Source organism: Photorhabdus akhurstii, from assembly GCF_018448925.1.
Classification (GTDB): domain Bacteria; phylum Pseudomonadota; class Gammaproteobacteria; order Enterobacterales; family Enterobacteriaceae; genus Photorhabdus; species Photorhabdus akhurstii.
On sequence record NZ_RCWE01000003.1, the window covers coordinates 288,356 to 346,026 of the forward strand.

Annotated in this window: 53 protein-coding genes and 1 pseudogene (2 of these 54 running past the window's edge); 25 read left to right on the top strand and 29 right to left on the bottom strand. The window is 42.0% G+C overall.

Annotated elements, in window-relative coordinates; all coding sequences use genetic code 11:
- A protein-coding gene (locus EAE93_RS06000) for an MFS transporter (RefSeq protein WP_044467031.1) crosses the window boundary here: on the top strand, positions 1-176 show its 3' portion. It extends 1,039 nt beyond the left edge of the window; only the last 176 of its 1,215 coding nucleotides appear in the window; its start codon lies beyond the left edge, outside the window; its stop codon occupies positions 174-176.
- A gap of 12 nt (positions 177-188) precedes the next feature.
- Positions 189-707, top strand: a complete 519-nt coding sequence (locus EAE93_RS06005; RefSeq protein WP_036810485.1) for a DUF6622 family protein — start codon at positions 189-191, stop codon at positions 705-707.
- Positions 708-1,160: 453 nt separating this feature from the next.
- On the opposite strand, the gene srmB is transcribed toward EAE93_RS06005, so the two are convergent.
- Positions 1,161-2,498, bottom strand: a complete 1,338-nt coding sequence (srmB, locus tag EAE93_RS06010) for an ATP-dependent RNA helicase SrmB (RefSeq protein ID WP_110086324.1) — start codon at positions 2,496-2,498, stop codon at positions 1,161-1,163.
- Positions 2,499-2,652: 154 nt separating this feature from the next.
- Here srmB and trmN point away from each other — a divergent pair, with 154 nt between their 5' ends.
- The gene (gene trmN, locus EAE93_RS06015) at positions 2,653-3,387 is read left to right on the top strand and encodes a tRNA(1)(Val) (adenine(37)-N(6))-methyltransferase TrmN (RefSeq protein ID WP_214039291.1); all 735 of its coding nucleotides are present in this window, start codon (positions 2,653-2,655) and stop codon (positions 3,385-3,387) included.
- A gap of 67 nt (positions 3,388-3,454) precedes the next feature.
- On the opposite strand, the gene nadB is transcribed toward trmN, so the two are convergent.
- A complete protein-coding gene (gene nadB, locus EAE93_RS06020) occupies positions 3,455-5,095 on the bottom strand; it encodes an L-aspartate oxidase (RefSeq protein WP_036810479.1) in 1,641 nt (546 codons plus the stop codon).
- 166 nt (positions 5,096-5,261) lie between these two features.
- Here nadB and rpoE point away from each other — a divergent pair, with 166 nt between their 5' ends.
- The 11 genes from rpoE to acpS all read left to right on the top strand — a co-directional run bounded on the left by rpoE (position 5,262) and on the right by acpS (position 14,615).
- Complete coding sequence (rpoE, locus tag EAE93_RS06025) at positions 5,262-5,831, top strand: RNA polymerase sigma factor RpoE (protein WP_036777809.1); 570 nt, start codon at positions 5,262-5,264, stop codon at positions 5,829-5,831.
- A gap of 39 nt (positions 5,832-5,870) precedes the next feature.
- Positions 5,871-6,521: an anti-sigma-E factor RseA gene (gene rseA / locus EAE93_RS06030; RefSeq protein ID WP_036777808.1), complete on the top strand. Its 651-nt coding sequence runs from the start codon at positions 5,871-5,873 to the stop codon at positions 6,519-6,521.
- 5 nt (positions 6,522-6,526) lie between these two features.
- Positions 6,527-7,483 carry a sigma-E factor regulatory protein RseB gene (rseB, locus tag EAE93_RS06035; protein ID WP_036777806.1) on the top strand — a complete coding sequence of 319 codons (957 nt, stop codon included), beginning with the start codon at positions 6,527-6,529 and terminating at the stop codon, positions 7,481-7,483.
- Positions 7,483-7,935, top strand: coding sequence for a SoxR-reducing system protein RseC (gene rseC, locus EAE93_RS06040; RefSeq protein WP_214039292.1), 453 nt, complete (start codon positions 7,483-7,485; stop codon positions 7,933-7,935). Before rseB ends, rseC begins: the two co-directional genes overlap by 1 nt.
- Positions 7,936-8,139: 204 nt before the next feature.
- On the top strand, positions 8,140-9,936 hold the full coding sequence (gene lepA / locus EAE93_RS06045) for a translation elongation factor 4 (RefSeq protein ID WP_036777862.1): 1,797 nt from the start codon (positions 8,140-8,142) through the stop codon (positions 9,934-9,936).
- Between the two features lie 20 nt (positions 9,937-9,956).
- Entirely contained in the window at positions 9,957-10,937 is a 981-nt protein-coding gene (gene lepB / locus EAE93_RS06050) for a signal peptidase I (RefSeq protein ID WP_036777802.1), read from the top strand.
- 176 nt (positions 10,938-11,113) lie between these two features.
- Positions 11,114-11,794 (top strand): ribonuclease III, encoded by a 681-nt coding sequence (rnc, locus tag EAE93_RS06055; RefSeq protein ID WP_036777800.1) that lies wholly within the window; start codon positions 11,114-11,116, stop codon positions 11,792-11,794.
- Positions 11,791-12,699: a GTPase Era gene (gene era, locus EAE93_RS06060; protein WP_036777798.1), complete on the top strand. Its 909-nt coding sequence runs from the start codon at positions 11,791-11,793 to the stop codon at positions 12,697-12,699. The genes rnc and era overlap by 4 nt, the downstream gene beginning before the upstream one ends.
- 9 nt (positions 12,700-12,708) lie before the next feature.
- Positions 12,709-13,434 carry a DNA repair protein RecO gene (gene recO / locus EAE93_RS06065; RefSeq protein ID WP_214039293.1) on the top strand — a complete coding sequence of 242 codons (726 nt, stop codon included), beginning with the start codon at positions 12,709-12,711 and terminating at the stop codon, positions 13,432-13,434.
- Positions 13,435-13,503: 69 nt separating this feature from the next.
- Positions 13,504-14,235: a pyridoxine 5'-phosphate synthase gene (gene pdxJ / locus EAE93_RS06070; protein ID WP_040149407.1), complete on the top strand. Its 732-nt coding sequence runs from the start codon at positions 13,504-13,506 to the stop codon at positions 14,233-14,235.
- Positions 14,235-14,615 carry a holo-ACP synthase gene (gene acpS, locus EAE93_RS06075; protein ID WP_214039294.1) on the top strand — a complete coding sequence of 127 codons (381 nt, stop codon included), beginning with the start codon at positions 14,235-14,237 and terminating at the stop codon, positions 14,613-14,615. The genes pdxJ and acpS overlap by 1 nt, the downstream gene beginning before the upstream one ends.
- 2 nt (positions 14,616-14,617) lie before the next feature.
- Here acpS and EAE93_RS06080 read toward each other — a convergent pair whose 3' ends face one another.
- The 10 genes from EAE93_RS06080 to EAE93_RS06130 form a co-directional block, all read right to left on the bottom strand.
- Positions 14,618-14,878 (bottom strand): YfhL family 4Fe-4S dicluster ferredoxin, encoded by a 261-nt coding sequence (locus tag EAE93_RS06080; protein WP_036777793.1) that lies wholly within the window; start codon positions 14,876-14,878, stop codon positions 14,618-14,620.
- Between the two features lie 311 nt (positions 14,879-15,189).
- Positions 15,190-15,912: a gp53-like domain-containing protein gene (locus tag EAE93_RS06085; RefSeq protein WP_036810469.1), complete on the bottom strand. Its 723-nt coding sequence runs from the start codon at positions 15,910-15,912 to the stop codon at positions 15,190-15,192.
- Positions 15,913-16,421: 509 nt separating this feature from the next.
- Positions 16,422-17,147 (bottom strand): hypothetical protein, encoded by a 726-nt coding sequence (locus tag EAE93_RS24410; RefSeq protein ID WP_250150899.1) that lies wholly within the window; start codon positions 17,145-17,147, stop codon positions 16,422-16,424.
- 417 nt (positions 17,148-17,564) lie between these two features.
- The gene (locus EAE93_RS06095; protein ID WP_214039295.1) at positions 17,565-17,999 is read right to left on the bottom strand and encodes a tail fiber assembly protein; all 435 of its coding nucleotides are present in this window, start codon (positions 17,997-17,999) and stop codon (positions 17,565-17,567) included.
- 53 nt (positions 18,000-18,052) lie between these two features.
- Complete coding sequence (locus EAE93_RS06100; RefSeq protein ID WP_065389020.1) at positions 18,053-18,880, bottom strand: phage tail protein; 828 nt, start codon at positions 18,878-18,880, stop codon at positions 18,053-18,055.
- A gap of 447 nt (positions 18,881-19,327) precedes the next feature.
- Positions 19,328-20,599, bottom strand: a complete 1,272-nt coding sequence (locus EAE93_RS24415) for a phage tail protein (protein ID WP_235319422.1) — start codon at positions 20,597-20,599, stop codon at positions 19,328-19,330.
- A gap of 155 nt (positions 20,600-20,754) precedes the next feature.
- Positions 20,755-21,474: a gp53-like domain-containing protein gene (locus EAE93_RS06115; protein WP_110086333.1), complete on the bottom strand. Its 720-nt coding sequence runs from the start codon at positions 21,472-21,474 to the stop codon at positions 20,755-20,757.
- Between the two features lie 560 nt (positions 21,475-22,034).
- Positions 22,035-22,634 (bottom strand): tail fiber assembly protein, encoded by a 600-nt coding sequence (locus tag EAE93_RS06120; protein ID WP_214039296.1) that lies wholly within the window; start codon positions 22,632-22,634, stop codon positions 22,035-22,037.
- On the bottom strand, positions 22,631-23,131 hold the full coding sequence (locus tag EAE93_RS06125) for a phage tail protein (RefSeq protein ID WP_110086335.1): 501 nt from the start codon (positions 23,129-23,131) through the stop codon (positions 22,631-22,633). Before EAE93_RS06125 ends, EAE93_RS06120 begins: the two co-directional genes overlap by 4 nt.
- Before the next feature lie 162 nt (positions 23,132-23,293).
- Entirely contained in the window at positions 23,294-23,695 is a 402-nt protein-coding gene (locus tag EAE93_RS06130; RefSeq protein WP_214039297.1) for a hypothetical protein, read from the bottom strand.
- 338 nt (positions 23,696-24,033) lie between these two features.
- Here EAE93_RS06130 and EAE93_RS06135 point away from each other — a divergent pair, with 338 nt between their 5' ends.
- Entirely contained in the window at positions 24,034-24,201 is a 168-nt protein-coding gene (locus tag EAE93_RS06135) for a hypothetical protein (protein ID WP_214039298.1), read from the top strand.
- A 251-nt stretch (positions 24,202-24,452) separates the two neighbouring features.
- Positions 24,453-24,962: a tRNA adenosine(34) deaminase TadA gene (gene tadA / locus EAE93_RS06140; protein WP_214039299.1), complete on the top strand. Its 510-nt coding sequence runs from the start codon at positions 24,453-24,455 to the stop codon at positions 24,960-24,962.
- An 11-nt stretch (positions 24,963-24,973) separates the two neighbouring features.
- Here tadA and EAE93_RS06145 read toward each other — a convergent pair whose 3' ends face one another.
- The gene (locus EAE93_RS06145; protein ID WP_214039300.1) at positions 24,974-27,280 is read right to left on the bottom strand and encodes an Orn/Lys/Arg family decarboxylase; all 2,307 of its coding nucleotides are present in this window, start codon (positions 27,278-27,280) and stop codon (positions 24,974-24,976) included.
- Positions 27,281-27,411: 131 nt separating this feature from the next.
- Positions 27,412-28,827 carry a membrane-bound lytic murein transglycosylase MltF gene (mltF, locus tag EAE93_RS06150; RefSeq protein WP_044467032.1) on the bottom strand — a complete coding sequence of 472 codons (1,416 nt, stop codon included), beginning with the start codon at positions 28,825-28,827 and terminating at the stop codon, positions 27,412-27,414.
- A gap of 266 nt (positions 28,828-29,093) precedes the next feature.
- Between mltF and purL the strand changes: the two genes are divergently transcribed.
- Positions 29,094-32,981, top strand: a complete 3,888-nt coding sequence (gene purL, locus EAE93_RS06155; RefSeq protein WP_214039301.1) for a phosphoribosylformylglycinamidine synthase — start codon at positions 29,094-29,096, stop codon at positions 32,979-32,981.
- Between the two features lie 370 nt (positions 32,982-33,351).
- Here purL and EAE93_RS06160 read toward each other — a convergent pair whose 3' ends face one another.
- The 6 genes from EAE93_RS06160 to EAE93_RS06185 form a co-directional block, all read right to left on the bottom strand.
- Complete coding sequence (locus EAE93_RS06160) at positions 33,352-33,702, bottom strand: hypothetical protein (RefSeq protein ID WP_214039302.1); 351 nt, start codon at positions 33,700-33,702, stop codon at positions 33,352-33,354.
- Positions 33,703-33,766: 64 nt separating this feature from the next.
- The gene (locus EAE93_RS06165; RefSeq protein WP_110086336.1) at positions 33,767-34,933 is read right to left on the bottom strand and encodes an FAD-dependent oxidoreductase; all 1,167 of its coding nucleotides are present in this window, start codon (positions 34,931-34,933) and stop codon (positions 33,767-33,769) included.
- 177 nt (positions 34,934-35,110) lie between these two features.
- A complete protein-coding gene (locus EAE93_RS06170; protein ID WP_046397896.1) occupies positions 35,111-35,710 on the bottom strand; it encodes a short chain dehydrogenase in 600 nt (199 codons plus the stop codon).
- 733 nt (positions 35,711-36,443) lie between these two features.
- A complete protein-coding gene (locus EAE93_RS06175; RefSeq protein ID WP_046397899.1) occupies positions 36,444-36,845 on the bottom strand; it encodes a type II toxin-antitoxin system MqsA family antitoxin in 402 nt (133 codons plus the stop codon).
- Positions 36,846-36,860: 15 nt separating this feature from the next.
- Entirely contained in the window at positions 36,861-37,157 is a 297-nt protein-coding gene (locus EAE93_RS06180; protein ID WP_110086337.1) for a type II toxin-antitoxin system MqsR family toxin, read from the bottom strand.
- A 484-nt stretch (positions 37,158-37,641) separates the two neighbouring features.
- Entirely contained in the window at positions 37,642-37,875 is a 234-nt protein-coding gene (locus EAE93_RS06185) for a hypothetical protein (protein ID WP_036810443.1), read from the bottom strand.
- A 185-nt stretch (positions 37,876-38,060) separates the two neighbouring features.
- On the opposite strand from EAE93_RS06185, the gene EAE93_RS06190 reads away from it, so the two are divergent.
- The 5 genes from EAE93_RS06190 (at position 38,061) to glnB (ending at position 43,723) form a co-directional block, all read left to right on the top strand.
- Positions 38,061-39,500 (top strand): sensor histidine kinase, encoded by a 1,440-nt coding sequence (locus EAE93_RS06190; protein ID WP_214039342.1) that lies wholly within the window; start codon positions 38,061-38,063, stop codon positions 39,498-39,500.
- 3 nt (positions 39,501-39,503) lie between these two features.
- Positions 39,504-40,346 carry a two-component system QseEF-associated lipoprotein QseG gene (qseG, locus tag EAE93_RS06195; RefSeq protein WP_040149415.1) on the top strand — a complete coding sequence of 281 codons (843 nt, stop codon included), beginning with the start codon at positions 39,504-39,506 and terminating at the stop codon, positions 40,344-40,346.
- The gene (gene glrR / locus EAE93_RS06200; RefSeq protein WP_036810434.1) at positions 40,343-41,680 is read left to right on the top strand and encodes a two-component system response regulator GlrR; all 1,338 of its coding nucleotides are present in this window, start codon (positions 40,343-40,345) and stop codon (positions 41,678-41,680) included. The genes qseG and glrR overlap by 4 nt, the downstream gene beginning before the upstream one ends.
- Positions 41,681-41,746: 66 nt before the next feature.
- Positions 41,747-43,369 carry an NAD+ synthase gene (locus tag EAE93_RS06205; protein ID WP_040149499.1) on the top strand — a complete coding sequence of 541 codons (1,623 nt, stop codon included), beginning with the start codon at positions 41,747-41,749 and terminating at the stop codon, positions 43,367-43,369.
- Positions 43,370-43,384: 15 nt separating this feature from the next.
- On the top strand, positions 43,385-43,723 hold the full coding sequence (glnB, locus tag EAE93_RS06210) for a nitrogen regulatory protein P-II (protein ID WP_011147501.1): 339 nt from the start codon (positions 43,385-43,387) through the stop codon (positions 43,721-43,723).
- 532 nt (positions 43,724-44,255) lie between these two features.
- Here glnB and EAE93_RS06215 read toward each other — a convergent pair.
- On the bottom strand, positions 44,256-44,546 hold the full coding sequence (locus tag EAE93_RS06215; RefSeq protein WP_036777751.1) for a hypothetical protein: 291 nt from the start codon (positions 44,544-44,546) through the stop codon (positions 44,256-44,258).
- A gap of 613 nt (positions 44,547-45,159) precedes the next feature.
- Between EAE93_RS06215 and EAE93_RS06220 the strand changes: the two genes are divergently transcribed.
- The 3 genes from EAE93_RS06220 to EAE93_RS06230 all read left to right on the top strand — a co-directional run bounded on the left by EAE93_RS06220 (position 45,160) and on the right by EAE93_RS06230 (position 46,286).
- Positions 45,160-45,477, top strand: a complete 318-nt coding sequence (locus EAE93_RS06220; protein WP_415186279.1) for a bacteriophage T4 gp5 trimerisation domain-containing protein — start codon at positions 45,160-45,162, stop codon at positions 45,475-45,477.
- Between the two features lie 8 nt (positions 45,478-45,485).
- Entirely contained in the window at positions 45,486-45,998 is a 513-nt protein-coding gene (locus EAE93_RS24420; protein ID WP_332008406.1) for a hypothetical protein, read from the top strand.
- A gap of 81 nt (positions 45,999-46,079) precedes the next feature.
- Positions 46,080-46,286 carry a PAAR domain-containing protein gene (locus EAE93_RS06230; RefSeq protein WP_214039303.1) on the top strand — a complete coding sequence of 69 codons (207 nt, stop codon included), beginning with the start codon at positions 46,080-46,082 and terminating at the stop codon, positions 46,284-46,286.
- 140 nt (positions 46,287-46,426) lie between these two features.
- Here the strand turns inward: EAE93_RS06230 and EAE93_RS06235 are convergent.
- The 8 genes and pseudogenes from EAE93_RS06235 to EAE93_RS06270 form a co-directional block, all read right to left on the bottom strand.
- A pseudogene (locus EAE93_RS06235) lies at positions 46,427-47,467 on the bottom strand (IS630 family transposase).
- Between the two features lie 144 nt (positions 47,468-47,611).
- Positions 47,612-49,138: a M28 family metallopeptidase gene (locus tag EAE93_RS06240; protein WP_110086964.1), complete on the bottom strand. Its 1,527-nt coding sequence runs from the start codon at positions 49,136-49,138 to the stop codon at positions 47,612-47,614.
- Between the two features lie 62 nt (positions 49,139-49,200).
- Positions 49,201-49,740: a dihydrofolate reductase family protein gene (locus tag EAE93_RS06245; RefSeq protein ID WP_058589100.1), complete on the bottom strand. Its 540-nt coding sequence runs from the start codon at positions 49,738-49,740 to the stop codon at positions 49,201-49,203.
- Between the two features lie 178 nt (positions 49,741-49,918).
- The gene (locus tag EAE93_RS06250) at positions 49,919-50,956 is read right to left on the bottom strand and encodes a methyltransferase (protein WP_181148457.1); all 1,038 of its coding nucleotides are present in this window, start codon (positions 50,954-50,956) and stop codon (positions 49,919-49,921) included.
- 70 nt (positions 50,957-51,026) lie between these two features.
- Complete coding sequence (locus tag EAE93_RS06255; RefSeq protein WP_110086966.1) at positions 51,027-52,094, bottom strand: methyltransferase; 1,068 nt, start codon at positions 52,092-52,094, stop codon at positions 51,027-51,029.
- A 68-nt stretch (positions 52,095-52,162) separates the two neighbouring features.
- Positions 52,163-52,390 (bottom strand): MbtH family NRPS accessory protein, encoded by a 228-nt coding sequence (locus tag EAE93_RS25515; protein ID WP_415186280.1) that lies wholly within the window; start codon positions 52,388-52,390, stop codon positions 52,163-52,165.
- Between the two features lie 31 nt (positions 52,391-52,421).
- A complete protein-coding gene (locus EAE93_RS06265; RefSeq protein ID WP_214039346.1) occupies positions 52,422-53,537 on the bottom strand; it encodes a hypothetical protein in 1,116 nt (371 codons plus the stop codon).
- Positions 53,476-57,671 carry the 3' portion of an amino acid adenylation domain-containing protein gene (locus EAE93_RS06270; RefSeq protein ID WP_110086969.1) on the bottom strand. It continues 169 nt past the right edge of the window, so 4,196 of the gene's 4,365 nt are visible here — the last part of the coding sequence; its start codon lies off the right edge, out of view — the gene reads right to left on this strand; the stop codon is at positions 53,476-53,478. Before EAE93_RS06270 ends, EAE93_RS06265 begins: the two co-directional genes overlap by 62 nt.

Consider the following 57,671-nt stretch of genomic DNA (forward strand, 5'->3'; position numbering starts at 1 on the left):
GAAAAGTTGTAGCGGTAGATACTTTTGTTACCAGTGGTGCGCACCCATTCATTTATCTTGGAGCAGGAATCATCGGTGCAATGGTGGGATATTCTGAAACGCTAACATTGACTGCGATCGTTAGTGCTATTGGAATCACTGCCATCGCATTTGCTGCGATCACTCGCAAAATATGAAAGGAGAATAACATGTCACTGACCACCATTATTAAAGATACCCCAATATGGGTCTGGATTCTTTTTGCTTTTCTCATCAGGCGCGGGATTAGTGCCTTGTACGATCGTGAAATGCGAATTGATCGCCTTTTCTTACTACCAATAGTATTCCTGGTCTGGGGAGTATATAGCGTCATTTATGAAACCATATTCTCAGATTTAGCCTTGATAACGATGATAGCAGGCTTACTCGTCGGGATTATAGTGGGATGGGGTTTGTGGCGTTCTCAACCAAGATTACGTGAAAAAGCAGGCAGTGATTTAATCATCCGTCCTGGCACTTCGTTAACGCTGATGCTGATTGTTATCACATTTATCGTTAAGTTTATTATTACGGCTATGTTAAGTATTCACCCTGCGTTGTTGCATTCGTTACATTTCAATCTGTTTTTTGGCTTTAGCAATGGTGTGCTTGACGGTATTTTCTGGGGCGGAACGCTAAATCTTTTTATTCCTTGGTACAGAAATAGGACCAAGAATGTCTACAAATAGTGTTTATGAAACTCTAATACTTTCTGTTCTCCCCAGCCATGCTGTATCTGTGATGAGGGGAGACCATTTGGATCGCCAGTCAGTGTAGTGTGAGTTACAGGTGTAAAGAGCATTCGCCCTACAAAATTATTAGCAAAAAATTAAATACAGATATTCATTTAGCTAATCCTTATTCCTTTGGGAAAAAAGGGTGAATGAGGATATAAATGGGCTAATTCGGCAATACTTTCCAAAAGGGGCAGATTTTAATAAAGTTTCTAATTGGGACGGGAGATAAATCCTGTCATAAACCGATTAAATAATCGATTGCAAAAACTCGGGATGGCAAAATACCTGATGAATTATTTATAGAAATAAAGAAGCGTTTGCTGAGGACCCTATTTACTCACAGAATAATCTTGCTACGCGAAACTGCATATTATAATTAACGGGCCAATTGGCCCGTTTAAAGATTTACGCATTGCTATTGGTTGGCGCTTCCGGTTTTGGATTACCGGAAGGTTTACGGCGTTTACCGATATTTTTGCTATCTCGATGACGTATTTTAGCTTTTTTCTTCGATTCTTCCGCTTTCTTTTTCTCTTTGCGTTTAGCCAATACTTTTTTCGATGGCTTATTGTGGGCTTTGTCACTTGGTGCTTTGGTTGTTGGGCGAAGTTCATCAACCATCCGCGACTTTAGTGGTTCATTCAGATAACGACTGATTTTGCCTAATAAAGAATGATCATGCGCTTCCACTAAGGTAATTGCAGTGCCTTTGCGACCTGCGCGAGCTGTCCGGCCAATACGGTGTAGATAAACATCAGCGGTACGCGGTAAATCGAAATTGAAAACATGGCTGATATCATCAATATCCAATCCACGGGCAGCAACGTCTGTTGCAACCAGAACAGTGACGCTGCCATCATTCAGGAGCTTAACCGCTTCCGTCCTTTTAGCCTGTACCATTTCCCCTTCAAGGAACCGGGCTTTAATGCCGGCTTGATGCAATTCACCCACAAGTTCGTGTACACGTTCACGTTTGCGAACAAAGATAATGGATTTAGTGACATCGGGTTGTTTCAGTAAATGGCAAAGCAGGGCTGTTTTGTGTGCCAAATTGTCTGCACGGTAGTAAAATTGCTGGATTTTTTTGCGTTCACGGCGTGATGGTTCAGCATCAATCTCAACTGGATCTTCCAGTAAGCGCTCAGCAAAATCACGAATGGCTTCCCCTTCCAGAGTGGCAGAGAACAGCATGGTCTGTTTACGCCAACGAGTTTCACCCGCGATGGTTTCAATATCGTTGGCAAAACCCATATCCAGCATACGATCGGCTTCATCAAGGATCAGTGTTTCAACTGCCCGGCAATCAAAGTTTTCTTCCTTGATATATTGCAGCAGACGGCCTGTAGTGGCGACGACAATATCTTGATTTTCGCTGAAAATTTCTGCGTGATTCATATAGGCTACGCCACCGGTAATGGTAGCGATATCCAAATTGGTATGCGCAGCGAATTCTTTTGCTTGATCTGCCACTTGCATGGCTAGCTCTCGGGTGGGCGTCAGGATCAGAATACGTGGTGGTCCAGATTTTTTACGTGGAAAATCCAATAAATGTTGCATAGCTGGCAGCAGGTAAGCTGCGGTTTTACCAGTACCGGTAGGCGCCGATCCTAGTACATCACGCCCGTCCATTGCGGCTGGAATAGCCGCAGCCTGAATTGCTGTCGGGCGGGAGTAACCTTTATCATTCAGGGCGTCAAGCAGGCGTTCATCAAGCTCAAGTTCAGAAAAGTTTGTTGCAGTCATTATATACCTCTGTTTAGGCCGCCGATTATAAACAGGTTGGACGTATTGTTCATCTATTAAAGCGGTCAGTTAAGAGTAGATAGCTTTTATCGAAACATAATAACCCTTATCCTATAGCGAAATTTATTGTGCTAAATAGATATAGGTTATTAATTTGAAACAGAAACGACCTTTACGCCGGGATGGATTTACTTTCAAGCAGTTTTTTGTTGGTCATGATCGGTGTGCGATGAAAGTCGGGACTGATGGCGTTTTATTGGGAGCATGGGCTCCGGTGAGTGACAAAAAAGCGATTTTAGATATCGGCTGTGGCAGTGGGCTGATTGCGTTGATGTTAGCACAGCGTACGAATGAGAATACCAAAATTGACGCAGTGGAGCTGGATACAGCGGCTGCATTGCAGGCGCAAGATAATGCGGAACAATCTCCCTGGCAGAGAAAAATAGATGTTTATCAGCAGGATATTGGTGATTTCGCTGAACAGTATTCGCAATGTTATGACTTAATTGTCAGCAATCCTCCCTATTTTGAGCCGGCTGTTGCTTGTCGAAATGAGGCGAGGGAACAGGCTCGTTATACGGGGTCGCTGACTCACCGGCGATTATTGCAATATGCAGAGAAGTTGATTACAGCGGATGGTCTGTTTTGTGTGGTATTGCCATATGCCATTGGTGAGGAATTTGAAACAATGGCATGTCGTCTGGGCTGGTTTTCTCATCATCGGGTCAATATCCGCGACAGGCAAAGCAAGCCATTGCATCGGATGCTATTGGCATTTTCCCGTAAGGAAAAAACCGGTTTGATCAGTGAATTGACTATTCGTCAGCCAGATGGTGCATATACGCAAGAATTTCAGCAGTTGGTGACGGATTTCTATCTCTATTATTGAATTATTTATTGAGTTATTGAAAGAACCACGCCGGAGCGTGGTCATGCAGAGATTTTGCCAGCAAAGATCAGGGTGTCAAAATCGTTGGTTTTGACTCTGGCAGTAAATCGGGATAATCCAGTGTGAAATGCAGACCTCGGCTCTCTTTCCTTTCTAACGCACAACGCACGATTAATTCGGCGACTTGCACCAGATTTCGTAATTCCAGCAGATTGTTAGAAATCCTGAAATTGGAATAATAATCGTGAATTTCCTGTTGCAGCATATTAATACGGCGCAGTGCTCGTTCCAGGCGTTTGGTTGTACGTACAATACCGACGTAATCCCACATAAATAGACGTAATTCGTGCCAGTTGTGCTGAATGACGACTTGTTCATCTGAATTGTCAACACGGCTCTCATCCCAGAAGGGGAGTTGCGGTATTTCTTCTATTTTTTCAATCTGTTGTTGGATATCCTCCGCAGCAGACCAACCATACACCAGACACTCCAGCAGAGAATTAGACGCCATACGGTTCGCACCGTGTAGGCCCGTATAGCTGACTTCACCGATAGCATATAAGTTGTTGAGGTCAGAGCGTCCCTGGTGATCGACAACAATACCGCCGCAGGTGTAATGCGCAGCAGGAACGATTGGGATCGGTTCTTTTGTTAGATCAAAGCCCAGTGTCAGCAATTTTTCATAAATCATTGGAAAATGCTGGGTAATGAAATCCGCTGGTTTGTGGCTGATATCCAGAAACATACAGTCAGCACCAAGGCGTTTCATTTCATGGTCAATTGCTCGCGCTACGATGTCGCGAGGGGCTAGTTCAGCGCGTTCATCAAAATCAGGCATAAAACGACTACCATCCGGTCGTTTCAGATATGCGCCTTCACCTCGCAGAGCTTCTGTCAACAAGAAATTGCGTGCCTGAGGATGGAATAGGCAGGTCGGGTGAAACTGGTTAAATTCCAGATTGGCGATACGGCAGCCCGCACGCCATGCCATTGCAATGCCATCACCGGATGAGATATCGGGATTTGTCGTATATTGATAGACCTTAGCCGCACCGCCTGTTGCCAGTACCACGACCTTAGCGCGATAAGTTTCCACCTGTTCTTGCTGACGGTTCCAGATATAAGCGCCGACGACTCGGTTCTCACCATCTAACCGGGCTTTATTTGAAGTAATTAAATCAACCGCATTGCAGCGCTCTCTCACCGTGATATTCGGATGAGAAATCGCTTTATCAACCAGTGTCGTTTCTACCTCTTTGCCCGTTGTATCAGCATGATGCAGAATACGCCGATGGCTGTGACCACCTTCACGGGTCAGATGATATTGTTTTTCTCCCTCTTTGCTGGTTTCTGTATCAAACATAACACCTTGATCAACCAACCATTGCACGCAAGGACGGGCATTGCTGGTGATAAACTCAACAGCGCTTTTATCGCAAAGCCCAGCTCCGGCGATAAGGGTATCTTCAACATGAGATTCGATACTGTCTGTTTTATCAAATACAGCGGCGATACCGCCCTGTGCATAATAGGATGCCCCTTCGCTGAGAATACTCTTACTTAATACAGTGACTTTATATTGTGAGGCCAGCCGTAAAGCCAGAGATAGGCCGGCGACACCGCTGCCGATAATAAGTACATCGCTGTAATGTTGTGAGAATAATGATTGCATAATTGATGATGTATGAAGAAGATGGGTAAAAATCATGTTAGCCTATCAGATATGAGAAAGGCGATGATTGCAACAAAATGATGGCGGAAATTGAACTTCGCAGAATTTTATTACTCAAAGCCATGCTTGCTTGGGAATAGGACATCATGGTTAGTTCAGTAAATATCAATGTGGAGCTTTGCTTCGGGAGATTTAACCTCGGATGAGCGAGCAGTTAACGGATCAAATGCTGGTTGAGCGAGTGCAGAAAGGTGACCAAAAGGCGTTTAACCTACTGGTAGTCAGATATCAGCATAAAGTAGCGAGTCTTTTATCCCGCTATATTCCGCAGGGTGATGTTCCTGACGTTGCTCAGGAAACATTTATTAAAGCCTATCGGGCATTGGCTTCGTTTCGTGGTGATAGTGCTTTTTATACTTGGTTGTACCGTATAGCAGTAAATACTGCGAAGAATTATCTGACCGCTCAAGGGCGCCGTCCTCCGTCCAGTGATTTGGATGCCAGTGATGCGGAAAATTATGAAATTTCGAATGGATTAAAAGAAATTTCGAACCCTGAGAACTTAATGTTGTCAGAAGAATTGAGGCAGGTGGTTTTCCGCACCATTGAATCTCTTCCCGAAGATTTGCGAATAGCAATAACGCTGAGGGAATTAGATGGGTTAAGCTATGAAGAAATAGCTACCATTATGAATTGTCCGGTAGGTACGGTTCGTTCTCGTATCTTCCGTGCAAGGGAAGCCATTGATGATAACATTCAACCACTGATTTAAAATTAAAAATAGTGGAACAATACTGAAGGGTACTTTGACATGCAAAGAGAAAAACTTTCCGCATTGATGGATGGCGAAACTCTTGATAGTGAAGTCGTTAGTATTTTGTCTAAAGATTCTGTAATGCAGAAACGCTGGGAAAATTACCACTTGATCCGTGACACATTGCGCGGTGATGTGACAGAAGTATTGCATCTGGATATTGCTAGTCGGGTTGCATTGGCGCTTGAAAAAGAGCCAGTTCATTCCATTGCTGGGGCTATTCCTGAATCCCAACCTGAACCAGAGAGCTGGCAAAAAATGCCGTTCTGGCAAAAGCTTCGCCCTTGGGTGAGTCAAATGGTTCAAGTGAGTGTTGCAGCCTGTGTTTCGCTGGCAGTATTGGTTGGTGTACAGCAGTACAACAGCCATAGTGTTGAGGATCTTGAATATCAATCTGATACGCCCGCATTTAACACTTTGCCAATGATGGGATCGGCTTCTCCGGTGAGTTTGGGAGTGCCTTCCGGTGATGATCTGTTTGGCAATGATCAGCGCATTCAAATGCAGGAACGTAATAAGCGTATTAACATCATGCTGCAACAATATGAACTCGATCGCCGTGTGCATTTTAAGCAAAATGACGAACGGGGAATTTCACCACAGGTTGCTATTCCGGTTCCCGGAACGCAATCTTTAGGAACACAATAGCGGTAATGAAACGTATTTGGTTTTCTGTCTGTTTGCTGGCAGGCTGCTTGTTTGCTCCTTTACAAGCTTCGGCGCAGCTTAGCAGCGCTGAGGTTTTGTTGCAGGAGATGGGTAATGCTACTCAGTCTCTGACTTACGAGCTTGCTTTTATTAATCTCAACCAGCAGTCTATCGTCTCAGTTCGTTATCGCCATGCCGTTATCGATGATATTCCAATTGCTCAGATTATGCAGATGGATGGTTCTCGTCGGGAGATTGTCCAGCGTGGTAATGAGATCAGTTATTTTGAACCCGGATTGGATGCTTTCAGTCTTAGCGGTAATCATATTATTGATTATTTACCGGCCGTCATTTTTGCTGACTTTAATCAGTTGAAAAAATACTACAATTTTATTGATGCTGGTCGTACCCATATCGGTGATAGGCCCTGTAGGGTTGTACGCATCACCTCTAAAGATGAAGTGCGTTATAATTATATTTTACTAATCGACGAAGAGACTCATTTACCATTACGTATTGATTTACTTGATCGTGATAGTGAGGCACTTGAACAATTTAGGGTGGTTTCTTCTACCATCGGTGGGGGCATCAATGATGCAATGAGTGTGATTACTCGCTTAAATATGCCGCCAATGCTGGTCATTCCACCGTCAGAGAAGGTTGTATTCAATTGGAAAGTGGGTAAATTGCCGGCTGGTTTCGTTGAGGTTTCACGTAATCGTCGTAAATTGTCAAATAGTGACTCACTTGAATCCATTATGTTTAGCGATGGCTTATTTAGCTTTTCTGTGAATGTGACTAACGCTAATAAAACCGGTAAGTTGGAATATCCTTTCCGTGGTGGGCCTCGAACGATTTATAGTGTGATACGTGGAGCAAATGAGGTGACAATTATTGGTGAACTACCATTGGCAACCGCCAAGCGTGTCGCCGCTGGCGTCGCATTTATAGGAGCTGACTGATGGTTAAAGAGTGGGCAACAGTGATTCACTGGCAACAGGGGCGGGCATTATTACGTTATGGTTCCTCTTCTGGCTGTGGCAGTTGTCAGGCGCGAGCGACGTGTGGTTCTTATTTACTCAATAAATTAGGGTCTGATGGCATACATCAGCTTGAACTGGAGATTTCACAGCCATTGCAACCGGGGCAAAAAGTGGAAGTTGGTATCCCTGAAGGGAGCTTGCTGCGTTCGGCGTTGCTGGTTTATCTGACTCCGCTTATTGGGTTATTCCTTGGTGGGGTACTTTTTCAGTTATGGGTAACCAATCAATTGTGGGTGTTTTGTGGCGGTGTTTTAGGAGGCGCGTTAGGATTCTTCTTTGCCCGCAGAATCGCCACTTACTGGGATAATCGGCTGGAATATCAACCTGTCGTTTTACAAATCGGCTTGCCTCCTGATGCCATTCACATTTAGCATCGGGAATAAATCTATTTTAATCATCCAAAACGTTTAACAACTCATACTCTAAAGCCGCAGGCATGACTAGGTTTTCGTGGATTTGGCATGTAGAATACAGCCTTTCAGGCCGGTGGCCGACCTAATAAACCGTCGCTTTATGTCCCTCGTGTGTCCATTAGGCGAATGACTCAGAAATATCAAGGCAGAAAAATATTTATAATGAAGCAAATACGAAATTTCTCCATTATTGCTCACATTGACCACGGTAAGTCGACGTTATCTGACCGTATTATTCAAATTTGTGGCGGCTTAACAGATCGTGAGATGGCAGAACAAGTGCTGGATTCAATGGATCTTGAGCGTGAGCGTGGTATCACCATTAAGGCCCAAAGTGTTACCTTGGATTACAAGGCGAATGATGGGCAACTCTATCAATTAAACTTTATCGATACGCCGGGGCATGTTGATTTCTCATATGAAGTTTCCCGCTCACTAGCTGCCTGCGAAGGGGCGTTGCTGGTGGTTGACGCGGGACAGGGAGTGGAAGCCCAGACGTTGGCTAACTGTTATACCGCGTTGGATATGGATCTAGAAGTTGTTCCTGTTCTGAACAAAATCGATTTGCCGGCGGCAGAGCCTGAGCGTGTAGCGGAAGAGATCGAAGATATCGTCGGTATTGATGCTACTGATGCAGTGCGTTGTTCAGCCAAAACGGGTGTCGGCGTACAAGATGTCATTGAGCGCTTGGTTAAAGAGATTCCTGCGCCGGAAGGCGATCCTGATGCGCCATTACAGGCTCTTATCATTGACTCATGGTTTGATAATTACCTTGGTGTTGTCTCCCTGGTGCGGATTAAAAACGGCACTTTACGTAAGGGTGATAAAATCAAGGTGATGAGTACCGGTCAGGTGTATAACGCCGATCGCCTTGGCATTTTCACCCCTAAGCGTGTTGATCGTGATGTATTAGATTGTGGCGAAGTGGGCTGGTTAGTTTGTGCAATTAAAGACATTCTTGGCGCACCTGTCGGGGATACTTTGACATTGGCCCGTCAACCTGCGGAAAAACCACTTCCGGGCTTTAAAAAAGTGAAGCCGCAAGTTTATGCAGGGCTGTTCCCTGTTAGTTCTGATGACTATGAAGCGTTCCGTGATGCACTAGGTAAATTGAGTCTGAATGACGCTTCACTATTTTATGAGCCAGAAAGTTCTTCTGCATTGGGTTTTGGTTTCCGCTGCGGTTTCCTTGGTCTGTTGCATATGGAGATTATTCAAGAACGTCTGGAACGTGAATATGATCTCGACCTTATTACCACGGCGCCAACGGTTGTGTATGAAGTGGAGACAACTAGCCGCGATATTGTCTATGTGGATAGCCCCTCTAAACTACCACCGCTGAATAATATTGAAGAGCTGCGTGAACCAATTGCTGAGTGCCATATGTTGTTGCCTCAGGAGTACTTGGGGAATGTCATTACCTTATGTGTTGAGAAACGCGGGGTGCAAACCAACATGGTTTACCACGGTAAACAGGTTGCACTGACTTACGAAATACCGATGGCAGAAGTGGTTTTGGACTTCTTCGATCGATTGAAATCTACCTCTCGCGGTTATGCTTCACTGGATTATAATTTCACTCGTTTCCAGTCATCTGATATGGTTCGTGTGGATGTATTGATTAACGGTGAACGAGTTGATGCATTGGCGTTGATTACTCACCGTGGTAATGCGCAGTACCGTGGCCGGGAGCTGGTGGAGAAGATGAAAGAACTTATTCCTCGTCAGCAGTTCGATATCGCAATTCAGGCTGCGATTGGTAATCATATTATTGCTCGCTCAACAGTGAAGCAATTGCGTAAAAACGTCTTGGCGAAGTGTTATGGTGGTGACGTCAGCCGTAAGAAAAAGCTATTGCAGAAACAGAAAGAGGGTAAGAAGCGTATGAAACAAGTGGGTAACGTTGAGTTACCACAGGAAGCTTTCTTAGCCATTCTTCATGTTGGTAAAGACAATTAATAAGCTTGTAAGGAGTCTAAATGGCTAACACTTTTGCCCTGATCCTAACGTTGGCAACGTTAGTCACCGGCATTATTTGGTGTATTGATCGTTTCAAATGGGCACCAGCGCGCAAGAAAAAACTTGCCAGATTGCAAGAGTTGACAGAAGGTACAATGGATCAGGAGCATCTAGCTGAAACTATTAACAAGCCAACATGGGTAGATACTTGTTCATCTATTTTTCCTGTGTTAGCCGTGGTTCTGATCCTGCGCTCTTTTGTTTATGAGCCTTTTCAGATTCCATCGGGTTCCATGATGCCAACTTTATTGATTGGTGATTTCATTCTGGTGGAAAAATATTCATACGGACTGAAAGATCCTATCACTCAAACAACATTGATTAAGACCGGCGAACCAAAGCGTGGTGATGTTGCTGTATTTAAATACCCGTTGGACCCCAGTTTTGACTACATCAAACGGGTGATTGGTTTACCGGGCGATAAAATTATTTATGATCCGGCAAAGAAAGAGCTGCGTATTTTTTCTAATTGCAGCAAAACAGGGAATTGTCAGGAAGAATTACCGGTTTCTTACGGTTCACTATTCCCAAGTGAGTGGACAATGCAGCAGTATGGTGTCGATTCCAAGGGTGAAAGTCTGAAGAAGGTAGGTGTTTTCCAAATCCCCGTTGAAGAAACGTTGCCGCCTTACAGTATGCGGCAGGGTGAACGGATTGAAAATTTGGGCGCGGCAACTCACCATATTTTGGAGATTCCAGGTGTACTATCGGTACCTAATTTCCGTCAACCTGGCTTGCCAGAGGGAATGTGGATTGTGCCCGAAGGCCACTATTTTATGATGGGTGATAACCGTGATAATAGCGCTGATAGCCGTGTATGGGGTTTTGTCCCTGAGAAGAATCTAGTTGGTCGAGCTTCCGCCATCTGGATGAGTTTTGAAAAACAGGAAGGGGAATGGCCTACCGGAGTTCGCTTCAGCCGTATTGGTGGAATTAATTAATATTTTTATATTAGCGAAGCATTAATTTTACTCACAGTGTAGAATGTCCTTTCAAACTTAATGACTGGCTCCTATAAGGGGCCAGTGCAAACGCAACAGTTTTGTCAGGGGTTTCTGTAACAGGTCTGTTGCGTGTGCGTTTTTATTTGACGAATTCTGACCGATATTGGTAGCACATGAATCCCATCGTAATTAACAGATTGCAGCGTAAGCTGGGGTACACTTTTGAGCAGCATGATCTGCTGATACAAGCGTTAACTCATCGTAGTGCCAGCAGTAAACATAATGAGCGGCTGGAATTTCTTGGTGACTCAATCCTGAGTTTTGTTATTGCCAATGCGTTGTATCATCGTTTTCCTCGTGTTGATGAGGGGGATATGAGCCGCATGCGCGCCACATTGGTGCGTGGTAATACACTGGCTGAATTAGCAAGGGAATTTGAATTAGGTGAATGCCTTCGTTTAGGGCCGGGGGAACTGAAAAGCGGCGGCTACCGTCGTGAATCAATACTGGCTGATACCGTCGAAGCATTGATTGGTGCGATTTTCCTTGATAGTGATATCCAGACTATTGAAAGAATTATCCTGAGATGGTACGAAACCCGCTTGAATGAAATCAGTCCTGGCGACAAACAGAAAGATCCGAAAACCCGTTTACAGGAATATTTGCAGGGGCATCATCTGCCTCTGCCGTCATATCTGGTTGTTATGGTTCGTGGTGAAGCTCACGACCAAGAATTTACTATTCACTGTCAAGTGAGTGGTATCGAACTGCCAGTTAAAGGAACAGGCTCTAGCCGTCGCAAAGCGGAACAGGCAGCGGCTGAGCAAGCATTAAAACAACTGGAGCTTGAATGAGCGAACAAGAAACCTATTGCGGATTTGTTGCAATAGTTGGACGGCCTAATGTGGGGAAATCCACGTTGCTGAATCAGCTTTTAGGTCAAAAAGTGTCTATCACTTCCCGTAAGCCGCAAACGACCCGTCACCGTATTATGGGTATCCATACGGAAGGGGCTTATCAGACTATTTATGTGGATACGCCGGGATTACATATTGAAGAAAAACGGGCGATTAACCGGTTGATGAACCGGGCGGCCAGCAGTTCTATCGGTGATGTGGAGTTGGTTATTTTTGTTGTCGAAGGGACTCATTGGACCCCGGATGACGAAATGGTACTGAACAAACTGCGTAATCTGCGTTGTCCGGTTTTACTGGCTATCAATAAAGTGGATAACGTAACGGATAAAACCAGTTTGTTGCCACATATTGGTTTTATCAGTAAACAGATGAGTTTTCTTGATGTTGTCCCGATGAGCGCTGAAAAAGGCATGAATGTTGATACGATTGCCAAAATTGTGCGCGGATATATACCGAAAGCGACTCACCATTTCCCGGAAGATTATATTACTGACCGTTCTCAGCGGTTTATGGCTTCTGAAATCATTCGAGAAAAGCTTATGCGTTTTCTTGGTGATGAATTGCCATATTCTGTCACGGTTGAAATTGAGCAGTTCGTGGCGAATGAACGCGGTGGTTACAATATCCACGGCTTAATTTTGGTTGAGCGTGAAGGCCAGAAGAAAATGGTTATTGGTAATAAAGGCAGTAAAATCAAGACCATTGGTATTGAGGCCCGTCAGGATATGGAAAGGCTGTTTGATGTAAAAATCCACTTAGAACTGTGGGTTAAAGTTAAAGCGGGTTGGGCTGATGATGAGCGAGCGTTACGTAGCTTGGGTTACGTCGATGATTTGAAATAAGGCATCCCTGTGGACGGTTGGCAACGTGTTTTTGTTCTTCATGGGCGTCCTTACAGTGAAACGAGTCTGTTACTGGATCTATTCACTGAAAATGAAGGGCGAATTAGCGTGTTGGCAAAAGGTGCGCGTAGCCGTCGTTCCAATTTAAAAGGCTGCTTGCAGCCCTTTACCCCATTGCTGGTTCGTTGGAGTGGGCGGGGGGCAATTAAAACGCTGCGCGATGCAGATCCTATCTCTCTGGCCCTTCCTCTTACCGGCAGTGTGTTGTACAGCGGCTTATATATCAATGAATTGTTGTCAAGAGTGCTTGAACAGGGAACGGCTTATCCCGCCTTATTCTTTGATTATCTGCAATGTTTGCAGATTCTTGCCGCCAGTGAATATACACCGGAATATGCATTACGTCGGTTTGAACTAGCGTTGCTGGCAAATCTTGGTTATGGCGTTGATTATCTTCATTGTGCGGGCAGTGGTGAACCTGTCGCCGACACGATGACCTACCGTTATAGAGAAGAAAAAGGATTTATCGCTAGTTTGGTTGTTGATCATTACAGTTTTACCGGACGCGAATTAAAATCACTGGCGACTCGTGAATTCCCTGATTCTGCGACATTAAAGGCAGCAAAGCGTTTCACACGTATTGCATTAAAACCTTATCTGGGTGGCAAACCTTTAAAAAGTCGTGAATTATTTCGGCAGTTTGTACATCAGAAGCCAGAAAAGAAAGAAAATTAATGAATTTGTTTCTCTTCAAGATGGAAAGTGTAAACTTGTCATATTCTAATATGACTACAGGAGATAAATATGGCTGAAGTATTATTAGGCGTTAATATCGATCATATTGCGACGGTGCGCAATGCCCGCGGTACCAATTATCCTGATCCGGTTCAAGCGGCTTTTGTTGCGGAACAAGCGGGAGCCGATGGTATTACCATTCATTTGCGTGAAGATCGCCGTCATATTACCGATCGGGATGTAGAATTGTTGAAGAAAACCATCCAGACTCGGATGAACCTTGAAATGGCCGTGACAGATGAAATGGTGGATATTGCCTGTCGTATTAAACCTGAATTTTGCTGTTTGGTGCCTGAAAAGCGGCAGGAAGTGACAACAGAAGGGGGCTTAGATGTTATTGGTCAGAAAGATAAGGTTGCTGCGGCGGTTAAGCGTCTATCTGATGCGGGTATTCTTGTCTCGTTATTTATTGATGCGGAACATCGACAAATTGATGCGGCTAGTGAAGTTGGCGCACCTTTCATTGAAATTCATACTGGTGCTTATGCCGATGCGGAAAATGAAGTAGAACAGGAAAAAGAGTTTCATCGTATTAAAGAAGCGGCGACTTATGCAGCGAGTAAAGGTCTAACGGTGAATGCGGGTCATGGGCTGACATATCATAATGTACAACGTATTGCTGCACTGCCAGAAATTTATGAGTTGAATATTGGTCATGCCATTATTGGACGTGCGGTATTCAGTGGTTTGACCGCTGCTGTGGCAGATATGAAAACCCAAATGCGGAAAGCTCGCCGTTAATGGCTATTATTGGGTTAGGTACAGATATTGTTGAAATTGCCCGTATTGAAAGGGTTGTCGAGCGCTCAGGCGAGCGCTTGGCAAAACGCATTCTCAGTGAATTAGAATGGGAACAATATCAGCAACATGAAAAACCGGTTCGTTTTTTGGCTAAACGCTTTGCGGTAAAAGAAGCCGCAGCAAAGGCATTAGGAACGGGTATCCGTAATGGGCTGGCATTTAATCAGTTTGAAGTGGTCAATGATGCACTGGGAAAACCGATTTTGCGGCTCTATGGCGCGGCCGCAGCGTTGGCTCAGCAATTGGGGGCGACCTCTTTGCATGTGACATTAGCTGATGAGCGCCGCTATGCCTGTGCGACCGTTATTCTTGAGCGTTGATTTCAGATTTTATCTGCATGATGAAGTAATACAAATTTATCCCACAGTTGTTCTTCTGTTTCTTGTCGGTCTGGATCGGTAATAATAGTATTATTTATCGGACAGACTGATTGACAGGTTGGAGCATCGTAATGACCGATGCATTCGGTGCAACGGTCGGCATCAATCTCATAAATTTCATCTCCCATCGATATAGCCTGATTGGGACATTCGGGTTCACACATATCACAATTGATACAGCTTTTTTTGATTAATAACGACATTTCAATAAATTAACTTTTTCTTTACTTTATATTCAGTGTGTTATCGCCGGTTCTTATTCCGTTCTATTACACACTGGTTATATTGCTACACAGTATAAATTACATGGAAAAACGAAGTCTAGCACGATATAAGTCTAGCACTACATAATAGCATCTTTTGTTTTTCACATCGGCGATGATAGCCACTCTGTTACATTCGATGCAATGAGTCTCAGGTTGTTTCATTCATAAAATGATTGAGGCCGGGTTTTGTCTTAATGCCGGCCTTTTATTAATTACGATAATGGGTTAATCGGTCATGCTTTATAAAATTAATACCCTATTGCTCTAAAAAATGCTATAACATCAGCATCTAAACCGGTAGGACTTCTAAAACATCGAAACTGGCTCTGATTTTCTATCATTACTGAGAATATCCCGGCTGCTTCAGGAGTATGGCCAGAGTGAGTTAATGTGATATTTAAACATTTATTCGGGAATGGTATTGGAAAATAATTTAAATACCCGGCGTTAGTAGATAAACTACCGTTAACTAGTGCAATTCCCCACATTTCAATTAAACCTGAAGGTAATTTTTGCCAGCCAGCTTGAGCTAAGTTTGCGGTGAAAAACGACATATCTGGAATCTGATTAATTCTAGTTCCCACTTCCCGTTTTGCAGCTTCATTTAAACCTAAATTTTTCACAAACGCATTTTTATCATAAATATCTGCGCCGTTTTGTGCTTTTTCTAATGCGGAGTCAGAAATTTTAGTTATAATTTTTTGTTCTAATGCTCTATTTAATTGAGTAGTAAGTTTTGCGGTATCACCATCATCCAAAACATCACTGCCAGATTCTGTCGCGATAAAATCAGCTACGACAGAGGATATAGTTGATGACTGACGTAATGCTTTATTTAACACATGACGGGAAATTCTATCGTTTTCTGGAAACCCAGTTTTTAAACTTTGCTCTCCTTCATATACTGCTTGGCTCACTACATTAGCGTTATTTTCAATAGAAAACGCTTTAAAATCATTTTTGGGATTCATATATATTTTCCTAAAATTCAATGGTGAGTTTTATGGATAACATCTTGAATTATTGTAGGGATAATTTCTCAACGCTCATAGTTTAGAGATGATAAAAAATAATTAAATATCTTTATATCTTATGGGGTTAATTATTTTTCGTATATTTTAAGTGATAAATAATTCAACATATTTCAATTGAGAATATATTGAAATAATTAATTTTTCCTTGCGGGAATTATTTTAAATAATTTCCATATTGAAAAGTTTGTTCTAGAAAGTAAATTTCGATGATTGGTAATGTAACTAATGTTGCATGAGTTAAAAAATATTGACGGAGAATGGATTGTATGATGACAGAATATTTATCATTGTAGGATTAGCAATAATACAATAATTAAGGCCGGATTCTGCCTGAATCTCGGCCTTTTTATTAATTACGATAATGGCACAACTGGCCAGTTAATTTTTAGGGCTTTATCAAAATAATTATAAAATTTAAGATAGATAACAATTATTAGCGTTGAAAGTTAGTTATTAGATATCCCTACTACAAATATGCGTACAGGAGGAAAGGTTGTATCGCGAGACTGCCAGTGTGATATTATTACTAGGTTTTCTTTATTGATTTTTAATATCTCAGCTCCTTCACCATAGTTACCTCCACTGATATATCCTCCCATGCTGGAAAGTATAGCATGAGGTTCATAAGAGTATGCAATTGGATATGTGATAGTGAATGTTCCCTCGTTACCTAAACTAGGAGCCTTTGCATATACAGATTGGAATAAGATATATTTTCTCTCTGAACCGATGAAAAATGGAATTTTAAAAGTCATGAAATTACCCCCTTGTGTAAACAGAGGAGTACCTGCTAATAATAATTCCAATAAACCGAGATTTTTCACAAACTCATTTTTATTAGGAATATCTGCCCCATTTTTTGTTTTTTCCAATGCGAAATCGGGAATTTTAGTTATAATTTTTTGTTCTAACGCTTTATTTAATTGTGCAGTTAGTTTGGCTATATTACCATCATCCAAAACATCACTGCCAGATTCTGTCGCGATAAAATCAGCTACAACAGAGGATATAGTTGACGACTGACGTAATGCTTTATTTAATACATGACGGGAAATTCTATCACTTTCTGGAAACCCAGTTTTTAAACTTTGCTCTCCTTCATATATTGTTTGGCTAACTACATTAGCGTTATTACCAATAGAAAACGCTTTAAAATCATTTTTTGGATTCATATATATTTTCCTGAGGTTCAATGGTGAGTTTTATAGATAATATCTTAAATTATTGTGGAGATAATTTCTCAACGCTCATAGTGTAGAGATAAAGAGAAATAATTAAATATCTTTATGGATTATAGGGTTAATTGTTTTTCGTATATTTTAAGTGATAAATAATTTAATATATTTCAATTGAAAACGCATCGGAATAATTAAATTTTATTTTATGTAAATCATCTTAAATAATTTCCATATTGGAAGGTTTGTTATGGAAATTAAATCTCGATGATGGGTAATGTAACTAATATCGCATGAGTTAACAAATATTGACGGGAAATGGATTGTATGATGACTGAATATTTACCATTGTAGTATTAGCAATAATAAAATAATTAAGACCGGATTCTGTTTGAATCCCGGTCTTTTTGTTAATTACGATAATGGCTTAATTGGCCAGTCAATTTCTGGTGCGTTTGAAGTGTCAACCCGGTTAAGCATCACGCGGTATTTTTTCCATTCTTTGAGTAATAGCATCTCTTCGTCTGTTGCTATATCAAGTTCTACTGCATCAGAAAGTGGAGTTATTTTTTCATTTGCAAGAGATATAAATTGTGTTTTTTGGCTTTCCGCTATAAATATCAATTCCTCTTTTGTTGGTGGTGGGATATTTTCCCAGCAAGGAAGACCATCTTCACCAGAGGAAAGTATTTTTCCTATGGGTGGGATTCCTGAAAACTCATTGAATATATCATCAGTTACAGGTAAAGGGTCATTTGGCCATGAGCCAGCTTCAATATAATTCTGTTGTAATAATAGTGGATAAAATGCTCTATTTAATGCACTGAATACATAGTTTTTATCGTTCATAAATTCTGCCAATTTTAATTAAATAATCATCATAATGAATTAATTGTTTTTAATTAATATCCTATCGCCCTAAAATAGGTATAAACATCAAGTGCATAAGGGGTAGAACTTCTATAACATTTGAACTGACTTTGATTTAATACGGATGCCCCGAATATTCCTGCTGATCCGGGGTCCCAATCATTGTGAGTTAACGTGATGCTAAAACATTTATTTGGGAATGGTATTGGAAAGTTATTAATATATCCGCCATTAGGATTTCCACCGAGAGAAACTATTGCTATTCCCCACATTTCAATTAAACCTGAGGGTAATTTTTGCCAACCATTCTGAACCAAGTTTGAGGTGAAAAATGACATATCTGGAATTTGATTAACTCCGGTTCCCACTTCCCGTTTTGCCGCTTCATTTAAACCTAAGTTTTTCACAAACGCATTTTTATTTGGAATATCCGCGCCGTTTTGCGTTTTTTCTAGTCTTTTATTGGCGTTATCATTTACATCGGAAACAAGCTTCTGAGTTGCAGCCAGTGTATTGCTATTGCCAACCACATTTGTAAGCTGAATAATACCTTTCTGTGTTAATGAGGCGTCGGGAATTTTTGTTGTAATTTTTTTTTCTAACGCTTTATTTAATTGTGTAGTGAGTTTGGCTATATTACCATCATCTAAGACATCACTGCCAGATTCTGTCGCAATAAAATCAGCGACAACAGAGGCTATTGTGGACGACTGGCGTAATGTTTTATTTAATATATGAGAGGTAATATTTTCTGGAGGAAATCCAGTTTGTAAATTCGGACTTTTTTCGTATATTTCTTGACTGGCTACATTAGCATTATTGCTAGTAGAAAACGCTTTAAAATCATTCTTAGGACTCATACATATATTCCTTAAGTAAATAATATTCTTTTATAATTAACATATTGAGTTATAGTACAGGTAATTTATCGAGATTGATTTCAATTATAGTCTACGCCAAAAAGAGGATAATAAGATTACATTATTAATCAATCGATTGATTGTTTGTATGTGGCTGACGGTAATAAATCGTTTAACGTCTTGTAATAGAAAGCATATTCAAAGTTTTTTTATTTTACATTTGTAAATTATTTTATCTTGTCTATTTTGTCAATTTTCAAACGGTTTTAACAAGTTTTATTAAAATAGATGGTGTCAGAATAGTGGTTACGAAAATAGTATTGTTTTGTCTGTTGATTGAATTATTATATTTTTTTTGTTTGTTAGATAAATATTTCTATCAAATAGAGGAATAAGTTTTTTGCTAAAAAATAAAATGGGAAAAGGGCTGCTATGCAGCCCATAATTTTAATCAGCAATATAAATTTCTGTAATATCAGGACAATCCTCTTGGTTTACTATAGATAACCTCAGCCCTGCATCTGACGAATGCACAACGAGCCATCCTTTTGAACCATACCCTGTACCAACCAAAATATTATCGATCGGAGGCATTTGTAAAGGTAAAAATATACCTTGGCTAACAGTACGTAAATATATACATCGTCCTCGTATATCCTGACTCAGTGATATGCTACTTCCTTTGTCTCCACCGGCTCCTATTTTCCGCCACCACTGATTAGGGCCTTTCTTTTGATATCGCTCGTCAACTTCCGCACGTGAAAACGCCCCCACATCTCCGGCTACCAGATTGATGTCTTCAGTTAGCGCTTTGCCGTTAATTCTCCTGCTATTAGGAACCGCGTTTCTTGCCAATGTTACGGTGTCTGATAAACCAAGTTCATTTACGGTAGGTTTGTTTTTTGTTGTATAAATATTAGTCCAATCTTCTTCAAATCCATAATTATCGCGCGCCGAGCGATAAGCAATCCCCCCGTTTTTGTAATGCACTTTCAACTGAAAAGCCGGACAACTCCCAACTCCATTATAGAAGTGAACAACATGATCACTAAATTTCGAATTCAGTAAGTCATATGACCCTGAATCTACGTTCCACGGGACCTGGTTATCAACAGAATATTTTCCTGTTAATCCAAGCCTAAATGCCCCTACATCACCAGCCCCTAAATTGATATCTCCAGTCAACACCTTACCATTAATTTTCCTGCTATTCGGTACAGCGTTTTTCGCCAAATTGACGGTTTCCAACAAATCGAGATTTTTCACAAACTCGTTTTTATTGGGAATATCTGCCCCATTTTGGTTTTTGGCTAATTTATTGTTAGCATTATCATTTACATCAGAAACAAGCTTCTGAGTTGCAGCGAGTGAATTACTATTACCAACCACATCGGTAAGCTGAACAATACCTTTTTGAGTTAATGAGGCATCGGGAACCTTTGGTGCCATTTTCTGTTCCAGAGCATTATTTAATTGAGCGTTGAGTTTCTCTATATTTCCGTCATCCAGAACATCATTGCCAGATTGTGTCGCGATAAAATTAGCGACTACAGAGGATATCGTGGATGATTGACGTAATGCTTTATTTAATATATGGGTGGTAATACCATCGGGTTCAAACCCAGTCTTCAAATTTTGACTCTCTTCATATTTTTCTTGGCTTGCTACATTGGCGTTATGACTAATAGAGAAAGCCTTAAAATCATTTTTAGGACTCATAGTATACTCCTTAAATTAAGTAATAAACTTTATAGATAATATATTGAATTATTGTAAAAGTGATTCCTTATTTAATGCGCTGAATGCATGGTTTTATCGGTCATGATTTTTTGCCATATTAATTAAATGATCATGGCAAGTTGATTTTTATTAAATTAATATCCTATCGCCCTAAAATACGCGCCAACAGGCGTAGGATGATTAGTAGGGCTTCTATAACATCGGAATTGACTCCGATCTACTACGTGTACTGAACATATTCCAGAATCTTGAGGATTATAACCACCGTTAGCTAACACAATATTTAAACATGCGTTCGGAAATGGTATTGGGAAATTATTTAAATACCCGGCCTCCATAGAACCATAGCCGTGAACTAGTACAAACCCCCACATTTCAATTAAACCCGAAGGTAATTTTTGCCAGCCGGTAGAACTTAGATTTGCGTTGAAAAACGACATATCTGGCACCTGATTAACGCCAGTTCCTATTTCCCGTTTTGCAGCTTCATGTAAACCTAAGTTTTTCATAAATGCATTTTTATTAGGAATATCTGCGCCATTTTTTGCTTTCTCTAAGGCGGAGCTGGAAATTTTAGTGATAATTTTTTGTTCTAACGCTCTATTTAATTGTGTGATGAGTTTAACAATATCTCCATCATCCAGAACATCATCGCCAGATTGTGTCGCGATAAAATCAGCCACGGCTGAGGCTATTGTTGATGATTGACGTAATGCTTTATTTAACACATGAGTAGTAATATCTTCTGGTGGAAACCCGGTTTGTAAATTCTGACTTTTTTCATATTCTTGTTGACTCACTATGTTGGCATTATTATTAATAGAAAAAGCTTTAAAATCATTCTTGGGACTCATATACACTTTCCTTAAATAAAATAATGTTCTGTTATAATTAGCATGTTGAGTTATAGTATAGGTAATTTTTTGAGATTGATTTCAATTATAGTCTACTCCAAAAAGAGGATAATAAGATTATATTATAACTTAAGCGATTGATTATTTATGTATGACTGATGACAATAAATTGTTTAACATATTGTAATCGAAAGCATATTCAAGATGTTTATGTTTTATACCTGAAGATTATTTTATCTTATTTCTTCCGGTGATTTTAATAATGGTTTTCACAAGTTTTATTAAAATACAGGGTGTAAAAATAGCAGCTACGAAAGTATTATTATTTTATCTATTGGTTAGGTTATTATATTTTTCTATGTTTTTTCCATAGATATAGATGTTATCTCCTGAAAAATAAAATAAAAAAAGGGCTGCCATGCAGCCCATAATTCTAATTATAAATCATATTTGACCGGATTGAGACGCCAAAAGCATAGGAAATCGACCGGTCAAAATAGTCATTATTATTACTGAAAAAAAGATTGGGGATAGAATAATGCCCAGTCTTGATAATTGTATTATTCTGGTATTTGTGGCCACTCAATATCTGAAACCATTGAGGTATCAACACGGCTCAGTAATACCACATACTTCTTCCAGGCAAGTAATAATGCCTTCTCTGCGTCTGAGGCCATCTCAGTCTCAATAGCATATTGTAATAAAATGATAGCTTCATTAGCTTGTTGGCGAAGAATGACACGTTGTTGTTCTGCTTGTTTCATCTGATTGGCTTTTTGAGCTTCAATATCTGTTGCCCATTTTTCGCCATCCCACTTATCAAAATCGGTGCTTGGTTGTTTGAATGTCAGTGTTTTTGGTAATTCACCCGGTTCAATGATTTCCTTTTGTTCCCCTGTTTGGGTGTTGTAAGCTATTTTCCCTCGATAATCTGGCACCATTTGCCAGCCGGTTAAATCAGGTAAACGACAGGCGATATATCCCTCTTGGGTTTCAGGTGGCGCGTCTGTGCAAGAGTTGGCGGGAAGGCCGATACCAACGGGAAGATACTCATCAGAACTGTTTAAATATTCCAGCGTAATCGCATCGTAATTAAATACAACGATACTTCCGGCACTGATGGCAATATTATTTTTATCCAGTACAGCCTTATTCATCATGCAATCCTCACAATGTAATTAAATGCCACGTTTCGTGGACGTGTTTCTATTCCCGTTGAAGCGGCAATCGCATTATCCATATAACCGTAACCACCAGATCCCATTCCGATAGCGATGCCTATTCCACGAGGATCAATGCCGTAGTTAACGTTCTGGTAGATACTATTGAGAATACGGCCTGCTGCACCCACTCCGTCGGTTCCACCATTTGAGTTGGACCACATCCGAACAACCCTGTGACTATGTGGAGCAATATCTGCTAGTTGCCAGGATAATAGATATCGACCAATATCCACTCCACGCCCATCATCCCAGCCCCGGATAAATTCACCCCGTAAATCGGGTAATCTACCGGTAGGATAAGCTTGCGCTAATTTTGGATATAAAGTTTGATCAAAGATTGCTCCATTGCATTTCACCCACCCACTTGGTGGTATGTCAGTCGGCCAAGGAAGTGGTATTCCTACCGGGATTTCGTCAAGTACCAACGTGCTCATTATGCTGCCCTCATCATATAGTTAAACGCTAGGTTATGTGGCTTTGATGCCCCTATATCGGTCATCCGCCACTAAGATAAACTTCCGCTAATTTTGGATATAAAGTTTTGTCGAAGATCGCTCCATTATATTTCACTCACCATTCTGTGGTATGCCAGTAGACTAAGGCGGTGATACACCTACCGGAATTAACTTTTCCAATAAGCTTCGGTTTTTCACAAGTACATTTTTATTAGGAATATCTGCAATATTTTTTGATTTTTCCAATGCGTAATTGGGAATTTTAGTTATGATTTTTTGTTTTAACTCTCTATTTAATTGAGTGTTGAGTTTAGTGATATCGCCATTATCGAGAACACGATCACCAGATTGTGTCGTGATGAAATTAGCCAAAACAGAGACTATTGTTGACGATCGACGTAATAGCTTATTTAATAAATAAGTGGGGACATTATCTGGTAGAAACCCGGAATACAAACTCAGGATTTTTTCGTATTTTTCTTGATTTACTACATTAGCATTATTGCTAGTAGAAAAATCCTTAAAATCATTTTTGAGACTCATATACTTTCCTCAAATTAGGTTATGTATTTATAGACCATACCTTGAGTTGTTGTAAAGATAGTGTCCGTTAATTTATAATTTAAGATGTTAATTATTTATATGTAATTGGTAGTAATAAATAGTCAATATTTTTAATCGAAAATATACCTAAGGTATTAATGTTTTGTTTCTACTAACTATCTTTGATGGTTTATATATGGAAAGATTTATATTGGAGGTTGAGATAAAAGGTGTGGCAGGAAAAATAAAAAATTTATATGTATGATTTTTATCTCTGATTCTTATGATTTCGCTTTAATTATATTTTTCATTGCTGTTATAGTTGCTTGAGGGTTTTTATGACAGATGGTGGTGGGTGGGCACTTCCAATGGCTGCATTACCCAACGGAACATTGAATAGTTTTAAGACTTGGGTAGCTGGTAAAGCTGTCGATTATCTTGGAAATGAAATCAAATTATCTGCTGATGCCTATGTAGTTGGACAATATCTTGCAATCGGTTTTTAATTTATATTTTAAAATGAATAATAAGCCGAACTTTTTTCGGATTATTATTCATTTAAAGGAAATGTAATGAATGTCATAGAATAGGGTTGTATTATATATTCGGTTATTAATTTCTGGGTGTTTTATCAGCAATAAATATATAAAACAATCTCGGGTATATATTCCCAATGGATTAATAAGAAAATATATCTGGAAAACAGGTAAAATAAATCGTTATAATTGTCCCTGATGTAATCAAATGAGATACCGCAGTGATTGAAATATATAGTGATGAATATTGGATGCAGCAGGCCATCGAACGGGCAATAAAGGCGTGGGAACAGGGGGAAATACCTGTTGGCGCTATATTGGTTGCTGATAATAAAATCATCTCGGAAGGTTGGAATCAGTCTATTATCGCGCATGATCCCACCGCTCATGCTGAAATTATTGCGTTACGCAAAGGGGGAGAACAGTTACACAATTATCGTTTAATAAATACCACCTTATACGTCACGCTTGAGCCTTGCATTATGTGCGCCGGCGCTATGATACATAGCCGAATACAGCGGTTGGTTTATGGCGCCAGTGATATGAAAACTGGCGCCGTAGGTTCTTTGGTTGATATATTGCGCCATCCTGGCATGAATCATCAAATTGATATTACCAGCGGCGTGCTTGCTGAGGAATGTTCGACGATGTTGAGCGCTTTTTTCAAACAACGTCGGCAACAACATAAAGCATTAAAAGCCGCCAGGAAACAGCAGGAAGACAATCAATAGGCATTCTTGATTCACTCTTTTAGTACCCATATATGGTACTCGCCGTTTATCATCTCTGCGCCTTCCAGAATTTTTTCAAAGCCTGGGAACTTGTTATTCCATTCACCTATCTGGCGAATATATTGTAACCGGGGGGCATGTTCATCACCGAAACGTTCTCCCGGTAGGATGATTGGTATACCTGGTGGATAAGGAATGACACTAACAGCCGATATGCGCCCTGCCAGTTCATTAAGTGGTAAATGTTCAGTACGGCCTCCCATATGATCAAGGTGTGCTTGTCGGGGGAGTTTAACTATCTCAGGTAGTTGGCTAAATGATTTCTTTTGCTCAATATCCATTTCATATTTTTTTATATACCCAAATATTTTATCCGAAATATCTTTTAGCCCCATATTTTCATAATATTCAGGGTATTGCTTCGCGAGTTTTGGTAAACATTGTTTCAGTGAAGTATTTGCGTCATAGTGTTTCTTGAAATTCAATAATACATTGATCAATGTTCCCCATTTACCTTTGGTAACTCCGATAGAGAACAGGCAAAGAACAATAAAATCGGTGGTACGTGCTGGCACAATATCATGCTGACTGAGATAAGCGGAAAGAATTTCGGCTGGAATGCCATTTTCCAGCAATTCATCATTGTCATTCATTCCTGGGCATAAAATACCAACTTTCGTTGGATCTAGCAGGCACCATTCTTCTGATAGATTGGTAAACCCATGCCATTTTTCTCCCTCTTTTAATACCCAACAAGAAGGGTCCGTTGCCAATTGTTCTCTGTTTGCTTCATGGAAGGGAATTAATTTACCGCTGTCTGCGTTGATAATTTCTCTGGCATTCCAGGGTAAGAAGAACCAATCATCTTTTTGTTTAAATTGATGATGGATTTTTGCTAATGTCAGACGGAAGTCTACGGCTTCATTGATAGCGTTTTGTATCAATCTTTGCCCCTGCGGACCATCCATCATGGCCGCTGCAATTTCATTAGTGGCGATAAGCGAATATAGCGGTGAAGTTGTGGCGTGCATCATATAAGACTCGTTGAAACGGGAATGTTCAACGGGTTTTTTACCATTGCGGATATGGATATACGATGATTGTGATAGCGCCGCCAACATCTTATGCGTGGATTGAGTGGCAAATATTGTCGGGCTATTATTGTCAAAATCATTTGGGTCATCACGCATTGAGTAACGATGTTTATACATAGGATTAAAACGAGCATAAGCAAACCAAGCTTCATCAAAGTGAATTTGATCAACACTTTTTGCGAGTAAATCTTGTGCTTGTTCTGCGTGATAACATATTCCATCGTAAGTACAGTTGGTGATGACCGCATAAACAGGCTTATTGTCTACTGCGCACTCTTTTAGTGGGTGTTTATTAATGAGTTGTTGGATATATTCTGGTTGAAATTGATCTCTGGGAATGGGACCAATAATACCATAGCGGTTGCGTTGGGGAATAAGATATACGGGCAAAGCTCCGGTCATGATTAAACCTTGTCCAATAGATTTATGGCAATTGCGATCGCATATAACAATCTCTTTCTCACCAATAATGGCGCCCATGATAATACGGTTAGAACCCGAAGTACCGTTAAGAACGCAATAGCTTTGATGGGCGCCAAAAATCGTTGCGGCATATTCTTCTGACTCTTTAATAGCACCGGTATGATCTAGCAGTGAGCCAAGTATTTTTCTTTCTATTCCAATATCACTTCGGAATAGATTTTCCCCAAAGAAATTAATTAATTCTCTTCCTGCCGCCGTCTTAGTCAGTGCGACACCGCCTTGATGTCCGGGGGCAGTCCAGGAATATTCTGGTGATTCTTGGGTATATTGCAGTAATGCACGAGTGAAAGGAGGTAATAATTGAGCGTGATATTTCTTAATTAGCGAACCGGCGCGAGAAGCGATAAATCCAGCCGTATCTTCAAGCATCCAGACAAATTCATCTGCCAATCCCATGACTTCAAGTGTCAGCGTGTCGATGCTGGAATATTCCGCGGTCAACAATACCGGAATGGTTGTATTGTGTTTGCGTATTTCTTTCAGTAATTCTAAGACTTGTTTATGAGATTCGTAGTTATTATCTCCTGAAGTCCAATCAACAAAAATACAGCATAGTGAAGAATCAGAAGAAACTGTGGCTATGCCATCTTGGAATGTAGCAGCCAGGATAACAGCGAAATTGTTCTTTTTTAATGCTTCGATTAACTCTGTAAAAGCACGACCATTCGCAGTCGTCGGACTAAATACATGGCTGCTGACAACCATAATTTTGTTTTGTTCGTTAATATCTAAATTAATCATGATTTATCCTTTGGGAGAGATAGTGTCTTGACGAATTTAGTATGGTTAGTTGGATTAGTTGTCAAACATAATATAACTGAGGATATATAATGGCTGTAATTGACTGCTTAGGGCCTTATATTTGTTTACTTTTATTTTGGTTGGTTTTCTTGGGAAATTAGTTTTTTTCGATTTTCTTTGGCTTGTAAATATCCGACTAAACTAAGCTGATAACGGCGAATATTTTCAATATAGCGATATGCTTCATGTCCACGGGCATAACCATAGGCGGTATTTGTATAATATTTTTTCTGACTTAATAGCGGGAGCCGTTTTTTGACATCAAGCCAGCTATCAGGATTTCCTTTTTGTGATGCCGTCAGTTTACGGGCATCTAACATATGTCCATAACCCATATTGTAAGCAGCCAGTGCAAACCAGATACGCTCATCTTTAGGAATATTTTCAGGTAATCGTTTCATTAGATTTTGCAGATAGATTGCGCCGCCCTTAATACTCTCCTCTGGATCAAGGCGATCAACGACGCCTAACCCTTTAGCGGTCTGGCTGGTTAACATCATCAGGCCACGCACACCCGTGGGTGAGGTTGCCAGTGGGTCCCAATGTGACTCTTGCCAGGCAATGGCAGCGAGTAATTGCCAACTGATATCACCGGAATATTTTTCAAATAGTGGCCGATAGATGGGCAGGATATTATCAATGGCGCTGAGAAAAGAGAGTGTATCGAAATAGTCAAATGAGTGGACGTGACCAAAATATTTCTCCTCCAATCGGGGCATGACATTTTTTTCCGTTAGCTGGCTAAAAAAATCCAGCATGGCAGCGTAAAGGCTGTAGTCGTCAATGCGTTTTAAATACCATGTCAGCGGGTTATCTTCGCTCACATCAAAAGCGACGGCCAGATTAGGGTGAGTACGTTGTTGTAACGCGACATTAATCGAGTCACCTAACGTATAATCCAGTTTACCTTCTGATACCTGTTCCAGTAGTTCGCGAGTGTTATATTGTTGTGTTTCCTCCCATTCAAGCTCAGGGAAATTATCTGTCTTTAGCTTTTTCAATGTGCTGGCATGAGCAGAACCGGAAGCGACCAGCAGTTTACCTTTTAACTCTTTAAAAGAGCGAGGGCGTGGAGTTCCTTTGCGATAAATCAGTTGTTGGGATACAGAATAGTAAGCCGGACCTGCGCGGGTTTGAGCCAGCCTTTCTTGATGATAGGTCAAGCCGGCGGCCAGAAAATCAGCGTCGCCATTTTCTAGGTCGTCGAATAACTGATTGATATTTTTTCTGAATTTGATTTCCAATTTGACGCCAAGATAATCAGCAAAGCGTTGTGCCAGTTCGTAATCGAATCCATTTGGTTCTTTCTTACTGGTAAGGTGGATCAGAGGTGAGCTAATGGTGCTGATCCGTAGCTCTCCTCTGGTCATGATCCTGTTAATCTGCTCCTGCTGTTTATTCGGCCAACTGATGTTCAGACTGATGATGGCGGCAGAAAAAAGAGCGATAACAATGATAACGAAATAATTTATTTTTATATTATTCAATATGTTATCTCGGTGTAACGCGGTGTGGTGCTATGCGGAAACGCGCTATTTTATTATGGTTAAATTTCCAGTGACTGAGCATTTTGCGGAACAAAAACCGGCTGTGCAACCTAATTGATACTATTTACATGACTTGGACAAAGGACAATTGGCGGTAATAATCGTCACGCAAACGGTTTCGTCATGGGTGACAATCCTCTATAATGCACTCATTTCCCCTTAGGCATCTATTAAGCTTTGCTTCTAAGATGAGAGAATTGATTACTATGAAAATTCTACGTGGTTCACCTGCTTTATCTGCATTTCGTATCACTAAACTCCTTTCTGTGTGCCAAGAACAGCAACTTCCGGTCAATGATATTTATGCGGAATATGTTCATTTTGCAGAGATTAATGCACCTTTGAGTGATGTTGATTCAGCAAAGTTACAACAGTTACTGAAATATGGACCTTCGCTGGCTGAACATGAACCCCAAGGTACGTTACTGTTAGTGACGCCTCGTCCAGGAACGATTTCCCCGTGGTCTTCCAAAGCAACCGATATTGCTCACAATTGTGGTCTGTCCCAGGTCGTGCGTCTGGAGCGTGGCTTGGCTTATTACATCCAAAGTGGTGAAATGAGTGATGCACAGTGGCAAATATTGTCATCACTGTTGCATGATCGGATGATGGAAACGGTCTTTACTCAATTGGAACAGGCGGAAAAATTGTTTTCTCGTCAACAACCCGTTCCGTTAAGACGCATTGATATTCTGCAAGCAGGACGCAGCGCGTTGGAGCAAGCCAATACGGAGCTTGGATTGGCATTGGCCCCGGATGAAATTGATTATCTGATGGAGGCTTTCCAGAAATTAGGGCGCAATCCAACAGATGTTGAACTTTATATGTTTGCTCAGGCTAACTCTGAACATTGCCGCCATAAAATCTTTAATGCTGACTGGATTATTGATGGTCAGGAGCAGCCAAAATCATTGTTCAAAATGATTAAAAACACCTATGAGCAGACACCTGATTATGTTCTGTCAGCCTATAAAGATAACGCTGCTGTGATGGAGGGATCTTCTGTTGGCCGTTTCTTTGCCAGTGCAGAAAACGGTTCATATGATTACCATCAGGAGCAGGCCCATATTCTGATGAAAGTGGAGACGCATAATCACCCGACTGCGATTTCTCCTTGGCCGGGCGCATCGACAGGTTCTGGTGGTGAAATTCGCGACGAAGGGGCGACCGGCCGTGGCGCTAAGCCAAAAGCGGGTCTGGTGGGATTTTCAGTATCTAATCTGCGGATACCGGGTTTTGAACAGCCGTGGGAAGAGGATTTCGGTAAACCGGAACGCATTGTTAGCGCCTTGGATATCATGATGGAAGGCCCTTTAGGGGGCGCGGCATTTAATAATGAATTTGGTCGTCCGGCGTTGTTGGGTTATTTCCGTACCTATGAAGAAAAAGTCAACAGCCATAACGGCAGCGAATTACGTGGTTATCACAAGCCCATCATGCTGGCAGGCGGGATCGGTAATATCCGAGATGAACATGTCAAAAAGGGTGAAATTTCTGTTGGCGCAAAACTGATTGTGCTCGGTGGCCCGTCCATGAACATTGGATTGGGTGGTGGGGCTGCATCTTCTATGGCGTCGGGGCAATCCGATGCTGATCTGGATTTTGCTTCTGTTCAACGGGATAACCCGGAAATGGAGCGCCGTTGTCAGGAAGTGATCGATCGCTGTTGGCAGTTAGGTGAAAACAACCCGATTCTGTTCATTCATGATGTTGGTGCAGGTGGGCTTTCCAATGCCATGCCTGAGCTGGTCAGTGACGGTGGTCGCGGTGGACGGTTTGAGCTGCGCAAAATTCTTAATGATGAGCCAGGGATGAGTCCGCTGGAAGTCTGGTGTAACGAATCACAAGAGCGTTACGTACTGGCGGTTGCGCCGGAACAACTTCCGCTGTTTGAAGAGATTTGTCGGCGTGAGCGTGCGCCTTATGCCATTATCGGCGAGGCAACAGAAGAACGTCATTTACTGCTTAATGATGAACACTTTGATAATCAGCCAATCGATATGCCTCTGGATGTACTGCTAGGTAAAACGCCAAAAATGTTGCGTAATGTCAGTACATTAAAAGCCGGAGGTGAAAGCCTTGAACGCCGGGATATCGATCTGGCAGAAGCCGTTAAGCGCATTATGCATTTGCCGGCGGTGGCAGAAAAAACCTTCCTGATAACGATAGGCGATCGCTCTGTCACTGGCATGGTTTCCCGTGATCAAATGGTGGGTCCGTGGCAGATCCCGGTTGCGGACTGCGCTGTCACCACTGCCAGCCTTGATAGCTACTATGGCGAAGCGATGTCTATGGGGGAACGTGCGCCGGTCGCTTTGTTGGATTTTGCTGCTTCTGCCCGTATGGCTGTCGGTGAAGCTTTGACCAATATCGCTTCTGCTTATGTTCAGGATTTAAAGCGCATTAAACTTTCAGCGAACTGGATGTCTGCTGCGGGTCATCCTGGTGAGGATGCCGGTTTGTATGCGGCGGTTAAAGCGGTGGGTGAGGAGTTGTGCCCTGCGCTAGGGCTGACTATTCCGGTGGGTAAAGATTCCATGTCGATGAAAACCCGCTGGCATGAACAAGATGAAGAGCGTGAGATAACGGCGCCTTTGTCGCTGGTGATTACCGCTTTTGCCAGAGTGGAAGATGTACGTCGTACAGTAACGCCGGAGCTTTCCACCGATGAAGATAATGCATTGTTACTAATCGATCTGGGGCAAGGAAAAAACACACTGGGCGGTACCGCATTAGCACAAGTTTACCGTCAACTGGGTAATAAAACCGCGGATGTACGTAGTGCTGAGCAATTGGCTGGTTTCTTCAATGCGATTCAGCAACTGATTGCGGAACAAAAATTACTGGCTTATCACGATCGCTCTGATGGTGGTTTATTGGTCACGTTGGCTGAAATGGCTTTTGCCGGGCATTGTGGTATTGAAGCTGATATCAGTGTGTTTGATGAAGATATTCTGGCTGCGCTCTTTACAGAAGAGTTGGGCGCTGTAGTTCAGATTCGAGCATCGGATAGAGGATTTGTTGAAAACGTTTTGGCAGAACAGGGTCTGGCCGATTGCGTACATTATCTGGGGAAAGCCAAAGCAGGTGATGATTTTGTTATCTTTAGTGGCAACACTGAAGTATATCGCCAGAATCGCAGTACCTTGCGCTTATGGTGGGCAGAAACCACATGGCAAATGCAGCGTCTGCGCGATAACCCGGAGTGTGCAGATCAGGAACATCAGGCTAAACAGGATAATCAAGACCCTGGACTGAATGTAAAACTGACCTTTGATATTTCAGAAGATATTGCAGCGCCTTACATTTTGCAGCAGGTAAGGCCGAAAGTGGCTGTACTGCGTGAACAGGGCGTTAACTCCCATGTTGAAATGGCCGCGGCGTTCCACCGAGCAGGCTTTGAGGCGATTGATGTTCATATGAGTGATTTGTTGTCTGGACGTATTGGATTGAGCCAATTCCAGACACTGGTTGCTTGTGGCGGTTTCTCATATGGTGACGTATTGGGGGCAGGTGAAGGCTGGGCGAAATCAATTCTGTTCAATGAGTTTGTTCGTGATGAATTTGCCGCTTTCTTTGCACGGTCTGATACGTTGTCGTTGGGTGTTTGTAATGGTTGCCAGATGATGTCTAACTTGCGGGAGTTAATCCCAGGCGCTGAACATTGGCCGCGTTTTGTACGTAACCGTTCAGAGCGCTTTGAAGCGCGATTCAGTTTAGTGGAAGTGGCTGACAGCCCGTCACTGTTTTTGCAAGATATGGCAGGTTCTCGTATGCCGATTGCGGTTTCTCATGGGGAAGGGCAAGTGGAATTCCGTGATAGACAGCATCTTGAGATGCTTGAAAGCAACCGGTTAGTGGCTTTGCGTTATGTGAATAACTATGGTCAGGTTACGGAAAACTATCCGGCTAACCCAAATGGTTCAGTGAATGGCATTACCGCAGTTACCAGCCTTGATGGTCGGGCAACTGTGATGATGCCGCATCCAGAAAGGGTATCCCGCACGGTAAATAACTCCTGGCATCCGAATGAGTGGAGCGAAGATGGCCCGTGGATGCGACTTTTCCGTAATGCTCGTAAGCAGTTAGGATAAGTACCGCGGTGTAAGTAAATTGTGTCAGCCGGTTTTTCCGGCTGATAGTGTTCATTGGCTTCATTGTGATTCTTTGTTTCGTAACTGACGTGAGATCACAATTGAAGCCATTTATCTATTTATTTCAATTCATTTTGAAACGGTATTTGATTAGTCAAAAAATATTCATTAAATGGAACATACGAGGCATCATAGTCTAAATAAGTTTTCTACTGGAAGTGATAACCGGATTGATTGCCTACATTTTCTAACTCAAAAACCGAATCTGAGTTTACATGCTTCTGAATTGATTGTTTTTAAACATATCTAAGGTTATATGTGTAAAAATAGGCTGTAAGAAATGAAACTCAGTCTATTTTAAACATTGTATTTACCATCCTAAATAATAATCATCAGCTAACCAGCATGGTCTGTTTAAATGAAACCATTCTTGTAAAAGATTTTCTGTTACACAAAATGCCCCTTCTGTCCACCCTTGTTGACTTGAATAAGCTTCACCAATGATATGAATTGATTCATCGCATATAGGGCGGCGCATATAAGGCATTACCTCATTAACATAAATTCCTGCATGCCAGGCATGATAGCCGCCGCCATAAGGATCTTGAGACCAATCTTTAATTCGTGCAATATAAGGGGGTGGAATTTTTATTCCATGTAGTTCTTCAACTTGGCTCATAGCTTCATCAATTGAGTTTTTAGAAGCTTTATTATTTGGCACAAATATTTTTTCAATTTTTTCTTTCGATAGTTAGTCATGTTGGTTTCCTTTTTGCGTATTAATATCAGATTTTAAATGGAGTTACGTCATAGAATGTATGGCCATTAATAGCTAATTGGGCACATATCTTGCCAAGTAATGGCGTGAATTTAGCACCCCATCCAGAAGTATAAACGACAATATTTGAATGACCTGGTAACGAATCTAAGTAGAAAGGTTTGTCATCCTTTGGCATTGCTAACATGCATGTAGATGTAAATTTGGGTTCTGGGTCAAGATATTCCATATGGTTCTTAACCCACTGGTTTGTACCTTCAAAATCACTTTTTGTTGGCGGTGTCCGTTGCTCTGGACTGTCATAAATTTTGAATGGATAATCTGGCGCTACTTTAATGTAGCCTGGGTTTTTCCAAGGCGCCTCAGGGAACCCATAATATAAATTACTATTTTTAGCATTAGGTTTCTGGAATGCAAACCATGTTGGATAATTTATTTTTGGATTTTTTTTACGAAAATATGCAGAAACCATATCCCAGATTTCTAAATTAAGAATAGTACCCAAAGGCGAGATTAATTTATTGGTATATGGACCAACGGCCATGACGATTTTTTTGCCGTGATATATTTCTTTATTTGTCGTTACAATTACTTCATTACAGCCATCTGATTCAATTTTTGTTACTAAATTGTATTCTTTAAAATGTACTCCATTATTGTGAGAAACATTATAGAGGGTTCTTAAAGTTGCAGGTAGATTAATAATACCACCGTTGGCTTGGAAAAAGCCTATATAATTATCGGGTATATTTTTAAATTGATACCAAGCTTCAATTTCTTTTGCGGTTAAATATTGATAAGGAATCCCCATTCTTTTCATTGTATTAATGGTAGAATTAATTCCGCCTTCGGTTGTTGGGATTGTTGGATCTCCAAACCAAAGGCTGCCAACATATGAAATAAGTTCAGTTACTGTTTGTTTTTGCAGCCTTTTCCATTCTGGGGTAGAATCAATAACCATTTGGGTCATAAAGTCATCATCGTATTGAAAGCGGAACTGACGGGAAGCTTCCGCGCTACTAGATAATTGATTAAAGAAGGAAGATTGCTCTAGGACGAGAACATCTTTTCCGTTTAATGTAGTGTGTCCCCCAAAAAAGGATGTTGCATTATATGCTGTGGAAAGGCCAATCAATCCACCACCAATAACGATTAACTCATATATTTTAGCCATAAACGTACCTTTATTGTAGTGTATACTTTGTAAAATATAGAATATTTACTGCCTATCCTGATGGGAATAACTGGTACAGGCAGTTTGAATACGAACTAACTTAATTTAGCTGTTTGATAGCTAACTAATATAAATATACAAGTCTTTTAGGATTATATATTAATATTTTTTTCTAAATTAATAAACTTCGTAGTTTTGTCCGGTTTGAGCTCCGTCGACACTTTTTCTAAAAGCAAGTGCTACACGGCTAGCAGGAACAGCATTAAAACCTGGGAAAAACTCACTGTATTTATCCAATGATTCCTGTAAGACATTAGGGCTAACGCTGTTTATACGAATTCCCCTTGGCATTTCAATTGCTGCACATTTTACAAATGCCTTAACACCACCATTTGCCATCGCTGCTGATGCCCCTTGTAGGATAGGGTCGTCCATTATAATTCCAGTTGTTAAAGTAAAACTTCCGCCATCGTTAATATAGTCCATCCCCAACAGTACTAAGTTAATTTGGCCTTTGAGTTTACTGTTTATTGCTATTTCGTTTAACTCTGGAGTTAATTTTGAAACTGATCCAAAATGTGCGCTACCTGTTGCACTGACTACAGCATCAACTTTGCCAATTCTCTCATACATGCTTTTAATACTATCAACGGAAGTGATATCAACTACAACGTCTAAGCCATTTCTTCCGGCACGAATGACTTCGTGATTTTTTTCTAATTCTTCCGAGATTGCTTTTCCTATTGTACCGCTTGCTCCAATAACAATAACTTTCATTTCTGTTTACCCTTTCCTAATTAATAAAATTTTCTCGACTACATCGTTGCATAATGAATATTACTTTTAACTCGACATAAGTGGAAGTCTCTAATAATGCTAGAGCATAAAATGAAATTTACAACTCCAATAGTTGAATCAAACAACAGTGCGGGGTGGATTTGTACAAAATAAGCTCAAATTGAGTCTTTTTAAGACTCTTTTGGGGTATTTTTTCTTAATAATTTAAGTTTGAATATATTTTTTACGAGATATCAAAAACATACTGTCAGAGATTCATGGTGTCCAAATAAAGTGGAGCGAAGATAGTCCGTGGATGTGCATTTTCCGTAATGCTCGTAGGTAGTTAAGGTAAGTACCACGGTGTAAGTGAATTGTGTCAACCGGTTTTTCCGGCTGATAGTGTTGATTGGCTTCATTGTGATTCTTTGTTTCGTAACTGACGTGAGATCACAGTTGAAGCCATTTTTTATTTGTTTTCGCATTCCATCCAGAGGTATAAACGGCTATGTTTGGATGATTTGGTAATGAATCTAGATAGAAAGGTCTTTCACTCTGTGGTTAACATAATTATATAAATTTTCTAGACTCATTATATTGAGCGTATGGAAATGTGCTGGTTTTGCCGAATGCGAAGTTGATAGATAAATCGATTTCGATTCCAGTCGTGTTGCTTGAGGATAGACCTATTAATTAATAAGGGGTTGGAGTTTAATAGAGCGAAAGGGAAGAATCACATCATCCTGACCTCAGAGAGTAAATCGGGGTGACGATCCAACACTTTAAGCAACTTCACCAAAGCTAGAGATGGCTTGGTCTTACCGTTTTCATAGCGCGAGAAAGCATTGATACCACCGCCGAAGATTTCAGAAGCTTCCCGCTGATCAAGCGCGAGCTTCTTACGTACTCTGGCAATGAACTTAGGATCGACTATGGCCGCGTTGACTTGCTTCGAGAATGTCCGCATTTCGCACATGACGCGTTCCGATTCCGCAGCATCCAAAATAGATTCGGCGCAGGCAGGGCAAAAGTCGCCTGTTACCGCAGAAATGATGGTGGTTTCGCCCTTGTAAGTATAGGGCAGATCGCGGGTGTCATGGATAAGTTCCGCTGCACCGCAAACAGGGCATTTCATGTTCATAGCTCCTATTCATAACTCTTTGAAGGACACGATCAGCACGTCATCAATGACCGTCAGTTTCAGGTACACGTCGCCTACCTGTATACTTGGTCGGTACACATCTTGCCAGACAGAATGATCAGAGTAAGTAGTCATACTCTTGTAGAAGTCTGCTGGAGTGAGCGCCATCACTACGGCTAACATATCGGAGAACTCCAGCCCCAACTCATTCGCACCGACTCGCGCAGCATGTGTGGTACGTACCTTTCCAGCTTTAATCAAGGTTTTGACCACTGATAACTTACAATGTGGGGTCCGTTTTTCCATATGAGCGGATATTAACCTAGTTGGTTAGTATAATGCAATATCTCAAATTGAGTGGGATCTTGAACCATATATGGCGGTTCCCTGTTTTGGGTTTGGTACATATTTTCCCCCGAATAGAAATTTTTTTATTTCTATCTACGATGGTACATCATTGGCTGATAAAGGCCAGATATGAAGCAAATAATATCGGCCATTGACATGATAGCAATGCTGGTAATTCAAATGTGAAAGCTTTGTATCGGTGAATTCCTAGGCGTTTAGATGCCCAATTGTTCTATTGTCTCAATTACCCGACAAACATGCGTTATGAATGTCTCAAAAAGGAGACATTTAATTATTTGATTTTAATCTATTTTTATTTGCATGATTTTGAGTGTCTTTAATTGGCGACAGAAAATAAATTTTGCTCATATCGGAAAAGAAGCTGTTTAGTTGCTGAAACGTAACATTTAATTTTTTCTAAAGTAAAAACAGTTGGTTATGATTATTTTTTTAATGTTGGCATGGAATCTGCATTAAGCTGGCACAGTTGCTCATTCAACTTCTTATGTCGGCCCACATTAGGTGGAGAGATGCCACATAAACCATCGAATGATGCCAAAGTAAGGTGCCTACCGTCCAACTCAGTGATATCGCTTTCGGGCCTTATCAAACATCGGGCGACACGTGGAGTGAGGCACCAACCTATGTCTGACTGTTGCAGATAAACAGCGGGCATGCGTTATCCTCACTGGCGGGATAGTAGCGAAAACTATTATCCCGCCGTCATCGCTCAGGTGTTTACCTGCCCCTTTGTACTGTTTGCGTCTTACACTGATTTTCAGTCACAGCAGAATTTATCAGCCGATGGGTTTTTCTATTCGCCCTTTGTCGGTTAGCATTGGTGTACTGACAGGTTACGAGATGATTTCCTTGAAAAAATGGCGTTTATTTCCGCGCTCATTGCGCCAATTAGTTGTCATGGCCTTCTGGCTGGTGTTATTGCCGTTGTTGGTTCTGGCTTATCAGGCTTACCAGAGTCTTGATCAACTCAGTGAGCAAGCGGCTGATATAAATCGTACCACGCTAGCGGATGCCCGCCGCAGTGAGGCTATGACAGGTATTGCATTGGAGATGGAGCGCAGTTATCGCCAATATTGTGTGTTAGGGGATAAGACGCTGGAAAACCTCTACCAAAGGCAATATCAGCAATACTTTAAGATGCTGAAAGATCAGATGGCGATACTTGATGATCAACAGCATATTAAGACGCTTAACAGCTTATTATCGCAATTGACAAAAATCAGTTGCTTCAATAGCGAACCTACCCAACCTGCCGCTCAATTACTTGAGCAATTCTCCAATGCTAATAGTCAAATGGTACAGACTACCCGTGATATTATTTTCAGCCGAGGAGAACAGCTACAGAGAGATATTGCTGAAAAAGGACAATTTTTTGGCTGGCAGAGTCTTATTTTATTTCTACTGAGTGCGTTATTGGTCGCGTTATTTACTCGCATGATTATCGGGCCGGTTAAAGGGATTGAACGCATGATTAACCGATTGGGAGAAGGGCAATCATTAGGCGTTCGCATAGATTCTTTTCAGGGGCCGCGAGAACTCCGTTCTCTGGCACAACGGATTGTCTGGCTCAGTGAACGCCTGGCTTGGTTAGAATCACAACGCCATGAGTTTTTACGTCATATTTCTCATGAACTGAAAACCCCGCTGGCAAGTATGCGGGAAGGGACAGAACTACTGGCTGATGAAGTGGCAGGGCCATTAACGGCTGATCAGCAAGAAGTGGTTGCTATTCTTGATAATAGTAGTAAACATTTACAACAATTGATCGAGCAATTACTGGATTATAACCGTAAGCTGGCAGATGGCCCGACGGAGCAACAGCAGGTTTCTCTGCGGGAAATTGTTAATGAAGTGGTTTTATCACACAGTTTACCCGCGAGATCGAAGAATATTCAGACGGAAATTCAGCTTGATGCTGATATTTTATGGGCAGAGCCTACGCTATTAATGCGGGTTATTGATAATCTCTACTCTAATGCGGTGCACTATGGCGCCGAATCCGGTAACATCTGGGTTTCAAGTCGTCAGATTGGCAAATATGTTCAAATTAATGTTGCTAATACCGGCACGCCCATTCCTGAATCAGAACGTAGTATGATTTTTGAACCGTTCTATCAGGGAACGCTCCAGCGCAAAGGTGCAGTGAAAGGCAGCGGTCTTGGGTTAAGTATTGCTCAGGATTGTATTAAGCGTATGGGGGGCGAACTGATATTGATTCAGAGCGAATTTGCTGACGTCTGTTTTCGTATTAAATTGCCATTAACTGCTGAGAATGAATAAATAATGCATAACAGGTCTACTTACCGTTTTGTACAAAAGACGGATCGGCAGAATATTGCGGTACAACCTGGGAAAAACGTGTTGGTTGCCAGATTGTTATTACCACGAGTTTCAATTTGGGGTTTTAGCATGATTTTGCTGATCTTCATCGTTTTTTTATTGGCGGGTTGCGTCAAAAATCCGGTTAATAATAATTTAACGGCAGTGACGCAAATGGTAATACCAGAGCAACGGGTAACGGATTACCGTATTGTAGAATGTGAGTTAATGTGGGATTTAGAGACGCCGCCATCGATTGAGAATGTGCTTTACTGGCTGAGATTGATGGGCTGTTCAGATCGCCTGACATCAGCTAAAGCGCGTAATATGGCGAAATACACTCTTCCGGTCACTTGGGATATGGCTTTTAAACAAAGTATTTTACTTAATAGTGCCGGGCCTACGTTGTCTGAACGTCGGAAAATGGTTGAAAATTTCAACAAATACAGGTTGAAATTCCCAGACTCGTTGCGACCGTTATTACAGTTATGGCGCGAACAGCAGGTTCAGCAAATTGCAGTGGCTGAGGAGCGGGCAAGATTCCAAAAATTACAGGCCGATACGGATAATAAACTTGATCGTCTGCGAGAAAGTCGCGCACGGTTGGAATTTGAGCTACAAGAAACTTCTCGTAAACTGGAAAACCTGACAGATATTGAGCGTCAGCTCTCTTCCCGTAAGCAAAATCAGGGGAGTGCTGGATCAGGTAATTCGGATAAACATGCTGAAACGCCAGCGACGACATTACCTAGCAAAAACAGTACGCCAAACAATACCTCTGAATCAGATAAAGGAGCCGCACCATGACAGCGCGTAAGCCAGCCCATCTTCTTCTGGTTGATGACGATCCTGGTTTGTTGAAATTGTTGGGAATGCGTCTTACCAGTGAAGGCTTTCGTGTCACAACCGCAGAAAGTGGCGGTGAAGCGTTGAGACTGTTAACTAAAGAAAAAGTTGATTTGGTGATCAGTGATCTGCGTATGGATGAAATGGATGGTATGGCACTGTTCGCTGAAATCCAGAAGCAACAACCGGGCATGCCGGTTATTATTCTGACAGCTCATGGTTCAATTCCAGAGGCAGTGGCGGCCACTCAACAGGGGGTCTTCAGTTTTCTGACTAAACCGGTTGATCGGGATGCGCTTTATAAAGCGATTGATGGCGCATTGGCGTTGTCCACGCCCGCTAGTGATGAGCAGTGGCGGGAGCAGATAGTTACCCGCAGTCCTGTTATGTTGCGCTTGTTGGAGCAGGCGCGAATGGTCGCTCAATCCGATGTCAGTGTACTGATAAACGGTCAGAGTGGCACCGGGAAGGAAGTGTTAGCCCTGGCAATTCACCGCGCCAGTCCGCGAGCGAAAAAACCATTTATCGCGATTAATTGTGGCGCTTTGCCAGAACAACTCCTTGAGTCAGAACTGTTTGGTCATGCTAAAGGCGCATTTACCGGTGCGGTCAGTAGCCGTGAAGGGCTATTCCTTACTGCGCAGGGAGGAACACTGTTTCTTGATGAAATCGGTGATATGCCGCTGGCTTTGCAGGTTAAATTATTGCGGGTATTGCAGGAACGTAAGATACGCCCGCTCGGAAGTAATCGTGATCTGGATATTGATGTACGGATTATCTCCGCGACGCACCGTGATTTACCGAAGGCAATGGCAAAAAATGAATTTCGCGAAGATCTCTATTACCGCCTAAATGTTGTGAACTTGAAAATTCCAGCTTTGAATGGTCGGGTTGAAGATATTCCTTTATTGGCGAATCATCTGTTGCGTGAATCAGCGAAACGGCATAAACCTTTTGTTCGTAGTTTCTCCGTTGATGCAATGAAATGTCTGATGGCGGCAAGTTGGCCTGGCAATGTGCGTCAGCTTGTTAATGTGATCGAACAGTGTGTTGCGCTAACTACTGCGCCGGTTATTAGTGAAGCCTTAGTTATGCAGGCGCTGGAAGGGGAAAATACAGCGTTGCCCACTTTTGTAGAAGCCAGAAATCAGTTTGAACTGAATTATCTGCGTAAATTGCTGCAAATGACCAAAGGGAATGTGACTCATGCGGCGCGTATGGCGGGGCGTAACCGGACTGAATTCTACAAATTACTGGCGCGCCATGAATTGGATGCGAATGATTTTAAAGAATAACTTTTCTGCTGCTCAGGAAGTTTTTACACTGATATAAATATTGGTGGCTTGGGAGAGCCAAATTATATGAGCCGTACTCTTAATATTGCCCTTGCACAGCTTAATTGGATGATTGGCGACATTGAAGGCAACTGTGAACGTATGTTGCAGACAGTACAGGAACAACAGCAACAAAGTGCTGATTTGGTAATGTTTTCTGAACTGGCGATATCCGGTTATTCTCCAGAAGATCTATTATTCCGGGCTGATTTTCATCAGCGTTGCCGTGAGCAATTGGCACGTTTACAAGCTGCCAGTTGCCAAACTGCTATTTTAGTTGGTCATCCTTGGGAACAGGACGGAGAGATTTACAACGCACTTTCCTTATTCTGGCAAGGGAAAGTTTTGGCCCGTTATTTCAAACAACGGTTACCAAATTATGGTGTTTTTGATGAAAAACGCTATTTTAACGCGGGCGATCAAAGCTGTGTTGTGCCATTTAAGGGCTACAATCTCGGCTTATTGATTTGTGAAGATTTATGGTTTGATGAACCGATTGATGCCTTGAAACAGGCCGGTGCAAACTTAATTCTTTCTATCAACGCTTCTCCATATAATCGTGAAAAACCTTATATTCGTTATGAACTGATTAGAGAACATTGCCAACGTACAGATCTACCCATGATTTATCTTAATCAAGTTGGTGGTCAGGATGAGCTGATTTTCGATGGCTGTTCTAAAGTTTTTAATGCAAATGGTGAAGTGACTCATCGGTTAGCCGCATTTAATGAACAGATCCAGCAATGCCGCTTTAATGAATTAACGATTGAACCTATGGTTAATCCGGCGCCTGAATTACCGCCATTGCAGCAGGTATATCAGGCATTAGTCCTTTCAGTGCATGATTACGTTCGCAAAAATGGCTTTCAAGGCGTGTTATTAGGCTTATCTGGGGGAATTGACTCTGGTTTAACGCTGGCAATCGCTGTTGATGCATTGGGTAAAGATCATGTTCAGGCTGTTATGATGCCATTCCGCTATACATCTGAAATGAGTATAGAAGATGCTAAAGAACAAGCTGAGATATTGGGTGTTGAGTTTAATGTGGTGTCGATCGAACCGATGTTTGATGCATTTATGGCACAATTTGAACCTCTGTTTGCGGGTACGGCCAAAGATACCACCGAAGAGAATTTACAGGCGCGTTGCCGTGCCGTTATTCTGATGGCGATGTCTAATAAACGCCATCGTCTCGTGCTGACGACCAGTAATAAGAGTGAATCAGCGGTGGGATATTCCACATTATATGGTGATATGGCGGGTGGTTTTAATGCGCTGAAAGATGTACCGAAAACATTGGTATTTGAATTAGCAAAATATCGTAATACCGTTTCGCCGGCGATACCTCAAAGAGTGATTGATCGTCCGCCATCGGCAGAATTGGCGCCTGGGCAGCTTGATCAGGACAGTTTACCGCCTTATGACATTTTGGATGATATTCTGGAAAGTTATGTGGAACAGGATAAGTCGGTTGATGAGCTGGTGGCTGCGGGGTTTGATGAACAGATTGTGCGTAAAGTTGTTCGTTTGGTTGATATCAACGAATATAAACGTCGTCAGGCGCCGGTGGGGCCACGTATTACACCACGCAATTTTGGTAAAGACAGACGCTACCCGATTACCTCTGGTTTCGGCCGTAAAAACTGGTAACAACAGGAAAACTTCATGAAAAAGATTGATGCAATTATCAAACCTTTCAAGCTGGATGATGTGCGTGAAGCTCTGGCAGAAGTGGGTATCACCGGAATGACGGTAACCGAGGTGAAAGGTTTTGGACGTCAGAAAGGACACACTGAGCTGTATCGCGGTGCGGAATATATGGTGGATTTTCTGCCAAAAGTGAAAATAGAAATTGTCGTGCCAGATGATATTGTCGATACCTGTGTTGAAACCATTATGCAGACGGCACAGACCGGGAAAATCGGTGATGGTAAAATATTTGTATTCGACGTGGCGCGTGTTGTGCGTATCCGTACCGGCGAGCAGGACGAAGAGGCGATTTAACTTAATTTAGATTTTTAGGGGGTGGTGACAGGTAGATATAAGGCACCACTCTCAATAAAAGTAGCCGGAATTCTTCGATGACCGTTTAGACGGTCATCGATAATAGATACATTCATTTATAATCTTATATACTCAATCAAGGCGATGAACTACCTTACAAGTAAAGGTTCTATCACATACCCATTTTCTGTAACTCGATTTTCTCCGACAATAATCTTAGTGTCAGGTAAAATGAAATATGAATATATGATTTTAAGTCTTCTGACTGACATAATATAACCACGCCAATCGTCGACAACCCAAGAATCTCTATAACCTCCAGAAACTATAGTAAAATAATCGTCGGACACTTTGAATTGTGCTTGATCAGTGCTCCAGTAGTTAATTGCAACTTCAATCGTGTCACATTTCGTATTGTTGGTAACGTGAATCATGCCCATATTACAACTCCCTTACTATTTCAATCTGATTTCATTAAGATTGGACTTTATTAGGATGCCGTTTCGGACTAACAACATTAAATATAAATGAACTAGCTTACAAATAAAGGTTTTATCACATACTCATTTTCTGTAACTCGATTTTCTCCGACAATAATCTTGGTGTCAGGTAAAATGAAATATGAAAATGTAATTCCTAGCCTTTTGACTGACATGATATAACCGCGCCAATCGTCAACAAACCAGGAAGCCCTAAAATATCCAGGACTGATATTAAAATAATCGTCGGACACTGTGAATCTTGCGTAATCAGTACTCCAGTAGTTAATCGCAACTTCAATCGTATCATTTTTCATATTGTTGGTAACGTGAATAATGCCCATATTACAACCCCTCACTATTTCAATCTGATTTTATTAAGATTAGACTTATTAGGATGTTGTTTTGGACTAACAACATTAAGTATAGATGAGGAATTCTTATCTAATTTAACATTCTTTATCGTTTTTATTTCATAAAATAACTGATCACTATAATTAATGTTTAGAATAAATTATCAAAACAGTTTTTAATTTAAACTATCGGATGATTTATTACGGTTTGAAACTAGTTAAATCTTCTCAAACCGTAAATAGTGGTAAATAAGAATTGCGGGAAAACCTCTTGCCTGCTGAAAATATGTTGGATCATTTTTGCCTTGGCTTTCTGGACAGGTCATCATAAACATCATTACTATAAATTAAATACTGTTTCTGTTCACTTCACTTTATTGGTTATTATCACCGTAATATTAAGTTGAAAATTTAAATCACCTTATGTGGGCCAAACATTCATAGTGAATAAATTGTTTATCATTACTTCTGTCCTCTGCCTTCTGCTATTTCATCATATTTTCTTATGAACTCATTGCATGATTGATTAAAAAACATCATAACTGCTTCTTTTGTGATCATTTCGTTTAGGGATATATTGTGAGCTGACGATTCAATATAGGTAATTAAAGGCGATGAGGAAATCTATATTCATGCTCAGAAGAACATGAAAACGGAGATTTTAAACGATGAAATGGTCAATATTGCACATAATCAGACTCATCATATTAGACATGACGCCCATTTACGTGTTGATAATGAATATCGTGTTCTGGCGCAGCATGATATTTCCGTTTCAACCGGACAAAAACTTCATATTAAAGCTGACGATGCGTTGTTGGTACAAAGTGGAAATGAAATTCACCTCAGTTCCGGGGCGAAGATAGTCATTGATGCTGGAAGTGAGCTCACCTTACTGGCTACTCCCGAAATGAGGCCCTAAAACATCTTGTGTTTGATGAACAGGGGCCAACGGAGGTTGCCATAAAAAGTTTCGAAAAAGATTATAAGAAAAATTTTCCTGCTCTTATTAATGGAATATGGGATGGTGAAAAGGATGAATTATCCAGTGGCATGAGTTATAGAAAAATGTTAATTGATCGCCCTAATTGGGTCTGGCTGGAAATGAACCTAAGGATTGACAGTCATCAGTTTGATGTTTCTCGATTAATTGATTTTGTCAAATATTTAGCGGCTAGCCGTGATTTTCCTTATATTCAAGTCGAAAATAATGGTTATACCGTAAAAGGCAAACAAGTTTTTCCTGATCGCCTCAGTGTTGGCTGGATGCTTTACCAGCCCCGCATTATTGACAAATCTTACTTACTTATGGCGGAGGATGTGCTTCCTGTGTATCAAAATAATCAGCAAATCGGCACCCTGATTATTACCAAAAAAGCATCTTTGATGGAAGGAATCAGGATGATATTGATAAATCCAATGATGTTGAAATTCAGTTGGTAGATCTGGGATTACTGCCATTAATTACCGAAGTTTAATGGGTGATGATATTATTTACCACTTGAAAAACGATGGAGAACTTTCATGTTAAAAGCAGTTATTCTGTTAGGTGATACGACAGATCATGGCGGTAAAGTTATTACCGCTATTGATGAATATATTCACAATGATATTCCTATAGCAGGTAAAGAAGATTTGGTCGCGTGTCCCCAATGTAAAGGTGTTTTTCCTATTATCCAGGGGGCTGGATCTTTAAAATATAAAGGAAAACCTATTTTAAAATCCTTATAATTTAGCCCTGTCAATGACAACCAAAGAGACTGATAGTAAAGTGAAAAAGGTAAGACGCTTGGGCAATGAACGTTGTTGACGCATATGACAGAGGAAGTCAGTCAGAATTAGGTGGCATAATGATATTACTAAATAAGATTTCATAATAGTGCTACACTCATTTTTTGTCTTCCTGGCTTTTGCTGTGATGAAAACGATGCCAAAAAGGCATCAACATAATTAAGCAACTGCCACATAAATTGACAACAGTGATTTCGCGTTATTGTCTCATGGAGCGATTGCCATAACCGTTCTATTTTATTTAGCCACGGTGAATAGACCGGTAAAAACAACAGGGTAAATTTGGGATGTCGTGCCAGCCACTCCTTTACCTTCTGACTTTTATGAATACCGTAGTTATCTAAGATTAATGTGAGGGTTTCCGCATGGGGATATTGATGATTCAGTTCATCTAACATTTTGATAAATAAATCAGAGTTCTTTTTTATTCCTTTAACATAGGTGACTTGCCCTGTCTGGGCATTGAGGCAGCCCGCAAGGTAATGTTTTTCATTTTTTCCCGGGGTGGTAACCCGTTTTTGTTGTCCTTTGAAACACCAGTCTGCGCCGATTTTCGGGTTGAAATCAATATCCACCTCATCTTCATAGAAAACGGGATGTTTTTCCGAAATATTCGCTTTGGCTTCTGCGATCTTTGCCATTTTCTCCTCATGTTCAGGATCAGGTTGTTTTACCGTAGGTGCCGCTCTGCGCCAGACAATCCCCACCTGAGCAAAATAACGATAGAGGACACTTTGTGTCAGGGAGAGGTTGAGTCATTCATTAAGAGTATGAGTCATAAGCTCAAGGCTCCAGCGAGAGCGAAGATAGCCGAATTCTTGGGGAGATTGCTGTAATAAGAAAAGCAACAGGCTATAGAAAGGGGTGAGATCCCAGACAGCAGGTCGGCCAGCCGGTAAACTGTTGAGTCCTTCGAGTCCATATAATGTAAACCATTCAACCCAACGATTGATGGAAGAGCGTGCGGCATGAAGGGTTTTGGCGACATAAGTCACCGTCAATCCCTCATTGAGCATCAATAACGCCGTCAATCGACGGGAATAGTTCTTATCGCGGGTTTTATGGATAAGTTTTCTCATTTTCAGGCATTCATTTTGAGGTATGGGTGCTATGATAGGCATCACTCAGTCCGTGTTGAGGTTTGGGATTTTTGGCAATTGATCAGATCGCAAAAATCGGACTGAGTTCCCTTCCAGTGATCTATTATTTTGAAAATTTATTTAGCGCTGAAACATAAAGTGGATTTTTAAGCTGATAAAAGGATTTCATACTTTCTTATTTGCTTCTCGCCATAAATCAATGCTTTTTCCCATCCAAATAACGATAGGTATCAAGGCAATTATCACACTAAGCCACAGAGCCTGTAATCCACTGGCTATCAGAAACACAACTGGTACATAGAGTATGCCTGATATATAAACCCCCAGAACAGCTATTGCTAAAGAAATAAAATAATTATGATATTTAACCAAGATAATATGGCTTAATAAAAAGAAGAGCAGTGGTAGAGTCAAAAGGTAAGATATCTCAGGTAGTTTTATAGCTAAAGTCATAGAAAAAAGACCAAGCAAGAAAATTGCTGTCGAACGCAAGAAAGGTATGAACATCAGTATTGGGCGATGATCGGCACCATTTTTTATCCATAATAAACAAAGAATAAAAACTCCTCCACCAAGCGTAAACGCTAAAAATAATGGCATAATGACTAATCCCCACCCCGGAACAGGGAAATAAACCGCTCTTGTTTGCTGGCCCAATGTAACAATATCTACATCTTCCGCAAAATAGCGTCCAATTTCACGTACTGTTTTCTGATATTCAAACAATGTCGCCAGAGGAATATTTTCAACAGAATCACTCATGCTATGATAATGTTCAAACCCTTGCACTACAGCAAAATTTAATCCCGCTAACCCTTTATTTTTGAATACTGTAAAATCTGTATCATTTTGCATCATTCGGTATATCAGTGGCGTAAACGAAAATGCTATAACTTTCTTAGGGGCTTTACTTACCTTAGAAATAAGGTCAAAGTTTTTTTCTGAAGTTTCGAAAAGAAGAGGAATACCATCATTTCCCCTAGCTTCAAAATTGAGTGCAAGATTGATTGACTGGAGTTCGGTTTCGTTGAGCATTTTAATAAAATAGTGCGCACCAAACAGCCCCAATTCTTCCCCATCTGTTAGCAAAAAAATAATATTGTTTTTTAAATCTGCCCTACCAGCAACATCTCTCATTAACTGCAATATCGACGCAACAGCCATTCCGTCATCACCGGCCCCCGGCGCAGTCCCGACACTATCGTAATGCGCCATGATCAGTAATGTCCCTTTAGCTGAAGGGGAATCAAGTCGAGCAATAATATTGGTTCCGTACGCAGAATCGCCCTGTTTTAGTCCGGAGCGGATGCGCACTTCTTCCTCAAAATTGTGGGCACCGACGCGGGCTAATTCAGCATCAAACGCTAAGCGTTGGTGGCTATTCAGCTGCGAATAAATCTTTTCCTGATGTGACACTATTTCAGCAATGGTAAAAAGGAAAGGTTGCTCAATAGCACGATATCCCATAGTACTTATTTCACTAAGCAAATAGCGTCGGACAAACGCCTGCCTTGGTGCTGCTGTAGGATGAGGTTCAGCAGCGATAACACGTAATGCATGCTGTACATTCTGATATCCCGGTTCCTCAACAGATGCAGCCGGAACCGAGTCGGGGCGTACCATGCCCACCCCCTGAATAATTGCCACGAAAAGAGCCGCCATCAAACACAGGCTCAAAGTAAGATGTTTCATTGGATTCTCCTAACTATCATTACTTGTATGTCAACGGCAGCTCCTTATTACCGGATGGTGACTTAATCGGTATTTACATCCAACAAGATTTCAATGGCACCACTACGCAAAAGACGTTGATTTTTAGGTGTGACACGTACTTTTTCACTCACGGGAAGAATTTCAATGCCAGTGCCTAAAAATACCGGGATCATGGTTAAGAATATTTGCTGTAATTCACCGGCTTCGGCAAAATACTCAGCGGCTTTACCACCTCCCACTAACCAGACATTTTTACCATTAGCCACCTTCTTCGCCACAGCGGCAATATTACCCGCTGTTTCATTGGTTATGGTGATATTCACCCCTTCAGGCATTGGCAACGCCCGATGAGAAAGAACAAATGCAGGAATATTTTTGTATGGCCAATCATCCGATGAGTTTGCCATTATCCATTCGTATGTTTCCGCCCCCATAATCACAGCACCAATGCTTTGATAAAAATCATCATAAGGCGTTGCGTCATCACCAAGCGCAAACTCATCCAACCAATCCAGGCCGTGGTTATTATTAGCAATATAACCATCTATTGTCGCAGCGACGTAATAAATTAGTTTAGGCATTATTCCTTCCTATCAAACACGATATTAAAACGCTATGCGCTCGGTTTTACGACAGTCAGAATCCTTTCAAGCTTCCATAAAAAGATAACGCATATTTTCTGAGGAATTTATTCCCAGTGAATATACATTAACACATTGGTTTATTCACATCATTTGATATTCTCTGTGGCTTACCACGTTACGGATAGGCATAAATAATTCCATTACCACTTGGTAGACACATGACTTTTTCCACAACAAATCCAGCATCTGCGCTTAATGTTCGGAAATCTTCTTCCGAACGTTCCCTACCGCCAGAAACGCCGAAAAGAGATAACATATATAAATCCATAATGGCTGCAACGCTATTCTGACTGCTGTGTACTTCGTCACCGGCAATGAGATCGATAATAATCAGTACAGCATTGTCCGGCATACTTCGACGACACGTTGCTAAAATTTTTCGGCAATCTTCGTCACTCCAATCATGTAGCACATGAGATAAAACATATACGCTACCGTTTTCAGGTAGTGCTTTAAAAAAATCACCGGAAACGATTTCGTAACATCCCATTTTCCCTAATTCACGGAGCCGTTGTTGCGCTATTTCGGTCGCGACAGGCAGATCAAATAAAACCCCCTGACTTTTCGGCCATTTTTCCAACATATGCATCAATAAATGGCCTGAACCTCCACCAATATCCACAATGGTTGCGCCATCTTGAATGTCGAGATATTCCAGCAATTCTGGAACTTCCAAATCCAACCCCATATCCTGCGAACGATCAAAAATAGCCCTTCTTTCCGGGTTTGCCTCAAAATAATCGAACAAGGTGGCGTTGTACTGCGTCTCAAAGCCGGATATTCCACTACGTATTGTTTCGGTCAAACCGCGCCAAGATTGCCCCATTTCTCCGTTGATTAGCAATGCTGTAGGTTGAACAGATGCCTGTACTTTATTCGTCATGCTTTGCCCTAAAGGGGTCAACGTGAATTGCCCACCCGATTCAGACACGACGACGCCAAATTGAGCCAGCGCCCGCAATAATCGTAGCAGGGCTGCTGGATGCGTATTCGTTTTTTCCGCCAATGTTGCAACGTCATAGGCTTCAATATCCATTACATCTGGTAAACCTAGCACAATAAATGTCTGAATGGATTGTGATATCAACTGACTATATAAGAGCTTTCTGGCTTCCAGTGGCATGGTATACATGCCTGTATGATAAGTCCCCATATCCATATCCTTCCTAAAAAGGGCATGAGTCATCCGGCTCCACATAACGCCGAGCCAGATGGATACATAATTATTTATGAGCAATGATAATGCCATGCGGTGTCCAGTTTGAAACACTAATACGTTGTGAGTCTTTGAAGCCCACTTCCGCTAAGCAATCCTCGTATTGCTGCCAAGAGTAGATCATGCCGCCTTCTGATGGTAAGCAGGCGAAATACACACTGTCAAGGGCAGCGACTAGCGGGCCGTCACCTTCATCATTTGACATTGAGTTGAAAATCACAACTCGGCCACCTTCCGGCAACGCACCATAAGCCTTACGCAACATGTTGGTATTCTCTTCCAAAGTCCAGATAACCAATTGATGAGCAAAAAGAATGCAATCGTAACCGTCAGGGAACGGTTCATGCAGGATATCTAGCGCTTTTGCTTCAACCCGGTCGCTCATCTCCGATTCATCGATTTTGGCCTGTGTCACCGGTAATGCATGCGCAATATCCAGTACAGTCACTCGTAATTCAGGGTTAGCTCGGGCTAAGGCCAAAGCATTAACCGCATCCCCACCCCCTGCGTCCAGCAGGCGGCTCGTTTTGGAAAGGTCAAGGTTGCGAACCAAATCTTTATTAGCCAGTTCAGACCAAGAACGCATGTAACGATAGAAGACTTTTTCCAATTTAGGATTTTGATGCAAACGATGGTAGAGATCGCGCCCTTCTCCTGGGAAACGTCTAAGCCCAACGTTGGTATTTTTCTGTATTGACTCAGTAAAATCGAGCTGGCTTTCGTACACAATGTAATGTTCAAACGCTACGGTGTCCTTAAAGCGTTGCCAATCGCCTGTAGTCATTAATTCGCACACGACGTCCGCATTCCGGTAAATCCCATTTTCTTTCACCAACATACCGAGAGAAGTCACACCTAGCAGCAGAATGTCTGTCGCCCGTTCTTCCAAGTTCATCTCTGTTCTAATTTCTGCTTTAGTTGCTTCTCCAAGAACGTTTACAGTTTCAAACAAATTCAATTCACATGCTGCCTGAAGGTACTGAAAAGCAGCATGGCCGAAAAGAATACTAGCTACCCCCTGCATATCGAGTATGGCTGGTTTTGCATTACCAGTAGTACGGTGGGTGAATATCATATTACCTTCCTTAAATTGTGAATTAATTGATTAATATTTAGCTTATCTGGCGATTTATTGCTGTCGCTTCATGTCGATGCTGTTGGAGTGGCCCAAGCATCAGAGATATGTTTTAAACAACTACTGCGTGACCCATAAAACCCTTCGTTGGACCATCCAGGCGGTAGCTCGCGCCCGGAAGGCCAGATTGAGTACTGCCCTTTTGCGTTGATAACTACAATGCACTGAACTGAGTCGTCCTCACCGAGGAACGTAGCCATACTGACCTCCTTATTGGTTCTTACATCACTCGCCATAAGACGAGTGATGCAGACATTCACATTGGTTTCATTTGATTTTTTCGTGCGCCATTGTGTTTAAGGACTTTAAACGCGATTGTTTTAGCCCTTCCAAAACCTGCCCGGCAGATACGGTAGCGTTTTTTCTAGCAAGCAAGCTGGTGGTACTCTCACCAACAAACATTTCGCACACCCCGCGGTGAGCGGTATAGATGTCGGATAATGCCGAACGCATACGTTGAACCGTTTCTGGATGCGTTTGCTCAATAAAACTCCAGGTGTCAGTGGACTGACGCATGATCCGAATCATCACGACGTGGTCACGCCAGTTGATACCACTCATTTTGGGTGGCGCAATGGGCGGCATTAACGTAGGCCGGATTTGTTCTAAGTACTGTTCTTTACTGAGATCCGTAGCAAATTTGAGCGTGATTTGAGCAATATTCATCAGCTCAATCGTCTTGTTTGCCTGAGCAACAGCGAGTTCTCTATCATTATCTTTTGCCGCAGTGATCATCAGATTCAAAGAAAGGCTCATTCCCTGACAAAGCACCATAAATAACAAATGGCCGCGAACCCAGCGCCGCAAAGGATCGGCAGCATCTTCCGGTAGGAAACCAGCCGGAAGTGGGAGGTCATCATGCTGTTGAGGCAAGGCACGCGGATCAACAATGATATGCAAGATAGCTTTTACCGTTGAAGTAACGGCGATCCACTCCTTCTGAGTCAATGAAGTACCCCATTTTTCGGTTAATTCACATACCTGCACAGTGGCTTCAAGAGTGGCACTAATCAGCAGCGCCAGGCACTCTCCATGATGCCTTTCAATGTTAAATGCCTCGTCATTATCCTTGTTTTCCTGATTTTCTCGCGGATCGTCTGTCATAATGCCACAGGAAGCGGAGGGCAATTGCTGGAGCAACTGATCCAAAACTTGTATTAAAGTTGCCGTATCTTGCCACACTTGTGCAGCATCAAGCTGCGCTAATACGTGGTTAGCCAACGGCAGCATTTTTTTCAGCCCTTCTTCGCTAACGGGTAAATCTTCCGGACATCCTAGAATGAAAGGGGTTCGGGCAACTGGAAAAGATAATTCTTCCATATCATGACTCCTGCTTGTTATGAGTGTGCTGAATATCTGGTGCAGCAAGGAAATCGATATCAATCAGATAACGTAGAATTTTGTGCGCATACTCCTTCATGGTTTGTGGAAGCGCGATATCTGAAGAAGCTAAAAATGCAAATGTTTGCCGTCCTTCCAGCTCAGGGTTCACCTCATGCATATAGTTAGGATCAAGGGCGCGGTGTGGTTCTGGATCGGCATCAAGGATAAGCGGGACCAACGGGTAGAGCGCGTGACCCGGGGGAACCGTTAGAGCCCTTCGTCTACCTTCTTCAAAAGGAACGATATTGAATTCATAGCCAAAATCACGAATCCACTCGCAAAACTGACGGATAGATACAGGTGCCGGATTGAACAGATGGAAAAATTTTCCCTTACTCTTCGGTTGCTGTGAAATATGAACAATAGCAGCGGCAACATAGTCCACCGGGACAATATCAAAAATACGCGGATAGTCCGGGATGATGCCCATCGGGAGGAATCCACGCAACGCGACCAAAAGATAATCGATGATCTGTGAAGCACCTGTTTGCGTATGCCCCAAAATCAGACCCGGTCGGAAGATACTGACTGGTATACCACGCAGACGAGCAAGGTTAGCTACGCCTTCCGCTACCCATTTACTTCCGGTATAACCCGCCGGAACACCAACAGCAGAACGCAATGGGCTATCATCTTCGATAAATGGCCGTGGACTGTGTGTTGCCAGCAATGTATCAACAGTAGAAACATAGTGGACGCTCTTTAAGCGCATAGTACAGGCCAATTCCAAAATGGTCTGGGTACTGCCAACGTTGGTTGCTTTCAGAGCACTGTAAGGATAAACAAAGTTAACCAACGCTCCATTGTGATAAATCACATCCACCTCATTGGTCAATGAGAACCACTCCTGCTCTGTTAACCCAAAGTGCGGCAAGCTCAAATCGCCAACTAGGCAGACTACCCGATCCCAATGGTTTGCAATGTCAATACGGTAAGTTTGTAATCCCTCCAGAATTCTTGTTTGGGCATGTTCTTGATCTTTTGCCCGGCATAAACAGATCACTTTAGCCAATGTTCTCTTCAGCAACTGTTCGATCAGATGCAACCCCAAATACCCTGTAGCGCCAGTAAGGAAGACAGCCGAAGGATTGTACCAATTGGCATTGGGCAAACCCGCCGGATGAACTTTTTCATCCAGACAGACATCTTTTTCCAACGTCTGAGCATGCTGACGCGCCAACAGTGATGTCAGCCCCTCACGGCGATAAATTTCTATCGTTTCAGCTACCGCCGCTGGCGTAGGTACTCTAAAGAATTCATGTAACGGAATTTCAACCTGATAGCGGACAGCCAATTTACTCGCCAACCGGGTCAGCAGAATCGATGTCCCCCCTTGAATGAAGAAATCCGTATCTGGTGTGACAGCTGGTAACCCCAACACTTGTGCGAAATCACCCATGACCGACTTTTCCAATTCTGAACTGGGAGCACACTCTGTCTCTGGATGCATGGCTGGTCTTTCTGGCACTGCCAAAGCACTTAGTTTCAACGTATCAATCTTCCCGGTTGGTGTGCGTGGCAGTTCATCCAACAACAGGAATTGAGACGGCACCAGATAACTTGGTAAACGTTGAGCAAGTTGGTGGTGTATGTCATCGACATTCAGACGAGGCCCCCGTTTCATTGCCGCAACAAGCCGCGCATGTTCAGTCCCCACATCAAGCGCAAAAATAATAGCCTCACTGATGTCTAGCACTTGGCGAATCATATGTGCGACTTCATTGAGCTCAATGCGATATCCTCGAATTTTCACCTGATGATCCCGGCGCCCCAGATAACTGATCGCTCCTGATACCCATCTCCGCCCAAGATCGCCCGTGTCATACAAGCGACCAGCGCCGAACGGGTTAGGCAAGAAACGAAGAGCAGTCTCCTGCGGTTTGCCCAAATAACCGCGCGCTAGGTTTCTTCCTGCAATCATGATTTCGCCTGGCACACCACAAGGAACGAGATTCAAATCCGGATCAACCACAAACGCATCAACGTTTAATAGAGGATAACCAATGGGGACAGAAGTACTGACATCATGCGGAACAGGATAATAAAGGGCATCAATGGTAGCTTCAGTCGGACCATACAGGTTGGCGACTTCAGCTTGCCATACCGAACGAATTTTATGGGCCAATTCGGCACTGAGAACTTCTCCCCCGCTCAAAACCAGCCTGACAGACTGGCAATGACTCGCCAACGGATGATCCACCAGCGCCCCGAGTAAACTAGGCACTGCACCAAATACGCTGACATTCTGTTCGGCCATTAACCGAACTAGCACATTTGAGTTCTCCATCGTCGGCACATCAGCCAATACTATGGTGCTACCGCTCATCAATGGCCAGAACAAAGCCCAAATGCTAGGGTCGAAACTGAAAGAGTGATTATGTAAAACATGATCTTTCGACGTTAGCGGCCAAGTTTTCTGGCGCCACATCAAGTTGTTGACCACCTGTTTATGTTCAACAACCACACCTTTAGGCTGGCCGGTGCTACCTGAAGTATAGATAACATAGGCCGCGTTATCTTCGGAAAGCATCCTAGGAACATGGAACTCAACAGAAGAATCAAATTGTTCCATGAATAACCGAGGCACATCTGGCCATTCGTCTATGGTCGCAGCATGGGAAGTGATGACTAGCGAGCTCGCACTATTATTGATTAAAAATCGGATACGTTCCGCAGGAAGGCGGGGGTCTATCGGCAAAAAGGCATTTCCCGAACGCAATACGCCTAGTACTGTGGCAACAAAATCTACGCATCTCGGCAATACGACGGAAATAATATTGTCTCGTCCTGCAACCTGCTTTTGAATATTCGCCGCTACCCGGGCAGACCGCTCCCACAATTCAGTGTAGGTCAGACATTGTTCGCTGTTGGTGACCGCGATATTCTCCGGCACAGACTGCATTGTGGCTGCAACAAAATCTACGAGCGTAGTCGGTTCCCACTGCTCTGTCGGTCCTCTGGACAACGAAAGGATCTTTTCTCGCGTTTGCAGTGACATTAACCCTACAGTCGGAATAGATTGGTTACGTGCGGCTAACATGACCGTACTTAACGCTTCCGCCAACGTATCGACTACCGTGTCACTCAGCACATCCCGGTCATAATCCAGAACCAACGTAATACCTTGTTCTCCAACCCAACAGGTAATGTACAAATCAAGATCACTTGATGCCAACAATACCGGGCGTTCAACCAACACAATGCCATTCTTCGTGTCGAGCGGAACTGTAGTATCGATGTACCTCAACCCCGTCTGGAAGTAAGGTGTACGGCTTACATCCCTTTTCGGTGGGCAAATTTCCAGCAGCCCGGAAAATGAGATCTTGTCCTCAGAGGTAAGCTGGGCAACAAGCTGGTGGGCAATATCATCCAATGTGCTGTCATCTGCCATATCCACGCGAACGGGCAGAAAAGTTTGCAGAGGACCTATCACTTGGGAGTGCGATGCTGCTCGCGTTTTCACCCCACAAACCGCAGATTGAGATCCTTGCCAGCGCATCAACACAGCCAGCCAGCTTGAAACGAAATTCTCCAACGTTTGAGCCGTTGATGTCGGAAGCAATTGGGTTTTATGCACTTTCCGCCGCGTACCTTTCACTGCTGGGCGTGGAAACTCAGAGGGAATTTCCGTCGCAGCAGGTGCCTGCAAAGTTTGCCCCCAGTGACGCATCGCCGTTTTCACGGCGTCATTTCCCATACGTGCCTGCTCAATCTGGAAGATCTCCGTCAAATCACCGCTCTGCTCAGATCGCCCGACGTCTTCGCGATAATTTGACGGAGAAAACAACAAGGATTCTGCGATGAGGTTCAGAGAATGTTCATCTAAGACAATAGGATGTCCGGCCAACACGAGTTCATATTCATCATCTGAAATTTTGGCAATGAAGACCCGCAGCAAGGGCCCTTTTTTTAAATCAAACACTTTAAGAATGCTTTGAGCTATTGATGCAGACACCAATCCACTGTCAACATCGCATCCCTCCTCTGTATCAAAAAACTCAAGCTGCACTTGTCCCGCAGGCATCAATAGTCTTACCGGTTTTCCTTCCACCTCAGTAAACAAGCTGCGCAGCGTCTCTGTTCCGGCTATCAGGCGGCTTAAATTGAGCTGCACAACAGCAATATCGAGCTGTC

What these genes read in the sequence shown, in the direction of transcription:
- EAE93_RS06005 (WP_036810485.1), top strand. Translation starts at nt 189, where the DNA reads ATGTCACTGACCACCATTATTAAAGATACCCCAATATGGGTCTGGATT.
- srmB (WP_110086324.1), bottom strand. Translation starts at nt 2,498, where the DNA reads ATGACTGCAACAAACTTTTCTGAACTTGAGCTTGATGAACGCCTGCTT.
- nadB (WP_036810479.1), bottom strand. Translation starts at nt 5,095, where the DNA reads ATGATTTTTACCCATCTTCTTCATACATCATCAATTATGCAATCATTA.
- rpoE (WP_036777809.1), top strand. Translation starts at nt 5,262, where the DNA reads ATGAGCGAGCAGTTAACGGATCAAATGCTGGTTGAGCGAGTGCAGAAA.
- rseA (WP_036777808.1), top strand. Translation starts at nt 5,871, where the DNA reads ATGCAAAGAGAAAAACTTTCCGCATTGATGGATGGCGAAACTCTTGAT.
- rseB (WP_036777806.1), top strand. Translation starts at nt 6,527, where the DNA reads ATGAAACGTATTTGGTTTTCTGTCTGTTTGCTGGCAGGCTGCTTGTTT.
- rseC (WP_214039292.1), top strand. Translation starts at nt 7,483, where the DNA reads ATGGTTAAAGAGTGGGCAACAGTGATTCACTGGCAACAGGGGCGGGCA.
- lepA (WP_036777862.1), top strand. Translation starts at nt 8,140, where the DNA reads ATGAAGCAAATACGAAATTTCTCCATTATTGCTCACATTGACCACGGT.
- lepB (WP_036777802.1), top strand. Translation starts at nt 9,957, where the DNA reads ATGGCTAACACTTTTGCCCTGATCCTAACGTTGGCAACGTTAGTCACC.
- rnc (WP_036777800.1), top strand. Translation starts at nt 11,114, where the DNA reads ATGAATCCCATCGTAATTAACAGATTGCAGCGTAAGCTGGGGTACACT.
- era (WP_036777798.1), top strand. Translation starts at nt 11,791, where the DNA reads ATGAGCGAACAAGAAACCTATTGCGGATTTGTTGCAATAGTTGGACGG.
- pdxJ (WP_040149407.1), top strand. Translation starts at nt 13,504, where the DNA reads ATGGCTGAAGTATTATTAGGCGTTAATATCGATCATATTGCGACGGTG.
- acpS (WP_214039294.1), top strand. Translation starts at nt 14,235, where the DNA reads ATGGCTATTATTGGGTTAGGTACAGATATTGTTGAAATTGCCCGTATT.
- EAE93_RS06080 (WP_036777793.1), bottom strand. Translation starts at nt 14,878, where the DNA reads ATGTCGTTATTAATCAAAAAAAGCTGTATCAATTGTGATATGTGTGAA.
- EAE93_RS06085 (WP_036810469.1), bottom strand. Translation starts at nt 15,912, where the DNA reads ATGAATCCCAAAAATGATTTTAAAGCGTTTTCTATTGAAAATAACGCT.
- EAE93_RS24410 (WP_250150899.1), bottom strand. Translation starts at nt 17,147, where the DNA reads ATGAATCCAAAAAATGATTTTAAAGCGTTTTCTATTGGTAATAACGCT.
- EAE93_RS06095 (WP_214039295.1), bottom strand. Translation starts at nt 17,999, where the DNA reads ATGAACGATAAAAACTATGTATTCAGTGCATTAAATAGAGCATTTTAT.
- EAE93_RS06100 (WP_065389020.1), bottom strand. Translation starts at nt 18,880, where the DNA reads ATGAGTCCTAAGAATGATTTTAAAGCGTTTTCTACTAGCAATAATGCT.
- EAE93_RS24415 (WP_235319422.1), bottom strand. Translation starts at nt 20,599, where the DNA reads ATGAGTCCTAAAAATGATTTTAAGGCTTTCTCTATTAGTCATAACGCC.
- EAE93_RS06115 (WP_110086333.1), bottom strand. Translation starts at nt 21,474, where the DNA reads ATGAGTCCCAAGAATGATTTTAAAGCTTTTTCTATTAATAATAATGCC.
- EAE93_RS06120 (WP_214039296.1), bottom strand. Translation starts at nt 22,634, where the DNA reads ATGATGAATAAGGCTGTACTGGATAAAAATAATATTGCCATCAGTGCC.
- EAE93_RS06125 (WP_110086335.1), bottom strand. Translation starts at nt 23,131, where the DNA reads ATGAGCACGTTGGTACTTGACGAAATCCCGGTAGGAATACCACTTCCT.
- EAE93_RS06130 (WP_214039297.1), bottom strand. Translation starts at nt 23,695, where the DNA reads ATGAGTCTCAAAAATGATTTTAAGGATTTTTCTACTAGCAATAATGCT.
- EAE93_RS06135 (WP_214039298.1), top strand. Translation starts at nt 24,034, where the DNA reads ATGACAGATGGTGGTGGGTGGGCACTTCCAATGGCTGCATTACCCAAC.
- EAE93_RS06145 (WP_214039300.1), bottom strand. Translation starts at nt 27,280, where the DNA reads ATGATTAATTTAGATATTAACGAACAAAACAAAATTATGGTTGTCAGC.
- purL (WP_214039301.1), top strand. Translation starts at nt 29,094, where the DNA reads ATGAAAATTCTACGTGGTTCACCTGCTTTATCTGCATTTCGTATCACT.
- EAE93_RS06165 (WP_110086336.1), bottom strand. Translation starts at nt 34,933, where the DNA reads ATGGCTAAAATATATGAGTTAATCGTTATTGGTGGTGGATTGATTGGC.
- EAE93_RS06170 (WP_046397896.1), bottom strand. Translation starts at nt 35,710, where the DNA reads ATGAAAGTTATTGTTATTGGAGCAAGCGGTACAATAGGAAAAGCAATC.
- EAE93_RS06175 (WP_046397899.1), bottom strand. Translation starts at nt 36,845, where the DNA reads ATGAAATGCCCTGTTTGCGGTGCAGCGGAACTTATCCATGACACCCGC.
- EAE93_RS06180 (WP_110086337.1), bottom strand. Translation starts at nt 37,157, where the DNA reads ATGGAAAAACGGACCCCACATTGTAAGTTATCAGTGGTCAAAACCTTG.
- EAE93_RS06185 (WP_036810443.1), bottom strand. Translation starts at nt 37,875, where the DNA reads ATGCCCGCTGTTTATCTGCAACAGTCAGACATAGGTTGGTGCCTCACT.
- EAE93_RS06190 (WP_214039342.1), top strand. Translation starts at nt 38,061, where the DNA reads ATGATTTCCTTGAAAAAATGGCGTTTATTTCCGCGCTCATTGCGCCAA.
- qseG (WP_040149415.1), top strand. Translation starts at nt 39,504, where the DNA reads ATGCATAACAGGTCTACTTACCGTTTTGTACAAAAGACGGATCGGCAG.
- glrR (WP_036810434.1), top strand. Translation starts at nt 40,343, where the DNA reads ATGACAGCGCGTAAGCCAGCCCATCTTCTTCTGGTTGATGACGATCCT.
- EAE93_RS06205 (WP_040149499.1), top strand. Translation starts at nt 41,747, where the DNA reads ATGAGCCGTACTCTTAATATTGCCCTTGCACAGCTTAATTGGATGATT.
- glnB (WP_011147501.1), top strand. Translation starts at nt 43,385, where the DNA reads ATGAAAAAGATTGATGCAATTATCAAACCTTTCAAGCTGGATGATGTG.
- EAE93_RS06215 (WP_036777751.1), bottom strand. Translation starts at nt 44,546, where the DNA reads ATGGGCATTATTCACGTTACCAACAATATGAAAAATGATACGATTGAA.
- EAE93_RS06230 (WP_214039303.1), top strand. Translation starts at nt 46,080, where the DNA reads ATGTTAAAAGCAGTTATTCTGTTAGGTGATACGACAGATCATGGCGGT.
- EAE93_RS06240 (WP_110086964.1), bottom strand. Translation starts at nt 49,138, where the DNA reads ATGAAACATCTTACTTTGAGCCTGTGTTTGATGGCGGCTCTTTTCGTG.
- EAE93_RS06245 (WP_058589100.1), bottom strand. Translation starts at nt 49,740, where the DNA reads ATGCCTAAACTAATTTATTACGTCGCTGCGACAATAGATGGTTATATT.
- EAE93_RS06250 (WP_181148457.1), bottom strand. Translation starts at nt 50,956, where the DNA reads ATGGGGACTTATCATACAGGCATGTATACCATGCCACTGGAAGCCAGA.
- EAE93_RS06255 (WP_110086966.1), bottom strand. Translation starts at nt 52,094, where the DNA reads ATGATATTCACCCACCGTACTACTGGTAATGCAAAACCAGCCATACTC.
- EAE93_RS25515 (WP_415186280.1), bottom strand. Translation starts at nt 52,390, where the DNA reads ATGGCGAGTGATGTAAGAACCAATAAGGAGGTCAGTATGGCTACGTTC.